Annotated in this window: 54 protein-coding genes and 3 pseudogenes (1 of these 57 running past the window's edge); 25 read left to right on the top strand and 32 right to left on the bottom strand. The window is 63.6% G+C overall.

Going from position 1 to position 57,671, the window contains the following annotated elements:
* Positions 1-217: 217 nt before the first annotated feature.
* The 3 genes from B9A95_RS07750 to B9A95_RS07760 all read right to left on the bottom strand — a co-directional run bounded on the left by B9A95_RS07750 (position 218) and on the right by B9A95_RS07760 (position 2,503).
* Positions 218-970 (bottom strand): VOC family protein, encoded by a 753-nt coding sequence (locus B9A95_RS07750; protein WP_084046354.1) that lies wholly within the window; start codon positions 968-970, stop codon positions 218-220.
* 59 nt (positions 971-1,029) lie between these two features.
* Positions 1,030-1,356, bottom strand: coding sequence for a transposase (locus B9A95_RS36875; RefSeq protein ID WP_425429922.1), 327 nt, complete (start codon positions 1,354-1,356; stop codon positions 1,030-1,032).
* Positions 1,357-1,510: 154 nt separating this feature from the next.
* Positions 1,511-2,503, bottom strand: coding sequence for a transposase family protein (locus B9A95_RS07760; RefSeq protein ID WP_084046550.1), 993 nt, complete (start codon positions 2,501-2,503; stop codon positions 1,511-1,513).
* 43 nt (positions 2,504-2,546) lie between these two features.
* Between B9A95_RS07760 and B9A95_RS07765 the strand changes: the two genes are divergently transcribed.
* A complete protein-coding gene (locus B9A95_RS07765) occupies positions 2,547-3,068 on the top strand; it encodes an IS110 family transposase (RefSeq protein WP_084046355.1) in 522 nt (173 codons plus the stop codon).
* Complete coding sequence (locus B9A95_RS36880) at positions 2,995-3,375, top strand: transposase (protein WP_170928509.1); 381 nt, start codon at positions 2,995-2,997, stop codon at positions 3,373-3,375. The genes B9A95_RS07765 and B9A95_RS36880 overlap by 74 nt, the downstream gene beginning before the upstream one ends.
* 702 nt (positions 3,376-4,077) lie before the next feature.
* Here B9A95_RS36880 and nagA read toward each other — a convergent pair.
* Positions 4,078-5,274: an N-acetylglucosamine-6-phosphate deacetylase gene (nagA, locus tag B9A95_RS07775; protein WP_084046357.1), complete on the bottom strand. Its 1,197-nt coding sequence runs from the start codon at positions 5,272-5,274 to the stop codon at positions 4,078-4,080.
* Between the two features lie 310 nt (positions 5,275-5,584).
* Positions 5,585-6,850, bottom strand: coding sequence for an NAD(P)/FAD-dependent oxidoreductase (locus tag B9A95_RS07780; protein WP_084046358.1), 1,266 nt, complete (start codon positions 6,848-6,850; stop codon positions 5,585-5,587).
* A gap of 1,245 nt (positions 6,851-8,095) precedes the next feature.
* Here B9A95_RS07780 and B9A95_RS07785 point away from each other — a divergent pair.
* From B9A95_RS07785 to B9A95_RS07805, 4 genes are all read left to right on the top strand, one after another.
* Complete coding sequence (locus tag B9A95_RS07785; protein ID WP_084046359.1) at positions 8,096-8,497, top strand: DUF6006 family protein; 402 nt, start codon at positions 8,096-8,098, stop codon at positions 8,495-8,497.
* A gap of 96 nt (positions 8,498-8,593) precedes the next feature.
* Positions 8,594-9,226, top strand: coding sequence for a hypothetical protein (locus B9A95_RS07790; RefSeq protein WP_084046249.1), 633 nt, complete (start codon positions 8,594-8,596; stop codon positions 9,224-9,226).
* Positions 9,227-9,710: 484 nt separating this feature from the next.
* Positions 9,711-10,517, top strand: coding sequence for a class I SAM-dependent methyltransferase (locus tag B9A95_RS07795; RefSeq protein WP_084046360.1), 807 nt, complete (start codon positions 9,711-9,713; stop codon positions 10,515-10,517).
* A gap of 802 nt (positions 10,518-11,319) precedes the next feature.
* Complete coding sequence (locus tag B9A95_RS07805) at positions 11,320-12,327, top strand: HD domain-containing phosphohydrolase (protein WP_084046362.1); 1,008 nt, start codon at positions 11,320-11,322, stop codon at positions 12,325-12,327.
* Positions 12,328-13,136: 809 nt separating this feature from the next.
* On the opposite strand, the gene B9A95_RS07810 is transcribed toward B9A95_RS07805, so the two are convergent.
* Complete coding sequence (locus B9A95_RS07810; protein WP_084046363.1) at positions 13,137-13,430, bottom strand: DUF1330 domain-containing protein; 294 nt, start codon at positions 13,428-13,430, stop codon at positions 13,137-13,139.
* 539 nt (positions 13,431-13,969) lie between these two features.
* Between B9A95_RS07810 and B9A95_RS07815 the strand changes: the two genes are divergently transcribed.
* A complete protein-coding gene (locus B9A95_RS07815; protein WP_084046364.1) occupies positions 13,970-14,887 on the top strand; it encodes an MBL fold metallo-hydrolase in 918 nt (305 codons plus the stop codon).
* Positions 14,888-15,203: 316 nt separating this feature from the next.
* Here B9A95_RS07815 and B9A95_RS07820 read toward each other — a convergent pair whose 3' ends face one another.
* The 3 genes from B9A95_RS07820 to B9A95_RS35165 all read right to left on the bottom strand — a co-directional run bounded on the left by B9A95_RS07820 (position 15,204) and on the right by B9A95_RS35165 (position 17,284).
* Positions 15,204-15,977, bottom strand: a complete 774-nt coding sequence (locus B9A95_RS07820) for an IS982 family transposase (RefSeq protein ID WP_084046365.1) — start codon at positions 15,975-15,977, stop codon at positions 15,204-15,206.
* A 336-nt stretch (positions 15,978-16,313) separates the two neighbouring features.
* Positions 16,314-16,634 carry a transposase gene (locus B9A95_RS36885; protein ID WP_084046366.1) on the bottom strand — a complete coding sequence of 107 codons (321 nt, stop codon included), beginning with the start codon at positions 16,632-16,634 and terminating at the stop codon, positions 16,314-16,316.
* A gap of 317 nt (positions 16,635-16,951) precedes the next feature.
* Positions 16,952-17,284, bottom strand: a complete 333-nt coding sequence (locus B9A95_RS35165) for a transposase (RefSeq protein WP_245808184.1) — start codon at positions 17,282-17,284, stop codon at positions 16,952-16,954.
* A gap of 840 nt (positions 17,285-18,124) precedes the next feature.
* Between B9A95_RS35165 and B9A95_RS07835 the strand changes: the two genes are divergently transcribed.
* The 5 genes and pseudogenes from B9A95_RS07835 to B9A95_RS36895 all read left to right on the top strand — a co-directional run bounded on the left by B9A95_RS07835 (position 18,125) and on the right by B9A95_RS36895 (position 21,152).
* Positions 18,125-18,874 carry a spermidine synthase gene (locus B9A95_RS07835; RefSeq protein ID WP_084046367.1) on the top strand — a complete coding sequence of 250 codons (750 nt, stop codon included), beginning with the start codon at positions 18,125-18,127 and terminating at the stop codon, positions 18,872-18,874.
* A gap of 812 nt (positions 18,875-19,686) precedes the next feature.
* A pseudogene (locus B9A95_RS35170) lies at positions 19,687-19,779 on the top strand (IS5/IS1182 family transposase); the annotation flags it as partial.
* Positions 19,780-20,436: 657 nt separating this feature from the next.
* On the top strand, positions 20,437-20,631 hold the full coding sequence (locus B9A95_RS35175; RefSeq protein WP_245808185.1) for a hypothetical protein: 195 nt from the start codon (positions 20,437-20,439) through the stop codon (positions 20,629-20,631).
* A gap of 8 nt (positions 20,632-20,639) precedes the next feature.
* Positions 20,640-20,855 (top strand): hypothetical protein, encoded by a 216-nt coding sequence (locus B9A95_RS36890; protein WP_425429923.1) that lies wholly within the window; start codon positions 20,640-20,642, stop codon positions 20,853-20,855.
* Between the two features lie 138 nt (positions 20,856-20,993).
* Positions 20,994-21,152, top strand: coding sequence for a hypothetical protein (locus tag B9A95_RS36895; RefSeq protein WP_245808186.1), 159 nt, complete (start codon positions 20,994-20,996; stop codon positions 21,150-21,152).
* A gap of 653 nt (positions 21,153-21,805) precedes the next feature.
* Here B9A95_RS36895 and B9A95_RS07860 read toward each other — a convergent pair.
* From B9A95_RS07860 to B9A95_RS07875, 5 genes are all read right to left on the bottom strand, one after another.
* Complete coding sequence (locus B9A95_RS07860; RefSeq protein ID WP_084046368.1) at positions 21,806-22,096, bottom strand: hypothetical protein; 291 nt, start codon at positions 22,094-22,096, stop codon at positions 21,806-21,808.
* A 764-nt stretch (positions 22,097-22,860) separates the two neighbouring features.
* Entirely contained in the window at positions 22,861-24,108 is a 1,248-nt protein-coding gene (locus B9A95_RS07865) for a serine hydrolase domain-containing protein (protein WP_084046369.1), read from the bottom strand.
* A gap of 315 nt (positions 24,109-24,423) precedes the next feature.
* The gene (locus B9A95_RS33420) at positions 24,424-24,561 is read right to left on the bottom strand and encodes a hypothetical protein (RefSeq protein ID WP_170928511.1); all 138 of its coding nucleotides are present in this window, start codon (positions 24,559-24,561) and stop codon (positions 24,424-24,426) included.
* Positions 24,562-25,063: 502 nt separating this feature from the next.
* Complete coding sequence (locus tag B9A95_RS07870) at positions 25,064-25,345, bottom strand: hypothetical protein (RefSeq protein ID WP_084046370.1); 282 nt, start codon at positions 25,343-25,345, stop codon at positions 25,064-25,066.
* Positions 25,346-25,500: 155 nt separating this feature from the next.
* Complete coding sequence (locus B9A95_RS07875; RefSeq protein WP_139806581.1) at positions 25,501-26,046, bottom strand: hypothetical protein; 546 nt, start codon at positions 26,044-26,046, stop codon at positions 25,501-25,503.
* 585 nt (positions 26,047-26,631) lie between these two features.
* Between B9A95_RS07875 and B9A95_RS07880 the strand changes: the two genes are divergently transcribed.
* The 7 genes from B9A95_RS07880 to B9A95_RS07905 all read left to right on the top strand — a co-directional run bounded on the left by B9A95_RS07880 (position 26,632) and on the right by B9A95_RS07905 (position 34,195).
* Complete coding sequence (locus B9A95_RS07880; RefSeq protein ID WP_084046372.1) at positions 26,632-27,048, top strand: response regulator; 417 nt, start codon at positions 26,632-26,634, stop codon at positions 27,046-27,048.
* A 491-nt stretch (positions 27,049-27,539) separates the two neighbouring features.
* Positions 27,540-28,127, top strand: coding sequence for a ZIP family metal transporter (locus B9A95_RS07885; protein ID WP_245808187.1), 588 nt, complete (start codon positions 27,540-27,542; stop codon positions 28,125-28,127).
* A 579-nt stretch (positions 28,128-28,706) separates the two neighbouring features.
* Positions 28,707-29,021: a DUF7669 domain-containing protein gene (locus tag B9A95_RS36900; protein WP_425429918.1), complete on the top strand. Its 315-nt coding sequence runs from the start codon at positions 28,707-28,709 to the stop codon at positions 29,019-29,021.
* A gap of 576 nt (positions 29,022-29,597) precedes the next feature.
* On the top strand, positions 29,598-30,014 hold the full coding sequence (locus B9A95_RS07890; protein WP_084046374.1) for a hypothetical protein: 417 nt from the start codon (positions 29,598-29,600) through the stop codon (positions 30,012-30,014).
* Between the two features lie 368 nt (positions 30,015-30,382).
* Positions 30,383-31,315 (top strand): LysM peptidoglycan-binding domain-containing protein, encoded by a 933-nt coding sequence (locus B9A95_RS07895; RefSeq protein WP_245808188.1) that lies wholly within the window; start codon positions 30,383-30,385, stop codon positions 31,313-31,315.
* Positions 31,316-31,463: 148 nt separating this feature from the next.
* Positions 31,464-32,999, top strand: coding sequence for a magnesium-protoporphyrin IX monomethyl ester anaerobic oxidative cyclase (bchE, locus tag B9A95_RS07900; RefSeq protein WP_212648272.1), 1,536 nt, complete (start codon positions 31,464-31,466; stop codon positions 32,997-32,999).
* 281 nt (positions 33,000-33,280) lie between these two features.
* Positions 33,281-34,195, top strand: a complete 915-nt coding sequence (locus B9A95_RS07905; protein ID WP_084046375.1) for an alpha/beta fold hydrolase — start codon at positions 33,281-33,283, stop codon at positions 34,193-34,195.
* Between the two features lie 639 nt (positions 34,196-34,834).
* Here the strand turns inward: B9A95_RS07905 and B9A95_RS07910 are convergent.
* Entirely contained in the window at positions 34,835-35,326 is a 492-nt protein-coding gene (locus tag B9A95_RS07910) for a YbjN domain-containing protein (protein ID WP_084046376.1), read from the bottom strand.
* Between the two features lie 482 nt (positions 35,327-35,808).
* Here B9A95_RS07910 and B9A95_RS35180 point away from each other — a divergent pair.
* Positions 35,809-35,970 (top strand): annotated as a pseudogene (locus B9A95_RS35180) (transposase); the annotation flags it as partial.
* Between the two features lie 413 nt (positions 35,971-36,383).
* Complete coding sequence (locus B9A95_RS35185; RefSeq protein WP_245808200.1) at positions 36,384-37,298, top strand: RNA-guided endonuclease InsQ/TnpB family protein; 915 nt, start codon at positions 36,384-36,386, stop codon at positions 37,296-37,298.
* A 166-nt stretch (positions 37,299-37,464) separates the two neighbouring features.
* Here the strand turns inward: B9A95_RS35185 and B9A95_RS07925 are convergent, their stop codons facing one another.
* On the bottom strand, positions 37,465-38,862 hold the full coding sequence (locus B9A95_RS07925) for a replication initiator protein A (protein ID WP_170928512.1): 1,398 nt from the start codon (positions 38,860-38,862) through the stop codon (positions 37,465-37,467).
* 767 nt (positions 38,863-39,629) lie between these two features.
* Positions 39,630-39,989: a winged helix-turn-helix transcriptional regulator gene (locus B9A95_RS07930; protein ID WP_212648273.1), complete on the bottom strand. Its 360-nt coding sequence runs from the start codon at positions 39,987-39,989 to the stop codon at positions 39,630-39,632.
* Positions 39,990-40,137: 148 nt separating this feature from the next.
* Here B9A95_RS07930 and B9A95_RS07935 point away from each other — a divergent pair, with 148 nt between their 5' ends.
* Positions 40,138-40,710, top strand: a complete 573-nt coding sequence (locus tag B9A95_RS07935; RefSeq protein ID WP_084046380.1) for a carboxymuconolactone decarboxylase family protein — start codon at positions 40,138-40,140, stop codon at positions 40,708-40,710.
* Between the two features lie 105 nt (positions 40,711-40,815).
* On the opposite strand, the gene B9A95_RS07940 is transcribed toward B9A95_RS07935, so the two are convergent.
* From B9A95_RS07940 to B9A95_RS35195, 7 genes are all read right to left on the bottom strand, one after another.
* Positions 40,816-41,238 (bottom strand): hotdog fold thioesterase, encoded by a 423-nt coding sequence (locus tag B9A95_RS07940; protein ID WP_084046381.1) that lies wholly within the window; start codon positions 41,236-41,238, stop codon positions 40,816-40,818.
* On the bottom strand, positions 41,235-41,735 hold the full coding sequence (locus B9A95_RS07945; protein ID WP_245808189.1) for a PaaI family thioesterase: 501 nt from the start codon (positions 41,733-41,735) through the stop codon (positions 41,235-41,237). Before B9A95_RS07945 ends, B9A95_RS07940 begins: the two co-directional genes overlap by 4 nt.
* Positions 41,736-42,654: 919 nt before the next feature.
* On the bottom strand, positions 42,655-43,101 hold the full coding sequence (locus B9A95_RS07950; RefSeq protein ID WP_170928513.1) for an SgcJ/EcaC family oxidoreductase: 447 nt from the start codon (positions 43,099-43,101) through the stop codon (positions 42,655-42,657).
* A gap of 198 nt (positions 43,102-43,299) precedes the next feature.
* Positions 43,300-44,502: a zinc-dependent alcohol dehydrogenase gene (locus B9A95_RS07955; protein WP_084046384.1), complete on the bottom strand. Its 1,203-nt coding sequence runs from the start codon at positions 44,500-44,502 to the stop codon at positions 43,300-43,302.
* Positions 44,503-44,542: 40 nt separating this feature from the next.
* Entirely contained in the window at positions 44,543-44,719 is a 177-nt protein-coding gene (locus B9A95_RS33425) for a hypothetical protein (RefSeq protein WP_170928514.1), read from the bottom strand.
* A gap of 33 nt (positions 44,720-44,752) precedes the next feature.
* Complete coding sequence (locus B9A95_RS35190) at positions 44,753-44,914, bottom strand: hypothetical protein (RefSeq protein WP_245808190.1); 162 nt, start codon at positions 44,912-44,914, stop codon at positions 44,753-44,755.
* Positions 44,892-45,395, bottom strand: coding sequence for an SDR family NAD(P)-dependent oxidoreductase (locus B9A95_RS35195; protein WP_245808191.1), 504 nt, complete (start codon positions 45,393-45,395; stop codon positions 44,892-44,894). The genes B9A95_RS35190 and B9A95_RS35195 overlap by 23 nt, the downstream gene beginning before the upstream one ends.
* A gap of 555 nt (positions 45,396-45,950) precedes the next feature.
* Here B9A95_RS35195 and B9A95_RS36905 point away from each other — a divergent pair.
* From B9A95_RS36905 to B9A95_RS36910, 3 genes are all read left to right on the top strand, one after another.
* Positions 45,951-46,490, top strand: coding sequence for an IS3 family transposase (locus B9A95_RS36905; RefSeq protein ID WP_425429924.1), 540 nt, complete (start codon positions 45,951-45,953; stop codon positions 46,488-46,490).
* A 1,289-nt stretch (positions 46,491-47,779) separates the two neighbouring features.
* Positions 47,780-48,010 carry a helix-turn-helix domain-containing protein gene (locus B9A95_RS31810; RefSeq protein WP_139806583.1) on the top strand — a complete coding sequence of 77 codons (231 nt, stop codon included), beginning with the start codon at positions 47,780-47,782 and terminating at the stop codon, positions 48,008-48,010.
* Positions 48,011-48,031: 21 nt separating this feature from the next.
* Positions 48,032-48,280, top strand: a complete 249-nt coding sequence (locus tag B9A95_RS36910) for a helix-turn-helix domain-containing protein (RefSeq protein ID WP_084046386.1) — start codon at positions 48,032-48,034, stop codon at positions 48,278-48,280.
* 438 nt (positions 48,281-48,718) lie between these two features.
* Here B9A95_RS36910 and B9A95_RS07980 read toward each other — a convergent pair whose 3' ends face one another.
* From B9A95_RS07980 to B9A95_RS36915, 8 genes and pseudogenes are all read right to left on the bottom strand, one after another.
* Entirely contained in the window at positions 48,719-49,003 is a 285-nt protein-coding gene (locus B9A95_RS07980; RefSeq protein WP_084046387.1) for a hypothetical protein, read from the bottom strand.
* 237 nt (positions 49,004-49,240) lie between these two features.
* The gene (locus tag B9A95_RS33430; RefSeq protein ID WP_170928515.1) at positions 49,241-49,387 is read right to left on the bottom strand and encodes a hypothetical protein; all 147 of its coding nucleotides are present in this window, start codon (positions 49,385-49,387) and stop codon (positions 49,241-49,243) included.
* A gap of 230 nt (positions 49,388-49,617) precedes the next feature.
* Positions 49,618-50,046, bottom strand: coding sequence for a hypothetical protein (locus tag B9A95_RS07985; RefSeq protein WP_084046388.1), 429 nt, complete (start codon positions 50,044-50,046; stop codon positions 49,618-49,620).
* 118 nt (positions 50,047-50,164) lie between these two features.
* Positions 50,165-53,293: an ATP-binding protein gene (locus tag B9A95_RS07990; RefSeq protein ID WP_170928516.1), complete on the bottom strand. Its 3,129-nt coding sequence runs from the start codon at positions 53,291-53,293 to the stop codon at positions 50,165-50,167.
* 542 nt (positions 53,294-53,835) lie between these two features.
* Positions 53,836-54,213 carry an aminoglycoside adenylyltransferase domain-containing protein gene (locus B9A95_RS07995; RefSeq protein ID WP_084046390.1) on the bottom strand — a complete coding sequence of 126 codons (378 nt, stop codon included), beginning with the start codon at positions 54,211-54,213 and terminating at the stop codon, positions 53,836-53,838.
* A gap of 547 nt (positions 54,214-54,760) precedes the next feature.
* Positions 54,761-55,291 (bottom strand): hypothetical protein, encoded by a 531-nt coding sequence (locus tag B9A95_RS08000; RefSeq protein ID WP_139806585.1) that lies wholly within the window; start codon positions 55,289-55,291, stop codon positions 54,761-54,763.
* Between the two features lie 367 nt (positions 55,292-55,658).
* Positions 55,659-56,090 carry a hypothetical protein gene (locus tag B9A95_RS08005; protein WP_084046392.1) on the bottom strand — a complete coding sequence of 144 codons (432 nt, stop codon included), beginning with the start codon at positions 56,088-56,090 and terminating at the stop codon, positions 55,659-55,661.
* A 740-nt stretch (positions 56,091-56,830) separates the two neighbouring features.
* Positions 56,831-57,671: pseudogene (locus B9A95_RS36915) on the bottom strand (NADPH-dependent FMN reductase) (it continues 181 nt past the right edge of the window).

Raw genomic sequence — 57,671 nt, forward strand, 5'->3', positions numbered from 1 at the left:
GCTTCCTGTCCCCTTCCCTGAGCCTGCTGGACCAGGCAGCAGGCGTAGAGCCGCACGGTGCCGGTGCATCCAGGCCGCCCCGATCGTGTGCTGTGCACGCCACGTTCAGGCCGGGCGGCATAAGGCGATCCGCAAGACCCCCGGGGGCAGCAGCAGCACGCCGACCTCAATCGCGGTTTTCTTGCCCCATCCATAGCTATGGCGTCGATGGAGCTGCCTAGGTCGTGGGGTACTGCACCACTTGAATCGGGTCATTGTTCGGGTCAAGCAAGATGACGTCGGTGCCGCCCCAAGCGTGCGTCGTTCGTGGTGAGACAAGCGGCCGGCCCGCCCGAAGCAGCACCCGACTGTCACGGTCAACGTCGGTGGTGCTGAAGCTGAGGTAAAACGGTGCTTGCGTGCGGTACTTAACGGGCGTGAGCCGCTCTGGAGCGGCCTCGAGCAGCAGACGCGGGCGGTCAGGGTGCTGCTGTACGACCACGTGGCCGGCCGAGTTGACGCGCACCTGGAAGTCGAGCGTCTCCGTCAGAAAGGACAGGTACTGCGCGGGATGGGCGCAGCGAAGTTCCAGCGCCGCGACGGTTGGAGGTGCGCCAGTGCTGTCGTGTGCATGATCGACTTCTTCGAGCAGGGCCCAGGTTGCGCCGCCAGGTAGGCGAAGGTACGTGGCGCGCCCAAGCGGTGTGAGGTGCTCGGCGGTGAGTGTGGTGTTCACGGCCGGATCACGGTGCAGATGGTCCAGGGTACGGTTCAGGTCATGAGTGCGGATCATTGGGATCACGCTTTGGTGACGGTCCGCAGGAACGTACGGACCGTCACCGAACAGTTCGACCTTGAGGTTGGCTGCGTGAAGGAACGCCCAGTTATCGGTCCGATCACCCACACCGAACCCGAAGATGCGACTCAGCACGTCAAGCGCAAGGTCAAAATGCACCTGTGGAACGTTGATCCCGAGAAAATCGAAGTTCATAGGTCTCCTTGTCGTCGTTGAGAGGAAGATGCCCTGTGGTACGGGAAAGGCGAGCGGAATCATGGGTTTGGACATTCTTGAAAGCGATGAGATTTACCGTGACAGCCAGTGAACCCCTGCCTGTCGCAAGTCATGGCCCTCCAGCACCCCGCGCCAGCCACGCATTGATGCGCACGCACCACCGTACCGCCCACGAAGTGCATTGACCAGTCGAGCTGGCCTTTCAGGTCAGCCTGCCGCTGAAGCTCAGCCCACACCTTCTGCAAAATGCCTTGAGCAGTCCACGGACGGAAGCGGCTATGGATCGTCGTCCATTTACCAAATCGTTCAGGAACGTCTCGCCTTGGAGCACCCGTTCGTAGAACCCACACGATGCCGCTAACAATGGGTCGATGCTAAAGATACGGGCGTCCCTGGCCGGTGAGGGGTGGCAACAGGGGTCCCAAACGCTCCCACTCCACATCTGAAGATCAATTGCGTAGTTGAGAGGGAAGGGAGCAGGCGAAGGGTCTACCCTTCGCCTGCCCTCTTGTGATGCCGCTAGGTGAACTGTGGTGCCCGTGAGGCGTGGCGGAGATTGACCAAACCGGTGACGCATCCCCAGAACAAGCCGTGCCGCTGGGGAGCGTTGCGGTAGAACTCGCGGCAGACTCGGAACTTCTTCACCCGACACAGCGCGTTCTCCACCGCAATTCTGACCTTGGAGATCTGCCGATTCAATTCCCGGTCCTCCACGGAAAGACAGCCCCCTTTGAATCGCTTCCTGGGCACGATGACTTCGTGCTGCGGACAAAGCTTTTCCAGTCCGGTATAGCCTTGGTCACCCCACAGACGGCTGCCTCGGGGCAGCCGGGGCAACAACCTCGATTGCTTGAGAAGCTTCATATCGTGGAGGCGACCGGGAGCCGTTGCGCTCAGATGGACGATGTGCCCTTCTGGAGTCACCGTGATCTGGGTCTTGAGGGTGTGCGTGCCCTTCTTCGCGCTGTAGAACTTCTTCTTGTCTTTCGGGCGTCCCACCGCCTTTTTCCCTGCCCCGTCACCCTTCTTTCTTTTCGGCTGTCCTCGAGGCCGCTCTGTCCCATTGACAATCAGGTCAGCAAGATCAGGGAAGGCTTCCAGAACATCTTCGAGGGTGCGCAGCCGACGCTGGGATGTCGCACCCTCAGTTTTCTGGGTGTTGAGCGTCCGTGCCCGGAGAGGAGCAGGCAAAGCCTGCTCCAGGAGGGGAAGGAGGGCATGAATGTTGCGACAGACGTTGACGGCATCCATCTCGAACAGCACACCCAACAGATGCATCGGAAGGGAATGGCGGAGGTAGACCAGGGTCAGCAGCAATCGGTGAGGAACATCGAGCTTGAACTGTCGCCCTGCTCCAATCCGGCGTTGCCGTCCCTCTCGCAGGAGGGACCGGCGATGGGCTCTCTCCCAAAGGGGTTCAAGTTGGGTCGTCAGCTCCCGAAATTCACTTGGGCTCAACCCACAGAAAGATTCAAAGGAACGGGGCCGCTGGCTCAGTCGCTCGACGCGCAACACCCTCCATTCTCCCTCTTACCCCTCTACTGCGCAACGAGTCTTGAATCCACGTCAGGTCCGTCATTTCTCTCGTGCACTCGGCCAGCACGCGAAAACAGACCGGCTGGATGCCGTGCTGCTGGCTCGGTTTGCTCAGACCCTGCAACCCGAAGTCCAAGTGCCTGGAGATGCGTCGCAACGCGCGCTGGAGGCATTGCTGGCCCGCCGACGTCAGGTCGTTGATCTCCTGACCATGGAACGCAACCGACTGCACAGCAGTCGGGATCCGTATGTACAGGCTAATCTACAAGAGGTGATCGGAGAGCTCGAAGGACGTCGAAAACAGCTCGACCAGGCCTTGCAACAAGCGGTGCAATGCGATCCGAAGTTCCAGGCCACGTACACCATGCTGACGTCGGCACCAGGGGTCGGTCCAGTCATGGCATTCACGTTGCTTGCTCAACTTCCCGAGCTGGGCTCGCTCTCCAGGCAGAAGATTGCCAACCTGGTTGGCGCCCTGCCCACTCAACCGGGACAGTGGCAAAGCCCGTGGTCACCGAAAAATCTGGGGTGGACGCGCTGAGGTGCGTCAAGTGCTGTACATGTCAGCGGTCTCAGCGGTGCGCTGGAATCCAACGCTCAGGACCGTGTTTGATCAGTTGATCCAGAAGGGCAAACCGACGAAAGTCGCGCTGGTCGCCTGTATGCGCAAATTGCTGGTCTACCTGAATGCCAGGGTACGTGATCAGATCCCCTGGCATGTTCAACCTGCTCCCTGGCCGACATTACGCCTTGCCGCCTTCTCAACCGAGGAGGTGGGTCGTGCGTTGTGCCGGCACGTCGTGTGTGCCGGTACAACCACTGCCCACCCCTCGACCTTTACCCCTTGACGCCCAACACAATTGCTAATCAGATACCGCGGCTCCTTAAACCCTGCTCCTGCTTTACCAGCTTGACTTGTCGTCGCCTGAGCATGGTTGCCGACCAGACAAAGCAGGAAAATCAGTGCCATTTGCAGTCTGTTCACAATGCCTCCGCAGCGACGCAACATGAGAAGGTGGGCATAAAAAAATCGTTGCGAAAGACGCGAACGAGACTCTGCCAGATACTCTTTGGAACCCAGGGCTTGTCCTGGCCCGGAGATTGATTCAGGGTTGTGCTGTTTAGCCTCAGACGCGCTTTGATCTCCTGTAGCTCAGCGAGCACTTTGACCAGGTGGCTTCCAATTTCTTGCAGTTCGGGCAAGCGTCGTCGGAGATCCCCCTACTTTACCCGCTGCGCCAAGGCCAGGTCCCCGCGGAGCAGTTACCAGTCAGTAGCGGGATGATCCGGAAACCGGATGTTCCGTTTCGTCCGCTCCGGTGCTTCCACGCGTCTTCGTCACCGTTTTTCCTGCCCGCTCTGCAGGGCAACGTTGCACGTCCGCTCGGATTGGCCCGTGGTTTCACCACGGATGAACCGGAATCCTTGTGAAAGGGCGCGTCGTATCGCCCGGGTTCATTTTGACCGGCGGTGCCCTGCGCGCTTGTGGAGTGGACGAAGGAAAAGGCGTCAGAGCACTCTGACGCCCCCGAAGGCCACGCTGGTCCTGATCAGGTCAGGCGGTGGGCTTCAGCAGGGGGGGCCGTGACGCCGGCGTCCGCCCGAAAGACGAGCTGTCCGCCGATCATCGTCCAGTAGACCTGGTACGCCTCATCGAGCAGCACCATGTCTGCGTCGGCACCCACCGCGATGCGTCCCTTGTGGGAAAGGCCGAGTACGTCGGCCGGAGTGGTTGCGGCCATGGTCACCGCATCAACCAGAGAAATACCGATTCCGACTGTATTCCTGAGCGCCTCGTTCATCGTGACGGTGCTTGACGCCAGGGTACCGTCCGCGAGGCGGGCCACCCCGCCCCGCACGGTGACGGCGTGACCGCCGAACTGGTATTCCCCGTCGCCCAGGCCCATCGCCTGGAGTGCGTCGGTGATCAGCACCATGCCGCCAGGGCCTTTCATGCGGTGCATCATGCGGACAATGGCTGGGTGCAGGTGAACGTGATCCACGATGGCCTGCACGCTGACGTGCGGTTGCTCAAAGGCCGCGACGATCACGCCGGGTTCACGGTGGTGGATGGGGCGCATACCGTTAAAGCAGTGGGTAACGTGACTGGCCCCCTGCTGGAAGGCGGCCACCGCTTCGTCGTACGTGGCGTCTGAGTGGGCAACGGCGACGACGATCCCGCGCCCGCGGAGGAACCGGGTCATCTCCAGCCCGCCGGGCAATTCGGGGGCCAGGGTCACCATTTTCATGAGGGGGCCAGCGTGCTCCAGTACCGTGTGCATCTCGGTGAGGTCGGGATGACGCAAGTGGGCCTCGTTTTGCATCCCTTTGCGCTTTACGTTCAGGTAGGGTCCCTCCGCGTGGATGCCCGCAATGACGGCCCCAGGCTCCTGCCCGACCACGTCCTTGACCCGCTCAACCAGTTGCACCAGGGCGTTCATGGTCGAGCTGACGGAGGTCGCCAGAAAGGAGGTGCAGCCGGTGGCGGCACAGACACGCGAGACTTCCTCGATGCTCTCGCGGGTTCCGTCCATCATGTCCTTGCCGTTGGCGCCGTGAATATGTACGTCGATCATCCCGGGAATCAGCAGCCGGCCTCCCCCGTCCAGGACGGCCGCCCCGGCCGTCCGCCGGGCCAGACCGGAGACGACGGCCTCGATCCGGCCATTGACGACGTGCACGGCTCCGTTGTCAATCAGGCCGCCATCGGCGATCACACGGACGTTTTCAATCCATACATGTTCCATTTGAAGCCTCCCCACGCGGGTGATCCCACTCGTACCCAGAGGTGACGCCTCTGCCCTGGAAGGAGGGGTGTGACGCGCCGCAGCCGCACGCAACGTCAGAAGCGCACCCAGCAGATGCTGGCGCCTCTGCACGCCGGACAATACACCTTCGGGGCGCAGGCCGTTTTCCTGAAACTGGGCACACGCATTTGCGGTACGCGCGCAAGGCCCTCCGCCCATGGGACGCGGCGTACCCCGTCAGCAACCCCTTGACGGCCGCACAGGTCTTCGCGCTGGCTCACGCGTACGGGTTGTGCAGAAATTTTAAACGTCAGGGCATAGGCTCGCTGGGATTCACGCCGCCGAACGCCTCCTCCGCCCGTCGTCCTACGCGCGCTGCCATCAGTTGCCCTGCTGTCGCCATGAGCCGCGGATGACGCGTCCCGAGTTCGAGCAGGAGCCCTGGTGAGAAATCGCCGGAGAGCAGCCGGGCGAAAGGTTTAGGTGGGATGGCCCTCAACAGGGGAAGGCGTTCCTCCCAGGCCGCGTCATCGTACGACACCATCCGCTCATGGACGGCGTGAGCGAGCCGCAGATTGCGCCCAAACTCGCGCTGCCAAGCTTGGGCGTAGCGCTCAAGGAAGCTGGACGAAGCGTCCTGCGCGCGAACGGCCTGGGCCGCTATAGCCCCTGCGAGGTCACCCGCCCGCATCACGTAACGAATGCCCTCACCGACGAGACTCGAGACCTGCCCGGCCGCGTCGCCGACCACCAGGAGGCCGTCGGCAACGAGCGGGACGGTGCCGGGAGCGGTGGCGGGCACAAGGCCTGCATGCACCTCAACAGGACTGGCCCCACGTAAACTCGGCAGCCGCTTTGCGACGGGCTCAAGGTAAGCGCGGGGGTCGAGCTCCGTGTGTGGCCGGGTCACGCCGACGCCCAGACGTACCCGGCTGCCTCCGTACGGGAAGGCCCAGGCGTACCCCCGGGGGGCAACCCCTGAGCCGACGAACAGCACCGCTTCACGCTCGTCGAACTCTGGCGCGAAGAGATCGAGCTCTGCACCGTAGCCCACGCTGCGAAAACCAGGATGCACCCCTGCGCGCTGGGCCACCAGAGCGGCGTGCCCACTCGCGTCCACGACGAGGTGGGCCCGCACCTCACGTACCTGGCCGGAAAGTCCATCGCGGAAGCGCACCCCGACGATCTTCCCATTCTCGCGGAGCGGCGCCTCAACCCGTGCCTTCAGGCGAACGGTCACGCCCGCGGCGATGGCCTCCTGCGCGAGGTGTTGGTAGAGACCCCGGACGTCGAGAACGCAGGTGACGGGCTGATCGTACCCGTAGACCGCTTCACTGCGCGGACCGACGAAACGGATGCGGCTGATGGGATGGTAGAGACGCGCGGGCACGCCGAGCTTCTCGAGCTCAGCGATAAAGCTGCCGCCGCTCGTCCGCACGGGAACGCCCACAGCGTCCGCCTTCTCAAGCACCAGCGTCCGTGCGCCGCCAAGGGTGGCTGTGCGGGCCGCCCGCAGCCCAGCTGGTCCAGCCCCCACCACAACGACATCCCATTCCTCCACCGAACGTTCGAGCATTGCCTATGGTACGGTCTCGCCCAGCTTCAGGCGCATTACGGCTCCTCCTGCTCGCGCTCCAGACGAAGCTGTCACGGGAGGAACGTTGGATCACGCACACACCACTGCTCTGCCGGGGTGCCCAGCAACATTGTGGGCCGTGGACGTGGCAGCGGAATGCCCGCCGGATCTGGGGACCGCCAGGGTGTCCCGCAAAGCCAAAGAGGCGAAGGACTCGCGCTCGGCCCGTTCACTTGCATGTCTGATCGGCCCATGCCTGCGCCCGTGCAAAGGCCCATCAGGCGGCCGCGTCGCGCTCACTTCCGCCGTCTTGTCCCGAGCAGTCCGCAGCGCCACGCTCCGGCGCATACCAGGGCATGTGGATGGAGAGGGTCATGGTCACGGGCGCCACGCCACCAGGAGAGGACAGGGGAGAGGACCCCTGCAGCCGCGGAAAACCAAAGAAGAAGGCGACCCGGAGGCCGCCTTGATTTCTTCAACATAGCGCCGAATGCACGCAAAGTCAATGACATGCACTGGGATGCGGACAAAAGTCTGCACATGCAGGGCCAGATCGGCGTTTTTCAGCCCTGATGTAACCTCCACGTGGGACCACTCCAGGGCAGTTCGCGTCAGAGACGGTGAAATTTTTCCAGGGCCAGCCGAGCCGGGCAGGTGGGCATACCCATCTATTGGGAGAACGGGTATGCAACTGAAAAACACACCCCTACAGTCTCTCGATCATCCGTCCCATCCGCTCTGGCGCTTCCACGCCGCTGTGTCACCGCTTTTCCTGCTCGCTCTGCTCCGCAGCGCTGCACGTCCGCTCGGATTGGTCCGTGGCTGTGTCACGAATCAAGCGGAATCCTTATCGGATGGCCTTTTTCTATGCCGATGAATTCCGTTCGGCTTCCAAGCTGCATCGGGTGCGGGACCTGCCGCGCACACTTGGGGCGTCCCACGGCCTTATGTCCTGCGGTGCTGCTGACCAGTTGGGCTGCGACCTCTTTCCGACGTGGACTGGCCGGGCTGGGGATGGCCTCAATTTCTGCCACCGTCCCCTGTCGTCGCAGCGTGCCGGCACGGTGACCCCCGGCGTTTGAACCTACAGGTCGCCAAATGGCGTCCAGATCAAATGTACAACTCCTCTTTCTGGTCCTCCCGCATGGGACAGCGCTGTCCCATGACATTGGGACAGCTCCCCATTCACACTCTACGCAGGTCAAGAAACCAGTCGCCCATTCACCCCCTTCTGGAGGTTTACCTATGAAACGCACTCTTATGACACTGGCTGTCTTCTCCCTGACGTCTGCTTCGTACGCCTCACAAGTGGCAGGTGCATGGTACTTCGGCCGTTGGAGTTGCGTGATCGATGGGCGCGCCGCCCAGATGGTCTGGGAGGTCGTGGACGACTCCCGAACGAGTTGCAACGGCGATACCTGCTCGACGTCCAGCGGCGCCGCTATTCGCGGATGGTTCAAGGACGGCAACGGACCCTGGGTCAAACTCACTGACCGAAGTGCTGTTGGCCCTGATTTGCGCTTCACGTACACGGGCGACAACACCCGCTGGTTCCTGCGTTATAACCGCGACACCCGGGTAGCGAATGGGAACACGGTGTGGCGCGGCAACGCGTACCCCCTGAACTGCGTTCAGGGCAGAGGCTGAGCGCATTTGGCTTGAAGAGAAGAGGCGGCCTTACGACGTCCACCCACCCATGCTCGCGGCCCTTAGCCGTAGCGCCCCCAACCCAACGAGGTCCCCATGAACCTGACCCAGCTCGGCTCCATCACCGTCCGCGGCCTGCTCCTGGCCGCACCGCTCCTGACCCTGGTCACGCCGCCAGCGCAGGCCGCCACCCGCCTGCCTTACGGGCCGAATACCTGCTTGCCAGGGTATGTGTGGCGGGCGGCCACGCCGAGTGATCTGGTGTGCGTCACGCCAGAAGTTCGTGCCCAGGTGGCCGCCGACAACCGCCAGGCACCTGGGCGCCACCTGCCGGGATCACGCAATTGCCGCCAGGGCTACGTGTGGCGCGAAGCGTACGCGGGCGACGCCGTGTGCGTGTTGCCCGCGGCCCGCACGCAGGCCAGAGCGGACAATGCCCAGGCCCAGTCCCGCCTGGTCCTCTCCTCTGGGCCGGAGACGTGCCTTCCAGGCTACGTGTGGCGCGAGACGGTCCCGGGAGATCACGTCTGCGTGACCCCCGCCGTACGCGACCAGGCAACGCTCGACAACAGCCAGGCGGCGGCCCGTCAGCAGCCCAACAGCGCCGCCTGCCTTCCAGGCTATGTCTGGCGCGACGCGTATGACGGTGACGCCGTGTGCGTCGCGCCGGCAACGCGTCAGCAGGCGCACGACGACAACGCCCAGGCAGAGGCCAGACGCGTTCGGTGACGCGGTCATTGGCAGACCCTGCGGTCCCACCTCCGGCCCCCCTCGCCCGCCCCAGCACATTTCGCCCTCATCCGAAAGTCAGGTGCTGCGCGGCCCCAACACCTCCGCTTCACCAACTGTACGTCACGTCGGGCAGAGCGGGCGCCAGACTTAGCGCAGTTGTCCGTAGTGCGCCGCGCGTGGAAGGTCACCCCTTACGGCTCTCCATTCTTCCCCATGCGCATTCAAGTTCGCGCGCTCTGCCCGGTCAAAAAGAAGTCCTCTGCTTGACAAATGCTTTAAGATGACGTTTATAGAAAGCGACAGGAATCGGGTCTTCGGTGGTCTGAAAGGGGTCTGAAAGAAGGGCGACCGCTTACCAGGTGGACTGGCTTTGGTGAAGCAGAGCGTGTAGGAACAGGTTTAGGGACGCCTGCCCGAAGAGCAGAGAAGTGGAAGTTCAGCCAGCACGTTCGTCAACACGTATTGTGATGGAGGGCCTTACATGTCACAGCCGACTTTCGTAGGCTCGATTCCTCAACTGTACGAACAGTACCTCGTTCCACTCATCTTTCAACCGTACGCGGTGGACCTCGCTGCCCGTACCGTTGCCGTTCAACCTCGGCGGGTTCTTGAAGTGGCCGCGGGTACAGGGGCCGTGACCCGAGAACTGGCAAAAGCATTGCCGCCATCCACGTCCATCGTTGCGACTGACCTGAGCGAAGCGATGCTCGATCAAGCAATAGGCAGAGGAACTGTACGGCACGTGACGTGGCAGTTGGCCGATGTCATGAAGCTTCCTTTCCCGGATGCTGAGTTCGACACGGTGGTCTGCCAATTTGGCGTGATGTTCTTTCCGGAGAAGGCCCAAGCATTGGCAGAAGCCCGGCGGGTATTGCGCCCGGGTGGGCAGCTCATCTTTAGCGTTTGGGCAGGACTTGAATACAACGATTTTGCATGCACAGTCGTTAAGGCCGTTGACACGTTGTTTCCGCAAAACCCCCTCCGGTTTGTAAAGAGCGTCCCGCATGGATACCACGATACGGCTGTCATCGCTCAGGACCTTGCGTTGGCTGGATTCACGCGTAACCCTGCGGTCACCATCGTCGCCAAGGTCAGTTCGGCTGCCTCTCCCCACATTCCCACAGTCGCCTTCTGCTGGGGCACACCTATGCGCACTGAACTTGAGGCACGTGGCCCAGGCACACTTGACGCAGCGACGACCGTAGCGACAAGAGCGGTGACCGAGCAGTTCGGTTCCGGGGAAGTCGAAGGGAAGCTTCAGGCATACGTTATCTGTGCAATTCGCTAGGCGCTCACCCTCTGGCAGGTCCTACAAAACTGTTCCGCTTCGCGCTCCCCACATCGCGGCCCTGCTCGGCATGCAGGAATGAAGTTTGGCGGGTGGGCGCCGCCTTTTGAACCTGAGCAGGCATAAGAATGGCTTTTGATCGTCTCAGACGAGGACGAGCGCCATGGAGCCCAAACCGAAAGATGTCCGCACACCCGCGCGAGCGGGTTCCACAGAGGAGGCGCCCGGACACCCCCAAAGCAAAGGAACGGTCCACCCCTCGGCCACCCAGTCCCCAGGAAACCCCAGCAGCACCGTGACGCCCCATGGTCCATGTCCCCATGGTCCATGTCCCCGAGGAGCAGGCGTCGGCCCTGCAGTACGCCGGGCATTTGCAACCCGTGCGCTGGGGGTTGGGCCGGCCAAAAGGCGAGCGCGTCCACCTTCCCAACATGGACGCGCGGGGGGATGGTGCCGGCCGCCGGATGGGTCTGGGCCCGTCCCCCGCTTTCGCCGGAGAGGTGGCTTTCGGGTCGCCTCTTTTCTTATGGAGCATGGGAAAGTGCTGAGGTGCTCGGCGCCTCTGGCGTAGCGCCTTTGCTTTCCCAAGTTCCGCCTCGCTCTGGTTCCTGGGGTAGGTCCTCGGGAGAGACCGCAGCGATGTGGCCCATGGAGCCGGCAATCCTGAAGAGAGTAGATGAAGGAGAACACATTTTTCGAAGGTTTTCGTTATATGCCAAGTCATAAGGTTGGCAAGAGATAAAGAGGGCTGCCTGGTCCTCCCGTGTGATCCACATGGATTCCTTTCGGAGGCCCCCAGCACATGATCCTGCCCGTTGTTACCCTCAGTCCGAATGACACTTTCGACTATCAATTGCTGTTCGACCACGCTGGCGTCGGCCTCCTGGAGATCGATTTCGACGGTTGCATCCGCCGCATCAACGCCAATGGCGCGGCTTTCTTCGGTCGCTCGGCCGAAGTCATCACCGGGCAGAACGTCACGGTCCTCACCCATCCTGAGGACATTCCCCGGACAATCGACGCTCTCCAGCAGGTCGTCCGAGGTGACACGTCCCTGGCCGTCCTGGAAAAGCGTTACGTCCGTGCAGACGGTGAAATCGTCTGGTCCCGCTCCCGCGTTTCCCTGCTGCCCACACGGTCCGGGCCAGCCACCTCTGTGATCGCCGTTATCGCGGATATTACCGACCTCAAGCGCGCGCAACAGGACCTTGAAGCGCTCAACCTCAGCCTCCAGGCAACCCTCGAAGGTGGCCTGCTCGGACTCGGCATTGCCTTGGAAGCCCGCGATCTGGAGACCTCCGGCCATACCCTGCGGGTGATGCAGTACAGCTTGCAACTGGGAGAGGCCCTCGGTCTGGATGCCGTGATGCTTACCGAACTCAAGCACGGTGCCAGTCTGCACGACCTCGGCAAACTCACCATCCCAGACGCCGTGCTCCTCAAACCGGGCCGCCTGGACGCCGCGGAATGGGCCCTGATGCAAACCCATGCGCACAACGGCTATGAGATCGCCTCTCGCATTCCAACGCTGCCCCGCCTGGCGCTGGACGTTATTCGGCACCATCACGAACGCTGGGACGGCACAGGGTATCCAGACCGCCTCGCTGGTACGGACATCCCCCTCCTGGCGCGAATTTTTGCCGTGTGCGACGTCTATGACGCCCTGACCAGCGAACGGCCCTACAAGCGTGCCTGGTCGCACCAGGCTGCGGTCGATGAGTTACGTGCCCAGAGAGGACGGCAATTTGACGCTGAAGTGGTGGACGCTTTTCTCGCTTTGTTTCCTGTGGTCTCGTCCCTTACGGGTTAACGCTTTCCTTCAGGGTGGCCGCGCCCTTGCCGCCGATGGTCTTGCGGCTCGGGGTGCACAGACCGGGCTGCGTCACGCTTTGGGGCAGTGGGGGAGACCGGCATTCAGGGCAGCATGGTGTGGCGCTTCAAGTCTTCGCCTCCTCGCTGGTCAAAGGTGAAATGATAAGGATTGCGGTGAATTATTACTTCATCACGGACTTATCCCAGCGGAGCGAGCAGGAAAAACGGTGACGCAGAGGCGCGGAATCCCCGGAGCGGACTTGCAAAGCGGCGCAGCAGAGGGGATGCAACGGATGATCCGAAGAGGGTATGCCTTAGCCAGCCAGACCTGCAGCCCCCTCTGCTGCGCCGCGTTCGTCCCCGTCGTCTTCACCGGCGGCCATTGCCGGGCAGGGGGGCTTTTCCGCCACACGGTTTCGCCGGGGTGACCAAACTCTGGAGCCTGACGAGGTCTGGGGTATGTTCGGGCGCCTCTGGGTCTACGGCTGCTGGACGCGCGTGGTCGACACACTTTCCCCACAGGGTGAGGGCCTCCTGCCGGCCCCGGATTTGTCCTTCTGGAGTACTGCACCGCTGTCAACGAAGATGGGAGACCGAATGCGCATTTTTAATTGCTCTTCAGCGTTCCGCGCGTTTTCTCACCGCTGTTCCCCTTCCTTGTGTGCAGTTGGCTGACCTGCCACGCCGAGCGCGAGCCGCCGCGCCACCATTCCAGTTCGGGGCGCTGTAGGCGGCCTGCGCGGACATCCGTTGCCGTGGCGCTGGGCGCTCGTCTTTTGATACCCGTTGACGATGTCGAGCTTACACTCAAAGCGGCAGACCCTCAACGAGCACCATGTCAAACTCAGCAATGCCTTCTCTGGCCTGCTTGGCCTCTCCGTAGGCTTCGGAGGCATACCACGCCTCTGCAAGGTCTAGGGTCGGGAACTCCACCAGCACCATCCGCTCAGGGTGATATGAACCTTCCAGCACACGGAGGCGACCTCCTCGCACCAGGTAGTGGCCGCCAAACTGCTTGACGGACTGCTCGGCCAGGTCACGGTACGTTTGGATGCGGGTGGTATCAGAAACGCGCGTGTTCACAATCACGTAGGCAGGCACCTTGGCAGTCTACAAAGGCTGGCCCGTACCGCGAAAACCCTCGTTGAAACAAGCAGGGCCGTGGCCGGTGGGGGTCAACGGTTGGACCCGGCGTCAGGCGTTCGATGACTCCTCACGCTATGGGCCCAGCCCGGCGCGGGGCCGTGACGCGTTGAAGCAAGCCAACCGCTCTGGTAGGGCGGTCCAGCCGTCCCTGTGCGGCCCTGACCACCCAACACCTCTTGGGCGAGCGAAAGAACCGGGAGACCTGGCCCAGTTTCATCCCTGCTCTGTAGCCCTGATGAGGATTCCGGTTCATCCGTGATGAAACACGGGCCAACCCGAGCAGACGTGCAACGCGGCGCCGCAGAGGGGGCAGGCGAAACGGCGACACAGAGTCGTGGAAGCCCCGGAGCGGACTTGCAGAGCGGCGCCGCAGAGGGGACGACATGGATGATCCCCAAACCGTATGAGGCGTCGGGCTGATTTCGCCCCATACAGGGAAAACGGCTGCACAGGTGGAGTCAGTAGCATGCCCGAAGGATCAAGGAGGTCCCCTCATGCCCAATCCATTTATTCAACCCACCCCCATTGAGCCACTGACCTCCGACGGGTTCAGCGTCACGCTACTTGGTACGGGAACCCCTCGCGCCTACCCTGGAGCGGCCAAACCCGCAGTGGCTGTTGCTGTGGCGGGGCAGGTCCTCTTGTTTGATTGCGGCAGTGACACCGTTCGGCAACTCATCGCGTCCGGCCTCATGCCGCAACGCATCCGGGACGTGTTTTTCACCCATCACCATTACGACCATAACGCTGGTTTCCCAGATTTATTCATCAGCAGTTGGCGGACTCACGTTGGCGTCATCAATGGCCGGAGCCGGTCTATGCGTGTCTATGGTCCAACGCGTACCCAGGAGATTGTCGGCGGGTTCTACCGCGCTTTGGCCTACGACATAGATTTGCGCGTGGCTTACAATAAATCTGAGGCCGAGGGCGCTTCCGTTGAATTCTTCGAGCAGAATGCGGGTGTCGCGTTCGATGAAGGTGGCGTGCGGGTCACGGCCTTCGAGGTGGACCACCGGCCCGTACACCCCGCCTTGGGATACCTCATTGAGTACCGTGGACGTCGTGTGGTGATCAGCGGTGACACCCGCCCAGTGCCGAATACTGTCCGCCACGCTCACGAAGCGGACCTTTTGATCCATGATGCTTACAACGGGCAGTGGTTGAGTGAGATCGCCGCTGAGAATCCGGCACAGGCTGTGCAAGTGACCAACCCGGCGAAGTACCACACCACCACGCTCGAAGCAGCGCAAGTGGCTCAGGACGCGAGGGTCAAACACCTGGTCCTTACGCACCACATCCCTGTGCCCCAGGCGACGCCGGAGGCTGAAGTGGCGTACACAGCGGGAATGTCAGAAATCTACAGAGGGAAGATCACCGTCGGACGCGACCTGATGCGTTTCAATCTCTTATAAGGATTCAGGTGAATCTGTTATTTCATAACGGATTCACCTGAGCGGAGCGAGCAGGAAAAACGGTGCTGGGGAGGCGCGAAATCACCGCAGCGGAGCCCTCGGAAGAGAAAGGAAGATTCGGTAACTGTATCAAGGGCCGGAAGTTGTTGCCCGCTGACCAGAAAGTTATCGGTGGGGAGTGGTTCGTCGCGCCGCATAAACATTTCCCGGGTGATTCATAGATATGGAGCCCATTAACCCATCAGGCTATTTAGTCGTCTGGATTCCATCCGTAAATCCATTTGGCAATCTCTTCTTCGGAGGTATACTACGCCGTTTAGGGCTGAGCGAGGTTATGGGCGAGGACGGCCAGGACGACGCGGAGCCGGAGAGAGGGAAGCGTTTTGGTCTGAACGGAGCGAATTTGAGCTTCGACCAATTGTGAAAAGACGGTTTCAATGCGTTTGCGGAGCTTTGGGTGGCGGTCTTGCCGCCACCCGTTGTCATAGCGGGTGTTTTTCTTGGGTGGGAACAGGTAGCCCAGGCAGCAATAGCCCTTGTCCCCAATGATCTTTGGCCCGCCGAACTCAGGCCACCTCCGGTTCAACTCATAGCTGACGGTGGTGTCGTGAAGATTGGCGGGTTTGAGGAGGTACTGGACGATCTCCCCTGCGGGTGTCACCCAGGCATGCAGCTTGTACCCGTACACGTCGCCCTGGGTCCCAAACCCCCATTTCGCTCCCGGGAACTTGCACCGCTTGCCTCGTTTCGGGCGACACACCGGGAGCGGCATGGAGTCAATGATCACTTCTGCACAGCGTTTGGCGGGGCTGACCAAGGCTTCGAGGCGTTCCAGCAGACGCACGCTTCGCATGTACGCCTGGGTGTAGGAGGGAAGACCGACGCGGTCTTCCCTCAACATGTTCCACCAGATCGAGCGATACGGCTGCTTGAACACGAAGCGAGCGAGCAAGAGGGCCACGAGCAGGGCATCCGTCAGCTTCTGATGCTTAAATCGCTTCTGATCGCTGAAGTGCCGCTTCGCCCAACGGTGGAGCTGACGAATCACCGCACGACGACCTAAACTATGATGGAGACGGTATCTGCACATACCGTCTCCATTTTTCCTCGTCTCCGTCCTACTCGGCTACCCCAGCCTCAAGCCCTAAACGGCGTTTGCAGTTGGCGATTCCGTCTCTCAAACACGGGAATTCTCGGGAGGTAACTGGTGAAAGAAAGCCCTTGAACAACAGGTTCCTGGAGCAACTGCAACTGTAGTACTAAGGGTCAGTTCACGGTGGCCAGCCAGCTTTTTCCCCAGTTGCCTGTCCTATATGGTTTTCGGATCATCTGTTATGTCCCTCTGCTGCGCAGCTTTGCAAGTCCGCTTCTGTGATTCCACGCGGTGCTGACCCAGGAGGAACGAGCCACAGGGCGGCGAGGGTGTTCACTTGGGGAGCTCCTCTTGGAGAACCTGCGGCATGTATCCCTCCGGCGCGTGCATCACCTGAGCCGGGGAAACATCCACCCCCGTGCCGAGAAACAGGAGAATGTGGGCGGGCAGAGCCTCAGGTCCCATGATTTCCCCCCCCTTCTCTCCACACGTCTCGGTCAATAATTCGGTCAGACGTCTCGTCACCAAGCCGACCAAAACCTTCCGTCTGCGCTCCGGGCATGTGTCAAAGTGCGGACTTCTTTTTGCCCGAGCCCAGTGGGCGAGTTTGAAAGAGGCTTGGGGAGAATAGAGCCGTGAGGGGTGCCCTTCCACTCACGGCGTTCTTCGGACAAATGTTCCAGGGCATCCAACGAAGTGATCATAGATGTGCGGGACACCAGTGCGGTTGTGTCGGTCGCCCTGCGGCACATACACAACGTAGGCGCCGGGCCTGCCAGCTCCAGTTTCCTGACTGCCACGCCCTCCGCACCGGGTTCCGGCTTTAGCAGCACTCCCCTGTCGGGCGGCGTGGGCCCGATCGATCGCTCACCCCTGAAGGAGGAGGCTTTGCGCCCACCCCCTTTTCTGTAAGCACCTTTCAAAGTTCCGGATGAGCACGAGAAGGAGTCTTAAAGTGCGTCTGAAAAAGGTCAGGGTGGACCTTTGACCAAACGGCGGACCATCAAGCGGATCCTCACCTCGTAGATAAGGTTTTCAGCCGTCTCCGGCAGCGCTTCATCGTCCCTGGCCATGCGCCTGGATTTCCAGGGCCAGGCAAAGGTCCGCTCTACGACCCAGCGGCGTTTCAGCACCACGAATCCCGCAGGCACCTCCACACGTCGTGGAGGTGCGCCTTTCGGTGCCCAGGTGCTCTGCTGTCCTGACCAGGGATGCTTCACGATCTCCAGCATCCAGCCGAGAAACGTTCCCTGTTCTCCTGCCAGTTTTCCGGTGTATCCCGCATCCGCCCACGGGTGCTTCATTCGGGGAAAAACATTTGGCGCCCCCTCGCAGGAGGAGGACCACGCCCGCGCGGGGGAAGGACGTCCGCTTCATGCACTTTGATTGCCATGACGAGACAGGGCGTATCCACGAGCAGATCACGCTTCCTTACCATTGACCTTCTGACCGCCGTCGTCACCACGTGGCCCACCCGCCTCGGTGGTTATGACCGATTGACTGTCAATCATTCCAGCACTTGGTGTCTCAGGGCGTCCTTCTCGCACCCGGACGACCTTCACGTAATTTGGTCTGCAACGCTTTCCACACGCCTTGCCGCCTCCACATCCTGTGCGCGTGGTCGGTTGTTTGCCAGGGGGAAAGATCGTGAGGCCGTCGCCCGCCAGGCCACGACCTCCGCGGAGGACGGAGAAGATGCTCTCCAGAATTTCTTGCAAAGACCACTTGCGCGGTCGACCCACAAGCAATTCAGGTGGGGTCAGCGGCTGGAGGACGTTCCACCTGGCATCGGTGAGGTCGTTTGGGAGGTCACGCCCGCGTCACGCGGGCACCACCTCCGCCCCATCATCCCTCCATCCTCTAATCAGGCAAAACCCGCTCCAGCACGTTTTTCAGTCGCACTTTATTGATCGCGGTATAAATCGGTATGAATTCCAGTGGGACGTTCTGCGTGCTGGCCATTTTCCCCGTGACCCGGGGTGCGGAGGACCGGTGCGAACCTACGCCGTGATCAATAAGGAAGTTAAAATTAAGCAGGAGGACCTATTGGGGGATGGCAGAGACAAGTAGAGTCAGCCGATGCTTGCGTACCCCTGGACCTCTTCCGTGTTTCTCAATTCTGCTCAGCTCCTGTTGGACTTCGCTTGATTCCCTGGGTTCCGCTGGCCCGCGCGGCCATTCCCGGCACGCAGCAGGACCTGTGTCTATATCGCCGCGGAGAACAGCTGGAGTTCTCAATCAAGATCTCGGGCTATGTTAGCGAGCTTATGAACAGCCGCATGCACGCTTCTGAAGATGCCCTGGCCGAGCTGGGCTGCGCAGTGATTGTGGACCGCCCAGAGCCGCATGTCCTCGTTGGAGGCCTCGGCATGGGCTTTACTCTTGCTGCTGCCCTGAAGGCATTAGGACCAAACAGCGTGGTTACGGTAGCCGAATTGGTGCCGGAGGTCGTGGAATGGAACAGGGGGCCGCTGGGCGAGTGCGCCGCCTTCCCCCTTAAGGATCCCCGTGCCCACATTCATGTGGGTGACGTCGCTGAACTGCTGCGACAAGGACCCGCAATCTATGACGCCGTGCTGCTGGACGTAGACAATGGCCCTCATGGCATGACGCACCACGGAAATGACTGGCTCTACTCGCCGCCTGGACTGGCTGCCGCGCGGCGGACCTTACGGCCTGAGGGCGTGCTTGCCATCTGGTCAGCTGCAGCAGATCACCGATTTACGCAGCGTCTCCGGCGAGCAGGCTTCCGGGTAGACGTGCGAACGGTGCGTGCCCGCCCTGGCAAGGGCGCCTACCACACCATATGGTTAGCGCACCGGACACCCGATGTGGCCGCTGGCCAGACTCAATCCCCAAAGCGGGTGCGTCGCAAGCGAAGTGCGCGGCCCTAACGTGGCTGGAACGCGAGCAATCGTTCGTCGGGATTGCCTCGTTCTCGGAGTTGTTGTTTCTAAAGTGCGACTGAAAAACGTGCTGGAGCGGGTTTTGCCTGATTAGAGGATGGAGGGATGATGGGGCGGAGGTGGTGCCCGCGTGACGCGGGCGTGACCTCCCAAACGACCTCACCGATGCCAGGTGGAACGTCCTCCAGCCGCTGACCCCACCTGAATTGCTTGTGGGTCGACCGCGCAAGTGGTCTTTGCAAGAAATTCTGGAGAGCATCTTCTCCGTCCTCCGCGGAGGTCGTGGCCTGGCGGGCGACGGCCTCACGATCTTTCCCCCTGGCAAACAACCGACCACGCGCACAGGATGTGGAGGCGGCAAGGCGTGTGGAAAGCGTTGCAGACCAAATTACGTGAAGGTCGTCCGGGTGCGAGAAGGACGCCCTGAGACACCAAGTGCTGGAATGATTGACAGCCAATCGGTCATAACCACCGAGGCGGAGGGGCCACGTGGTGACGACGGCAGTCAGAAGGTCAATGGAAGGAAGCGTGATCTGCTCGTGGATACGCCCTGCCTCGTCATGGCGATCAAAGTGCATGAAGCGGACGTCCTTCCCCCGCGCGGGCGCGGTCCTCCTCCTGCGAGGGGGCACCAAATGTTTTTCCCCGAATGAAGCACCCGTGGGCGGATGCGGGATACACCGGAAAACTGGCAGGAGAACAGGGAACGTTTCTCGACTGGACGCTGGAATCCCTGGTCAGGCCGGCAAAGCACCTGGGCACCGAAAGGCGCACCTCCACGACGTGTGGAGGTGCCCAAGGGTTTTATAGTGTTGAAACGGCGTTGGGTCGTGGAGCGGACCTTTGCCTGGCCCTGGAAATCCAGGCGCATGGCCAGGGACGATGAAGCGCTGCCGGAGACGGCTGAAAACCTTGTCTACGAGGTGAGGATCCGCTTGATGGTCCGCCGTTTGGCCAAAGGTCCACCCTGACCTTTTTCAGACGCACTTTAGCTGTACTTAGGGGAATATTCACGGGCCACGCCGAAGCTGTCCTGGACGTGACCCAGTCCTGTAGGCCTGAGCGCTCAGGGGCAAACGGTGCCGTGTTGAACCCCCGGCTCTGGGCTTCACGAGTGGGGCCGTACCCCCATTCCTCCGCCAGATTGAAGGGCGGTCGCTCCTTCCCTGACCCACAGCACGAAGTGGTTTCAACAGTGCACGGGCCCATAAATGCCGTGCCAGACAGTATATGCATACTCCTCTGAATTTCCCCGAAGTACAGTTAGACCTCTTGCGAAAGTGGTGGGCTAAGCTGGCAGGCTGGAGCGAGACCGTCTGGCACGCACGCTAAAGATGAACCGCAAGTAGTTTCGTCGACGCACCGGGGTCTACCCGGAGACCTTTGCCGAGATGGAAGAGGTGCTGATGCGACGCGAAGGGCGGAAGAAGAAGTCTGGGCGTCCAGCCGCGCTCAGCGTGGCGGAACAATTGCTGATGACGCTGGAGTTCTGGCGCGAGTAGCGTACCTTCGCGCACCTGGGAGACGACTGGGACGTGCATGAGCATGGCGTGCACCGCACGGTGGAACGCGTGGAAGCGGCTCTGATCGCCAGTGCACGGTTCCAGATGCCCAAGAAACGCGTGTTTCAGGAAGCGCAACTCGTGTACAGCATCGTTGCGGTCGATGCAGCTGAAGTGCCCTGTGAACGGCCCAAAAAAAGCAGCGCGCTTGGTACAGCGGGAAGAAAAAGTGCCACACCCTGAAATTTCAGCTGATCATCTGCACCGTGACGCAGCGCATCCTGAGCACCGCCACAAGCGCTGGAGCAGTTCACGACCTGAAGCTGTTGGGTTCGTCAGACGTCCGTTTTCCTCACCAAACGGCGCTGATTGGAGATGCTGGGTACCAGGGCTTGTGGAGAAGCCACAGCACGCCATCACTCCTCATGGGGAACCAAAATGATTCCTGTATATATCTAGATATGTGATGAGGACACAGATCACGTCTAAGAAGACTTAAATAGATATGACTTTCGTAGCTATATGAGTGACAATCATTATTGTCCCGTATCACAAGGCGACGCGAGCGCCCACCTCTGTCCGCGGAGCAGCGCCAGGACAACCGCGTGCTGACCTATATCCGGCAGGCAATCGAGCATGTGATTCGTCGCATGAAGATCTTTCGCGTGTTGCAGGGCATGTACCGACATCGGCGGCGTCGGTTTGCGCTCCGGGTTCAGCTCACCGCGGCCCTGTGCAACCTCACACAAGCTTGCCGATCATGACTTTCGCAAGAGGTCTAATAAATGGCGCAAGTTGTCCGTGCCTTACTTCTGCAGCCGAGGCTTGATCCAGCTCGTGTACGCCGGTTCCAGACCGCGGACCAGCCCACGCAGCGTCTGCACCGTGAGGTAGGGCCACACGGGGGCAGGGGCAGGGAGGGGTTGTTGTACTGACGCAACACGGCCAGCACCAGGCTCAACAGCTTGCGGGCCGAGGTGCCCTCGATCTGGGGCAGCATCTGGCCAATCACCAGCGAAACGATGTTGCGCACTTCTGTGGCCAGGGCCAACGCTTCAGCCATGCTTGGCCGCCCATCGGCACGTACGTTGCTAATCGCCTTCTGGACCAGGGCGTCTATGCGGGGCAGCACCCGTCCAGCAGCGCCGAGAGCTCGCCGTCGTCCGTGGGTGTCTCGACAAGCGGCAGGGAATTCAGGGACGGCATCTGGGGAACAGGTGAGGTGGAAACGGTGCTCTGGGGCCTGAGGGCAGGCGTCTCGGTCTTGGTGAAGGTAATGCCCCGCTCAGCGCGCGATCGGAGGATCCCGGCAATGCGGGGTTCAACAGGTATCAGGACCTCGGGAAAGGGCGCGGCCCCTGCCCAGCGCGGAGGCTGAAGGGAGGACGGATTGGGAGAAAACGTTTCTTTTTGTTGGTCAGCTTAATTTGTTTTCTCCGGGGTAATCTTGAACTACAACTGCGAAGGTGTGCGGCGCGCGGTCCTGCCGGGCCTGTTCCCCGAACTGATCGAGCAGCCCGAGGTCCTTAAGACGGGTGGTCTCGTCGCGGTACCGGATGTTCTCGGCCCGGAGGTCCTCGGCTTCCCGCCGCTGGCTGGCCTGCTGAGCAAGGAAGGTCCGCTGCCCCCCGTACTCGCAGCGCACGGCGAGGCGGCGTTCCTCGTTGTCGCCCACGTGGCGGAGGCCGTCCTGCAGGTCCCGGTCCAACTGGGTCTTCTGGCGCTCGGCCTCCTGGATGAACGATCAGCAGCGGCAACACGGCTTCCCACCCTTGCTGTCTGACCTGCACCCGCGTCCCGCAAGGCAGCGCGCGGCGCAGACTTCGGCCCACCGCGGTGGATTTGAAGTGCCCTGAGGGCCTTGTCTCACAGGCCCAAGGGCTTTCGGTGGTGGCTGATAAAAGGTGACCGTGAGGCTCCGGTGGGCCGCAGCGCTCGCGGTAGGAAGGGTCAGCCAGCAGCAGGGCGGCCTTCACAAACCCGCCTCGACCGGCGGCTGCCCTGGTACCTGGCTCCAGGGAGAACACCCTCTGAGGACCTGGGTGGCGCGCTCACGTACGGTCCCCACCGTCACGGTCCCGCCGTCCTGACTGAGGGTGCGGTGATGCACGTTGCGCTCCAGCACCAGCAACCGATGCGGCAGTGGGCCTGCGTGCAGCAGCCCGGCCTACACGGCCGCGGTCCCCGGTGCCGATGTCCCCCGAGGTCACGTGCAGCGACGGGGTGGAGACCGGTACCTTCACGGCCACCAGCCCGGGCCTGACCGGTGGAGGACAAGCCCACGCCGCAGTCTGATACGGTTTGCGGCTTCATCCGTTCCGTCCCCTCCGCTGCGCAGCTTTGCAAGTCCACTTCGCTTCGGTGATTCCACGCCTCTGCGTCACCGTTTTCCTGCTCGTCTTTTCCTGCTCGTCCGGGCTGGCCTGTGGCTGCACCGCGGATACACCCGAATCCGTACGAGAAGCCCATGCCTCAGCGCTGCACAGGCACCTGACTCAGGAGACGGCGAATGGCGAGCGGCCACGCCTGCTCCAGGCGGGATTCACCTCCAAAGCGCACCACCACCGCATGATGTGCCGGGGACACGTAAATCACCTGTCCGAGGTGACCCAGCGCAAAGTAGTCATCGGGCCCGGAAGTGCCGTGTAGGCCCCACCAGTGGTATTTGTAAAACCCTCCTTGTGCTGGCCAGTAGGCCGACACACGCCAGGGACGCTGATCCGACGGATCAAAGGTGACGGCCTCGTCCACCCAGGCCCGCGGCACCAGCTGCCGTCCCTGCCAGCGGCCATGGTGGAGAAACAGCAACCCGAAGCGCGCGAAATCAATTGCGCGGGCGTTCAGGCCGTCCTCGGTCTTCTCCATCCCCGACGGCCTGTCCAGGTTCCAGGATGCCGGCGCGGTCATGCCGAGCGGCTTCCAAAGTTTCTCTGACAGGTACGCTGAGACGCTGCGGCCCGTCACGCGCTCCAGAATCACCGCTTCCAGCAAAGGATGATAATCGTTATACCGGAAGTACTTGCCAACGGGTTCTGGCCCGGCATGAACGCCCAGGGCGCGCCTCCGTGCGTCTTGCGTATAAAACAACTTCGCTTCGTCCGTGAAGGGCGCGAGCAGAGGAAACACGTCGGCGTTCTGGAAGGGAATCCCCGAGGACATCGTGAGGAGATCGCGGATGGTCAGGGCGTCAAGGCCGCGACCGCTGAGCTCGGGGAGATACTCGGTCACCTGGTCTTGAACGCTGCGGATCTTCCCTTCCTGAATGGCGATGCCCACGAGGGTGGACATCAGGGATTTTACCGTTGAGAACGACAGTTGAAGCGACGCGTGGTTCGAGCCGTGGAAGTACCGCTCGTAGATGACCTGATCGCCGCGCACCACGATAAACGCGCGGGTGTTTGTGTCCCGGAGGAACTGCTCGAGGTTGACCCTGGACCCGTTGTGCCCGGGGAGGATCACGTCCTGAGGGAAATGGGTCAGCAGGTGCTGAGGAAGCTCCTGCGGATGAGGAATGGTCGGCACCACCCGTTGAGGAAACTGCGCGGAACTCGTCACACCTGGAAACCCCCACCGGAGGATGCGCAGGCTCTGTGACCAGCCGTTGGCCGCCACCACCGCGGCGGCGTACGCCAGCACCAGGCCAAACAGCACCAAAAGCGCCGCAGACGCGGCGTACGGGAGTGTGGTTCTGATTCGAGAGGCAAGTCCACGGTGCGTCATCGCTGCCTTCAACCCATATCACAAGAAGGCGTGTGGCCCTGTCAGGAACGGCCGGCGGCGATCTGCTCCCCCTTGGTGATCCGTACACGTTCAGCCGGTGACCTCCCTTTTGTGGTGGACGTTTGCGACGTGCGGGTGTCACGCGGGCTTAGCCGCCACATGCCCGTGCAAACCCAGGGGCTCCTTTCAGCAACAGGGCGAGCCGTTCACGAGGACGCCGTGCGCGGGGCCGGAGCAGGTTGCAAAGCCTCAGGCTTTTGCTCGATGGGGACCCAGAGGGCGCGTTCGTACAGGGCGCTGAGGGGTCCTCAATCCTTAGCCCTTGTACTTCAGGAGGGCGGTGGGGAGCTGGTCCCGGGTGGCCTTGAGACCCTCGGCGGCCAAGGCGTCAGCGGTGGCAAGGTGAGGGGGATGGGTCTGTTCGTAGGTGAGGATGTGGGGTTTCTTGCCCATATTGGTGTGCTCCTGTCAGGCCGGGGCAGGGGTGGATGGGCAGTGGACCGGCGGCGTACAGGGACCGGGCAGCCTCACGGTCCGCGTCCGTGATCACCGTGCCGGGGGGACTGGGGAGACGTACAGCACGCCCCTGTGGGCAGCCAGGAACAGGCTCCCCGCGGTCACCCGGTGAGGCGTGCGTTCCCCAGAACGGGACGGCGCTCCGGAACAGTGGACGTTGCAGACACGCGCACCTGCTTCTCAGGGAACGTGGAAGGGGAATTCGAACGGGGTGTCCCCCGGCGGGCGTCCCGAGGATCGTGCCCTCCTGAGCCATCACCACCCACTCCCCCCCTTCTGTCGTGCTGAACGCGAAAGTCAGTGAACACGCCGGTAATCTTTCATCAGCAGGAATGAAGCGAGTTTCTCACCCGTGTGCAGCTCTACCTTGGGACCACCGAACGCGACGACGGTAACGACCTTGTCCTCCACGCGCTTGTGCTCCCAGCGGCTGTCGACCTCAATGGAGACTGGAGAGGGCGGTGGCGCTTCCTCCGCGGCTGGGCTGCTTGGGGGCCGGGGCGATGCCCACCTGTGACAGGCCGGTGATCATCTCCAGGCTTAGGGGCTCACCGATCAGGCGGTCCAGGCCCAGCCGGGCCAGCGTCTCGAAGCCACGCGACGTTGTGTCCAGCGGCATGTCCTGCCGGGCAGCGTCCACGGCCTGCTGAATCTCGGCGTCGGTCAGGCGGGTGAACAGCGCGCGGGGAGTGCCCGAGGGCGCGCTCCTGGCGAGTTGCACCTGGAGTTCCGCGAGGCGACTCTCGTTGCTGCAAAACAGCAGCGCGCAGCTGGCGCATGGTGACCGGATCGCGGGCAGGCCGGGAGGTCAGGACGCCGCGGGGGACCGGGACCAGGGCGAGCAGGGCCGCGCCGCCCGCCGCGCCCGGAACTTTCTCAAGGGTGGGGCGTTGGGATGCTCGCTCCCCACCTTGCCCGTCTGTCCAAACCCGTCAGGCGCCCCCCCTCGCCACCTTCCAGGGTCAAGTGGATATTCACGTCTCCTTGGGGTTCGGCGACAGCCGTGTGGTCATCATCCTGAACCAGAGCGTGCGGGAACACTCCAGAGGCGGATGATGTCTGGGTTTTCGTGGAACCAGTATTGGTGAAGTCCGTCTTTGTGGACTCCGTATTCGCAGGGGCGGGTCTACCGTGCGTGGTGGAAACGGGACGCCTGGTTTCACCATGGCCGGGTTTCCCCTCCATGGCCGCTTCGGGTTTCTCCACCGGCTCGTCATCCACGACGTACTCCCAGCTCAGCCGCCCTTTTTCGTCGTTGACGCGCTGCCGGACCACGTACCCGTGCTCTTCGGGCTCCTTCACCGCGGACTGGTGGGCCTCTTTTCCGTCCTTGCTCTGCTTCTCCAGCCAGCCCATATAGAACTGCCAATCCTCAGGGCAGCTCATCATGACCGCGAGGAGACCTTTGGCTTTGAGAGACATGTCGGGTCTCCGGATGGCCGCGTTGTTGAGCTGCGTGAACTGCCGCTCTTTTTTCCGCCTGCGAATGCTCACTGTCGTTGTCCCCGAACGGCCCACCCCAGTGGGGCGGCGAGGTGGTTCCGGCTTCCGCCGTGGCGCCTTCACCTGTACTGCACGTGATTGACCCGAGTCCCGATGGCCACTAACATGGGGACGAGCCTCAACACTTTGGGTTGTGGTGTCAGAGCCCACCAAAAACTCTGGGAACTGTGAACGCCTCGGTGCTTGGAACCACTGGGGCGTTCACCTTTGGGCGCGCGCTTTGGGTGCCTGCCAGGGTACCCGCCACAGTAGCACGTCTCCAGAGCGCCAGCCGCGCGACTTTGAGCGTGTCAGGCGCGCAATCGTCTGGCCGACCCCTGTTTGGTACGTCTTTGGTCACGGCCGTGCTGCCCGCGCCCTGTGCGGGAACCTGTGACCACCAACTTCGCCTGTGGAGCCGGGCGTCACCTCTGCCTGGGAAGGCGCCGCCGGGCAAGGGGCGCGAAGGGCCGCCCCTCCCAGGCCCTGGAACGTGAACCCCAGGAACTGGGATAAGGTAAACGCATGACGTCCCCAACCGAGACGCCCTGGCTACTCGTCGTGGAGGACAACGCCTCGGAGCTCCTGCTCCTCGAAATGGCCCTGGAGGAACTGGGCATTCCCCCTCTGTATGAAGTGGTGCGCGATGGTCAAGAAGCGCTCCTCCGTCTTCAGCAGGCTCCTGCGCCCGAGCTCGTGCTGATGGACATCAACATGCCTTGTCTTTCAGGTGAGGAGGTCCTGCAAGCGCTGGGAAACAGCCTTCAGGGCACGCAGGTGGTGGCGTGGAGTGTGGGGTGGAAGGAGGGGGACGTGGCCCACATGCAGGCGCTGGGGGCGAGCGCGTATGTGGGGAAGCCGCACACCTATGAGGCGCTGTTGGAATTGGTGCGGGGCCTCTGGGCAGCGCGCCCGGTGGGTGCGAAACGCGCGTTGCCCTGAGAAATCCCGTGCGGAGGACGCATGCCTGGTCCGGACGCCGATTGAACGGTTTGCGGAGGGGTTCAGAGAAGGAGAGAACCGTGTTCCGGGTATGAAGGAAAGCACACCGGCGGTCTTCGGGTTGGTTGATGAAACGGACAAACCCCGCGCGAGCGGAGTCTCCGTACTGCTCGCGCGCACCAGGACCGCGCGCTCAACGCCTGCCCCTTCCGGGGGACGTCCGGGGAGAAGAGCAGCCCTGAAGCCGCCACACGGTGCTCCAGGGGCGCAACCGGGAAGATGACGCCCCCGAGCGCGGGTGGCTCCCGGCCTGGCACCCCATACAGCCGAGACGAAAGTGCGAGAATCGGAAGATGTGGCTTGCAGCGCTCTGGGGACTTGCGGGGGGATCATCCCTCATCGTCGGCGCTGTTCTGGGACTGTACGCCCCCATCAGCAAGCGGGTGGTCGCCTTGATCATGGCCCTGGGTGCAGGGGTCCTCGTCAGCAGCGTGGCCTTTGAACTGATGGACGAAGCATTTGACAAGGGCGGATTTGGTGCCGTATCCACCGGGTTGTTGCTGGGCGCGGTCACCTTCTTTCTGGGCGACCTGGCCATCAACCGCGCTGGAGGAAAACACCGTAAGCGCAGCGCCGGACAGCAGCAGGACGGCAATGCCTCTGCCATCGTGCTCGGAACCCTGATGGACGGTATCCCGGAATCCATGGCCATTGGCGTCAGCCTGCTTGCAGGAGGCAAGGTCGGCTGGGTTTTTCTCGCCGCCGTGTTCCTGAGCAATATCCCGGAGGGCCTGAGTGCCAGCGCCGGGTTGAAACGTGCTGGACATCATCCCACTCGTATCCTGTTGATGTGGACCTCCATTGCCTTGCTGAGCGCCATTTCCGCAGGGCTGGGGTATCTCTTTCTCCGCGGTGCCGGTCCCAACGTGACGTCGGGGATTCAGGCGTTCGCAGCTGGAGCGATCCTGACGATGCTGTCTTCCACCATGTTGCCGGAAGCGTTTGAGGAGGGTGGCGCCATGATTGGCCTGGCGACGACGTGCGGTTTCCTCGCGGCCTTCACGTTGAGTCATCTGTGACTGCTGCTCAGGCAGGATCTGCGCTGGTAGGGCCCAAAGGGGCCTTGCCTCAGGCCAGGAGAGCGGCTACGCCGGGTCAGGGCCGCCCCGCGCAGGCGGCCGCCTGCACCGGGGATGGAGTCCAGGACCGAGCGGCCATGGGCAAGCCGTGCGCGCGTGAACGGCCGCTCTCCATCTGCGCCGTGCCGCTTGTGGTGGGCTTCCGGGTGTGATGGGGGAGAGCCGCCGCAGAAGGGGGAGGCGCAGGATGGTGCGGTTGCAGATCATGTGGACCTCCAGGGGTGAAGTGGGCCCTGCCCGGAGTCGCGCCGGACGCTCTGCGGCTCGCGGGGCCAGGGGGGGAAGAAGTTAGGGCATGGGGGAGAATGGCGCCGTGGGGACTGCCCTTCCGCGCGCGGCGCCATGCTCGTCATGCGCAGTTCGCTCGCCGTTCCCGGTCAAAAAGAAGTCTGCACTTTGACACACGCTCCAAATGGGTGTGGGCTGAACGTCCCTTAAGCGGGCTCACGCGTTGCTCAGGAATTTTGAAGGAAAACGTTCTCTCCTGCCTTTGCCGGGTTTGGGTTCCACACCGGGGCCATGGGTTGCCGCTCTCAGGTGTTGCAGGCTGCCCGGACCCTGGCTCGCCAGAGTCTGGACAAAACGTTCAAGCGTACGGACCTGCTTGAGATGATGCGGGCACAGGGAACGCACTTCTCACCCCAGGCCATCCGCACGCACGTGACGGCCACCATGTGCCGAATTTCGGCACGGTCTGCCAACGTGCGGTACCCGGACCTGGATCGTGTCCGTCCAGGGCGCTACCGGATCAACGGATGTACGTGGGGCTGCCGGAACGTCACGGGGAGAAGCTTGCGCACCTCCGGCGGTTGCTCCGCGAAGGACGCAACGTGAAATGGAGCCCAGCGGATGACGCGTTCGCCCTGGAAAACGGCCTGAAGAGAAGGCAACACCCGGGCGAGGGCCAGCGTGAGATGGGGCGTGGGCTGTAGGAAAGGCGGGTCCCCGTACCCGGCCGCTTCACGCCCTGCCTTTCGCCCAGGTCACCTGCTGCCTGCTGCTCCCGGACTGGCAAGGAAGCCTCAAACAGGCCTTCCTCCCCGGCTGTCTCGCGTGAGGGGGTGTGCGCGCCTGCAGCACCTGGTGCAGGTCAGCCCGCACGGGCCACTGCTGGTCATGGCGGTGGGGGTCTGCGGGGGTCAATGTGAGCGGCGCGGCGCGCCTGGCCGCCTGACCCATGCCCCAAACGGGCGGCATGCTGACTGGCCGTCTCGCTTTACCCCGTCGGAGTGGTGCATGGTCCGGGGCGGGCGTGGTGCGCGGCTGCTCTGCGTCTTTGCTTGTCATGGGTCGCGCCGCCGCCCGGAAGCGGAGGCAGGGTGGTGCAGGTGTGGGGGATCAACCCCTGGACGCCGTGTTTTTCGTCTGATCGGCCACCGACGTGGAGCAGGTCAAGCCGTGGGGGGCGGCATGGGCCAGGGCAAGTTGGGTGCAGCCGACCCGCCCCTGTTGTCGCTGACGCTCTTCAACAGCCAGCAGCGACGGGCCCTGCGCTCAGGGAAGCGGCTGGAACGCGCCGGAGGCGCCCATAAGGACTGCGGTGAAGCTGTGGCGTACTGCAGTTTCGGGGCGGCGCAGTTCCAGATGCCCAATCCCATGCTCAGGCGCGCGTTGTCACGGTACGGCTACAGTCCGCGGGCGGTGCTGGCCCTCACCCGCGTGGCGGGCGTGGACCTGTTCGACGCGATGTACCGCGTCACGCACGGCTTTCTGGGGAGTGACGCGCGGCGCACGGCCTTCCTCACGCAGGGAAGCTACCTCAGAAAGGCCGTGACCACGAACGCGTGGTTTCCGCACAAGGCGACCGACTTCCCGAGGTCGCCTTGACGCTTTCGGGCGCGAAGCTGCTCACGCTCCCGCCCCGCTTCGGGCGCAACCGGGTATGGAGACTGCTGAACGACCGATCCGGTTTGCGGTTCATCCGTCAGGAAATAACGGGCCAACGCGAGCGGACGTGCAGCGCTGCGTGGCAGAGGGGACAGAACGGATGATCCGCAAACCGGATCGGGGATCAGGACCGGACCTCCACACGGCGGACAACCGCCCAGTCTTTCCCCTGTACGGACGGGACGGGAGCGGTCGGCCGCCGCCCTCACCTGACCGACGTGTATTTTTTCGCTACAACATATTCAAACGTCGTTTATAAAGTTCCGGTGAAGGTCTTCCTCATGGTCGCAGTATTCTCGCTGCTCTGTATGTCTCAGGCCTCGCGGCACACTGTCAGCGCGGGTGAGACGCTCTACAGCATCTCAAAGGCAGCGGGAACGACGCCGGAAGCCCTGATGGTCCTCAACGGCATGACTGCCAGCACGGTCTATGCGGGTCAGGCGCTGCAACTGCCTGACCCGCCCCCGCCCCTCCTCCAGGCCCAGCACACCGTCAGCGCTGGGGAGACGCTGTACAGCATCGCCAGGGCAGCGGGAACGACCGTACCGGCGCTGGTGGCGCTCAACCAGTTGGCAGACACCAGCATCTCTGTCGGCCAGGTGCTGGAACTTGGTGGACCCGGGCTCCAGGAGGGCAGCGCCGCCCCTCGCCTCCCCGCGCCCGCTGAGCCAACGGGCCTCGAGCAGGGCCTGTTCACGCTTGACCGGCTCCCTTCCTCTTCAAGCAGCCTTCCCTTCCAGTCGGCTCAGGCGCGACGTCCGGCCGCGGCGTACCTGCCGGAGGTGGGATACGAAGCGCAAACGCTCAACAACTGCGGACCGGCAGCCCTGGCCGCCGCCCTGCGCCTGTACGGCGTCGAGGCCAATCAGCAGACCTGGCAAGACCGGCTGCGCCCGACCGGCGGCAACATGCAGTTCGCTCCCGCCCAGCGTCTCCTGGCAGAACTCGGCTTCCGGTCGGACGTCCAGCGCGGCGGCACCGTAGAAGACGTGAAGCGCGCCGTCGCCCAGGGATTTCCCGTGATTGTGCTGCAGTACCACAGCGTCGTTGGAAAAACACCGCACTTCCGCGTGGTACGCGGGTATGACGACGCCCGGGACATTCTGATTATGAGTGACCCCCTGAGCGGTCCAAACGTGGCCTTGACCTCTCATGATTTTGACGTGCTCTGGAACACGCAGGGACGGGCGTTCATTCCGGTGCGGCCCCTGGTGACGGCGAACGCCCGGAAGAAACCGTAGCGCCAGGCGCTGGGCAAAGGACGCCACTCCACCGGTACGCCCGCCGGGCTTTGCGGCGAATCGCCGGTGCGGCGGTCCAGGCGGAGCATGACGGGGAGGCCACCCAAAGCTGGAGGCGTGGGCACCCTCGGCCCCCTACACTCGGGCCATGCCCCTGCGCGTCCTGCTGCTCAATCCCCCACACGGTTCGATCGGCAGCCGGATTCCCACCGAGCAGTTGCCGCCGCTGGGCCTCCTGAGCCTCGGTGGGCCCCTGCTGGACGGGGGCTTTACGGTGGAACTGCTTGACGCGGACCTGCACAACCTCAGGGTGGAGGACATCCGCCACCGGGCACTGCGCTTTGCGCCGGACGTCCTCCTCGTCGGTCATGCCGGCTCCACATCTGCACATCCGGTCGTGGTGCGGATCCTTGGGGCGCTGCGCCCCGCGCTTCCTGGCATGCCCTTCGTGTACGGCGGCGTCTTTCCCACCTATCACTGGCAAGACGTCCTGGAGAGGCACCCCGAGGTCGACATCGTGGTGCGGGGCGAGGGGGAGCGCACCGTCACCACGCTGGTGCAGGCCCTGGCCACAGGCAGTGACCTGGAAAGCGTCCCTGGACTGGCTTTTCGCCGGGCAGGCCAGCCCTACGCCACCCCGGCCGCCGCCATGATCCTCGATCTGGACGGGTACCGGGTGGGCTGGGAACTGATCGACCACGCCGACTACTCGTACTGGGGCAAGCAGCGCGCGGTGGTGGTGCAGTTCTCACGGGGCTGCCCCTATCCCTGCTCGTACTGCGGGCAACGCGGCTTCTGGACGCAGCGGCGGCACCGCGATCCCGTGCGCTTCGCAGCCGAGATCGCCCGGCTGCACCGGGAACACGGCGTGCAGATGTTTAACTTCGCGGATGAACTCCCCACGGGCAACAGGGCCGCCTGGAAGGCTTTTCTGGAAGCCCTGATCGCTGAGGACGTGTCCGTCACGCTCGTCGGATCCACCCGGGCGGGCGATATCGTCCGGGATGCGGAGCTGCTGCCGCTGTACCGCAAAGCCGGCGTGATCCGCTTCCTGCTCGGAATCGAGAGTTACGACGAGGGCACCCTGGCGAGCATCCGCAAGGGCGCCACCACCAGGGACGACCGCGAGGCGATCCGCCTGATGCGTGAACACGGGATGATCTCCATGGCGACGTACGTCGTGGGCTTCGAGGAGGAGCGCGACTTCGACTACTGGCGCTCCTTTCAGCAACTGACGCTGTACGACCCGGACCAGATTCAACTGCTGTACATCACGCCACACCGCTGGACACCCTTTTTCGACACGGTGGCCCACCGCCGGGTCATCCAGACGGACGTGACGAAGTGGGACTACAAGCACCAGGTCCTGGCCACGCGCCACGTGCCGCCGTGGCGCGTGCTGCTGTGGTTCAAGCTGATGGAACTCGCCGTGCAGCTGCGGCCCCGGATGCTGCGCCGCACCCTGACGCACCCCGACCCGAATTACCGCCACGCGATGCGCTGGTACTACGCGGTGGGCCGCCGCGTCTGGATGCACGAGGTGGCTGAATTCTTGCGGTCCTTTCCGAGGCTGCGCGAAGGCGTCACGGTGCGCGAATTCTGGGGCGAGTCGCTTTCCGCACGTGAGGAGGCGCTCGCACGGGTGCCCCGCCGCACGTCCCCGCAGCGGAGCGCAGCAGACTGACGGTGCGATCAGACCTGCTCCTGCACCCTTTCAACCCGGAGACGGCGCGCCCATGGTCGGACCCTGCACGGCGAGATGGTCCCCGGGTGCTCTCGTCTGTGCGTTCCAGGCCACACCACCGGCCTGCCAAGGTCTGCCTGGGCGTCATCCCAGACGCCGGCACGCCCTGTTCAACCCGAGAGACCGTCCGCCGCTCTGCACACGACCTCCCGCTGCGCGGCCACTCGCCGGGCTCGGTCAAAAAAAGGTCCGCACTTTGACCCATGCTCTAGACTTGCGGCGTGAACGGCGGCCCCCCTCAACAGCACGCTCCCCCTTCTGCGCCCCAGGACCAGGCACGTCACATCCGGGTGATCGGTCAGGGTGAACTGACGGTGGTGCTGCTCACTGGACTGGGCGTACCAGCCCTGTGGTGGCATGGGCCTGGAGAATGGACCGAAGACGTCCTCCAGCTGATTGGACGGGAGTCCTGGGGGAACCGGCCCTTTCTTGCGCCGTCACTCGCGCAGGACTTCCGGGTCGTGACGTATGACCGTGCCGGCATGGAAGACCGCCCTCCACCGGAGGGCGTCCGGCGTATGGATGATTTTATTCAGGAGCTTGACGGGGTCCTGGAGCAGGCGCAGGTGAAAGGACCGCTGGCGCTCATGGGCCACTCGCTCGGCGGTCTCATTGCGCTGGAGTACGCGCGGCGCACTGCGCCGCGCGTCGCTGGTCTCGTCCTGCTGGACAGTTCCCATCCGGATCAGCTTCCACGCTTCGCTGCGGGAGCGGGCGCCGGGCAGCGTCACGCCGACGCCGAAGAGCAGCGTCAGATGGCCGAATTTCACCCGGAGCGGCCGGACCTGGAACATCTGCTGAGCCAGGGCGAAGGGGCCGTTCGGCCAGGCACGCTGGGCGACTTCCCTCTGCTTGTCCTGACCCGGGGGATCAGGCCGTGTCCTTCCGGCGGCACGCCAGCACCCCCAATGACGGCCAAGTACTGGCAGTACCGGGAACAGACCTGGCAGCGCCTGCAGAGGGAATTGACCGCGTTGTCAAACGCCGGGCAGCAGCGCTGCTTCCCAGACAGTGGGCATTACCTGCATCTGGAGGAACCCGCGCGTGTTCTTGAGGACGTTCGGGCGTTCCTCCGACAACTTCAGGACGCTTCACCGGGGGCAGAGGCGCGCAGCCGGCAGCAACCGTCTTCCTGATCCCCGCGGCGCTGCACGGGCCAGGGTGAGTCCTCCTCCCCGCGCGCTCCTGCAAGAGACCCGGCTCGCCGTTTCCGATGTTGCCTCTGCGGCGGTGGTTCCAGCCCTGCGGCTGGGCAGGAAGCGGCATGTCCGCACCCAGGGGTGACGCGGTATTGCCACCAGCTTTCCGAGCCCGCGTGCAGCAGGTTCTGCGCGTACGGACAGCGTGGCCCGGACCCCCAGAGCGCCCGTTCTCTGCGGCTTCCCTTTGTGGTGCATCGGGAAGACCCGCAGGTCCTCGTTCACGTCCAGGCCCGCCTCCTGTGCCGGCCATTTGGAAAGGCCGACGAAGAGGTGAGGCGCTATGCGGACGCCGATGGAATCGTTTGCGCAGCGATTCACCAGGCGTCCGGTTCATCCGTGATGAAATCACGGGCCAACCTGGGTGGAGCGAGCAGGAAAAACGGTGACCCAGAGGCGTGGAATCGCCGGAACGGACTTGCAGCGCAGCAAAGAAACGGGTTCCGGCCAGACAGTGATGAGGGTGGCCTCACGCGGGCTGGGGAAGAGGGAAAGAGAGCGGCTGGCAGTCAAGGTACCCCGCCACCGCCCTTCAGGACCGATCACTGATTGAACGGCAGCCGGATGGGCAGGCCTCTACCTCAAGTTGAACGTCTTGACGAACTCGGTCAGGCCCTGACGGTACAACTTGACCCAGGCCTCCAGGGCGGCTGTGGTTACGCCGCCGTCCAAGTCGAGGTCACTTTGCAAGAAGGGGTCGCGCTCCTCGTCGAGGTAGGCGTACGCGAAGCTGTGGCCGCGGTTCCAGGCGTTGATCTTCTCGAGGGGGGGAGACGCGTCAAGGTCGAAGCCCGAGGACAGCGTCAGGGTTGAGCAGCGCCCACTGGCGCAGTCGGTCAGGTAGACGCGCGCAGTGGTGTTGCCCACGCGAAAGGCCAGGGAGGGCCCGCCATCCTGCGCCTCGCTGCGGACCGTTAGGCCAGCGCGGGCGAGCGTCTTCATCAGCTCGGCGGGTGTCACGCTGGTCATCACCGTGGCGGCGCGGGTGGGCTGCGCTCCGGCTGCCGAAATCAGGGTGAGGGCCAGCAGCGAGAGCGTTTGGTTCTGGAGAAGGCGAATCTGAGTCATGGTGGATCCTTTACGGGAAGGCACGGGGCCAGCAAGAAGAGCGGGAAGCGGCGGGCAGGTGGGCGCGGCACTCTGGCCCAGGGCAGGGCCAGGCTCGGCAGCCGCGCGCCTTGCCCAGAGGATGCGGGAGGCCCGCTTGCACCCCACTCGCCTGAAAGCGGCTGGCGGAAACGCCCATGGCCCTGTCGGTCACGCGTTCAAGAACGGCGGGCACTGCGCGTCTTCCGGTGCCCTGGCGCCGTGCGGCACAACCCGGAGCAACCCGAGGAGATCACCGGGGTGTGGGAGGTGCAACTGCTGGAGTGGGGCGGCCCGCGCAATACGGTTTTCGGAGCGGACGGAACGGATGACCCGGCAATCTCACCAGGGATAAACCGGAAGCCCTATAAAAATGGGTCCGGTTGGAAAACCGATCCCTTCAGGGGCTGGGTGCAGAACCCAGCCGCCCGCAGGGCAGTTGAAGCTGAAGCGCCGTCATGTTCGTCATGCACGCGCTGAAGGGTGACTCGTCCCGGTTTCTTCGGCAGGCGTTCCCTCACCTCAACACCCTGCCCGCCCTCTGGGCCCGGAGCGACTTCGTGTCCACGGCGGGCGTCATCAGCAGCGCGGTGGTGGAACGCCATATTGCCCCACAAAGACGCAGGAAGCCGCACGGTTCGGGCAACTGCGGCTGTACCGCACCCTGTACAACGCGGCCCTGGAAGAACGTATCGGGGCGTACCGCAAGGCAGGCGCGAGCCGGAACTACCACGACCAGGCGAATCTGCTGGGTGAACTGAAGGGGCGCACTTCCGGAGTACAAAGGGGTCTACGGCCAAGTGCTGCGAGGCGTTCTCCAGCGACTGGAGAAGGCATTCATGGCGTTCTTCCGGCACGTGAAGTCTGGGGAGAAACCGGGGAAGCCCCGGTTCCAGGGCCGGGACCGCCACGACCCGTTCACCTCCCTGCAGTCGGGATACAGCGTGTCCGAAGATGGCCGCACCGCGCACCTTCTCCAAGCTTGGCAACGTCCGCATTCCTCTGGGCCGCCCATGGGAGCAAAACCAAGACGGCCACCGTGATTTACAACTGCGGCGAGCAGTTACGTCTCGTACATCTGCGAAGTCGAGGCGCGTCCGTTCCCCCAGCCGGGAAGCAGCGTGGACGTGGGAACCACCCATTTCTGCATCACCTCTGGTGGGAAGTTTCACAACAACCCCCGCTTCTTCCAGACCGCCATGAAGAAGTTGCGCGTGGCTCAGCGGGCAGTCGCCCGCAAGCTGCCAAACTGCACCGCAAGGTCGCGAGGCAGCGGTTGGACTTCCATCACAGGGTCGCCCTGAAGCTGGTTCGGGAGCGTGACGTCATCGCCCACGAAGTGCCCAACGTCGGTGGTATGGGGCGCGGGAATCTGGCCTGCAGCCTCCATGACGGTGGGTGGAGTCAGTTCTGCCAGCTTCTCGCTTTCAAGGCAGCGTGCGCCGGAAAGCGGGTTGAGGCGGTAGACCCTCGGTACACCTCGCAGCGCTGTCACGCTTGCGGGCATACCGAGAAGGCGAACCGGGTCAGCCAGGCCCGCTTCGGGTGCCGCAACTGCCGCCACACAGCAAACGCTGATCATCGCGCCGCCCTGAACATTCTGGCCCTGGCAGAGCCTTCGCCGCTTAACAAAGGCGGCTACGCCATACGTGCGGCGAGAATCCCACTGCCAAAGCAGGGGGAGTGTCAAAACTGGCCCATCACGCGGGCAGACGCCGTTCATTCGGACGCCGTTCATCACGCCCCGCGGGGCCGCAGGGGGAGGCGTGCACCCACCTGGGATACCCGCGGTCGGCCACGGCCTTTTACCGTGGCCGACCGCAGCGACTCCGCTCCGAGCGCCGAATCCATTTCGCTCCATTCGGCCCTGCTGCGTCAGCGGTGCCCGTACGGACCGCGTCTCCCACCATCTGGCGCGTCCGCACACCGCATCGGTCCTGCTGGCGCGGATTGACCTCTTCGGGCATTTGGTGGCCCCAGGCGCCCCGAAGGACGCGCTGCGCCCCCCAAAGGGCAGGGGAGAGGGTGATGTGGCGCCCCCGCCTTCAGGACGTAGCGCTGCTGTTCCCCGGACAGGGCTGGAGTGGACGACGCCGGGCACGCAGCTTCGGTGCACCGGTCTACTCGTGCCCAGGGTCACCGCCCGTCGCCTCGCTGCTGGAGACCATCCGCCGCGCGCCCCATAATGTGATCGTGCGGGCCGGATCAGGATCGTGCCGCAGCGCCATCAATTCCGCAATGCTCACGCGCTCTTCCACGAACAGCGCGGCGGCCTCCAGAACGAGCATGTCCGTCAGCGGTACCCCACGGAGCAAAATCCGCGCGCTCGCGGCGGTGCGCGGCGGTTCCAGCAGGGGCTCGGGATCCCGCGGCGGGGAGGACTGGGGCCTGCCGGGCTTTGCGGCTGCGCCTTCCTGCAGCGGGACGGGAGCCGTTCCTGGGAGGGGGACCAGCGGGTACTTGGCCGGGTGGCGCATCAGGTCGACGAGCAGCGCCGCGCCGTTGCGGGCCTTGTACCCAGCGGCGACCAGCTGCTCAAAGCGGGCGACGCGCTCCCGAACGGTGGATAGGCCGTGCTCGGAAGCCTGCTGTACGGCCACCGCGTGGCTGACGCCATGCTTGCGGAGCAGCGCCACCGCCTCGGGATCAGCTGGGGTGGGCGAGGTCTCGGCGAAGGTGTAGAGGATCTCCAGGGCGTCGCCCCGGCCGAAGTAGTCCACGCTCGCCAGGAAGCCGTGTTCCGAGAGCTGCTGATGGGCGGGTTCGAGGCTGCGCCGAATCCGGCTGGGCCGGGTATCGAGGATCCCCAGGTGTTGCGCCCAGGCCCGCAGGTTCACCTGAAAGCTGCTGACCTGCGGCTGTCCGTATGGAGAACGCTGCTCCGAGAGCAGGCGGAAGAGCAGGCGGGGAAGAGGCTGCTGCAACCGCCGGAGAAAGGTGATGTCCAGCGGCCGGATGTAACCGCTGCGAATGCTGGAGGCGAGGTCGCTGTCAAGCGTGATTTCCAGCAGGGACTCGGCGCGTATCTGGCCGAGCAGCTCGGGCCTGCGGTCGCGATCGGTAACGACGAATTTGAGCACCAGGCTGGTGTTCACGCTCCGAAAGCGCAGGTCCTGGTTGTCGAACCATGAATCGCTGATCTTGTACACCGTTCCCTGCAACCGCCGCAGACTGCTCTCAAGCGTCGCGTAGTGAAACCCGCTGTCACCCAGACTCGAATACTGCAGCAGGGCGTAAGCCGTGACGCGAACGACCCCACTGTCTGGCATGCCTGCGGCGACGTAGGCGTTGACCAGGCCCAGCAGCACGTCGTTGTCGACGCCGTGCGGCACCACGTCCTTCCGGGGAGCGGTGCATTCTACGCGGAGGGTAACGCCCACGCCGTCCAGCGACGGATATTCCTTGGTCCACGACGTCATGTCAGCCGGCACACGGTTCGTGGCGAGCACAAGAGACAACCGCGCGAGGTTACGCTCGTCGTGGCCGTCTACCTGACTCCGTCGGGCGGGCTTCGCCATGGTGTTCATGGTAAGGCATCCCTGTGGCAAGGGAGGGATCAGCCTCGCGACCTCGGTGTCGCCCCTCTGATGTTGATCATTGATCTTTTAAAAGAAGTAAAAAATAATAATGATGATCATCATCAAGGGAGCGGCGTACGTGCGTACTGGACGGTGTCCTTGCCCCTTACTGCTCAAAGTCACGGTAGCTTCTGCCCAAAGTCACGGTAGTTCCCGGGGCGATCTGCCCAAAGTCACGGGAATTCGCAGGAGCCGAGTGTCCAAAGTCACGGTAGCTTCTGCTCAAAGTCACGGTAGTTCCTGGGGCGATCTGCCCAAAGTCACGGGAATTCGCAGGAGCCGAGTGTCCAAAGTCACGGTAGCTTCTGCTCAAAGTCACGGTAGTTCCTGGGGCGATCTGCCCAAAGTCACGGTAGCTGGGCCGCACAGCGCACGTCAAAGGGTCTGTGCGGGCGGTTCCACGAGTTCCTCACGGGCCTTGTAACAACGTCCTCCTCGTCCGCCCGCACAGACGCACGCCCCGCTGCTCAAAGTCACGGTATAAAGTCGCCTGGGGCTGTCCAAAGTCACGGGCACAGTTGAGGCCTGCTGCGGAATGGGGGAGGGGAGGGAGGCGCGCGTCCTTGGGTGGAGCACACGGCACAGTTCAGGCGCCGGGCCCGTGCGTAAGCCCCTGCTCTTTTCCAGTCTTTTCCAGGGGTTTGGGGCCCTTCCCCACGGTCTCCCGTCGTCGCGAGCAGCATCGGGCCAACCGGGTCGTCCAAACCTCAGCGTTCGGGCGAATCGGTGCCCGAAGCTGGTGCTTGATCGCCGCCAACATGACCTTCCGCATGCGAAGCGGGGTCTGCGCTGCTGGACGCCATGCCCGTTCGTAAGGTCTGCCAGTCTTCCGACCACTTGAGCAGCGGCATCAGGTTGGCCAGCAACGCCTGGCCCAGTGGACTTAAGGCGTAGCCGCCTGTGACTGCCGATTCGACAAGGACTGTTTCGCGCAGTTCCCGCAACCGCTGGTTTAGCACCGTCGGGGACATGTCGTCACAGCGGCGGCGCAATTCCCGGAAGGTCAGGGATTCATCCCGCAATTCCCAGAGAATCCGCAGCACCCAGCGGCGTCCAAGCAAATCCAAGAGCGCCATGATGGGCCGGCCTGTACTGGAACCGCGAACCGGGCGGCCTGGAGTGGGAACCATCCCCCTATGCTACATGTTCCCTCGCGAAGTGCTACGCTTTCCGTAGCGGTGTTCGAATCTCCGACTCGTCGCCCGAGGAGACAGTATGGCAACTGCGCGCATTGAACCTCTGGAAGCCCCCTTCAACCCCGCGATCACTGCCACCTTCAGCCGCTATCTTCCGCTGAACATGGCCCCCCTGAAGCTCTTTCGCACGCAGGCGCACAACCCACGGGTCTTGCAGCGCATGTTTGCCGGGAACCTGCTTGATCCCGGGTCAATCAGTCTCCGCCTACGCGAATTGGTGATTTTACGGACCTGCGCCCGCTGCGGCTCTGAATACGAATGGGGCGTTCACGTCGCGCTGTTTGCAGCGCGGGCCGCCCTGGAAGTCACTGACATTGCCGCCACGCTGCAGCGCGACCTCTCCGCAGTCACCCTGCCAGCGAATGAATGGATTGTGCTGAAGGCCGCCGACGAGCTGCATGACACCTCAACCCTCTGTGACGGCACCTGGCGGGCGCTGGCCGAGCACCACTCGAACCCGCAGATTCTCGAAATCATCGCGTTGGTCGGCCATTACCACGCCGTTTCCTTTGCGACCAATGCCCTGGCTATTGAGCCTGAGCCGTTCGCCGCGAGGTTCAGCGGGTCCGTCTCTCTGCCCTCGGTACAGTGATTGGTTGGGGAGGCCGCACCCCAGAACGTGCATGGGCGTGCGGGGAGCCCTGGGCACAATAGCTGAGCTCGACTTTGGCCATTGCCCGTGGCAGAGCTGCGCAGGTCACAGTGGTGGGGTTGAAGCGGGAATAACGGCCAGGGTGCACCTCGATGCGCAGACGCCCCGGCCCTGCTCATCCACAATCTCGATTTGCCACACCTGGGTGGTGCGCCCCTGATGAATGGGCGTCGCCGTCGCGGTCACAAAGCCGCTCCGCACCGCCCGCAGGTGATTCGCATTAATCTCCAGCCCGACGGCCGTCATGCCGCGCGCCGCAACACTGAGGTGCGCGCCGACGCTGGCAGCCGTTTCGGCGAGCACCACGCTCGCCCCGCCGTGCAGCACCCCGAACGGCTGGTGAACGCGTCGCTCAACTGGCATGCGGGCCACCACCCGCTCACTGCCAGCTTCTAGAATCTCGATCCCAAGGTGGTCCGGCAGTGCGCCGCGGGCGTGTTCACTGAGCTGGGCAAGGGACGTATTCATGGGGCGCTCCTCTGCGGCCGCAGGATCAAGCAGGTGGTTGTGGCGTGAGCAAACAGCCTGTCCCGCTCATCGAGTAGCCGCGCCTGCGCGGTCGCCACCTGCCGAGACACACTGAGCACCTCACCGACGGCGCGAACTTCCCCCATGCCCACGAGCAGGGGCCGGATGTAGTTCACTTTGAGTTCGAGGGTCGTGTAACCCACGCCGGTGGGGAGTCGCGTGTGGATCGCGCAGCCAAGCGCAGAATCGAGCAGTGTCGCGTACACCCCGCCGTGAACGCTTCCGATGGGGTTGTAATGAAACTCTTGCGGGACCATGCGGAAAGTCACGCGGCCGTCCTCGATGTCCTCCTCGCGCGCCAGAGAGAAGTCGAGGCTCGCCGCGATGGGTGGACCGGGAAAGTCTCCACGCACCATCGCGCGCAAATAGTCCAGTCCGCTGAGGTGCCGCGCCGCTTCGGCGCCGACCAGGGGGTCTTCCCAGGTATAGGTACGCACGCGTGTCTCCCGGTGGGGTTCGTCCCCCACTGAAGTGGCCGGTGAGGCAGGACTTGGCGAAGTGCGGTCGGTCATTCGGACTCCTTACGGCGCGTTGCTGAGGGGGAATCGTGACTGCGCTGCAGTGACCCCTGGGTATGCCGTCCTCAGGGACAACTCCTATATATGATACATATCATATAAAGAGTGCTGGCGTTGCCGGCGCAGGCAGGATGGCCAGGACAGCCCAGTTTCTCCCAAAGAAAACCCCGTGCGGATCAGGCGCGCCAAAAGGAGCATCATGGTGTTCGGTCATTCCAACCAGGGATCACCCGCTTTGCGTCCTGCCAGCACAGGGATGGCCTGAGAGCGGGCATGCCCAGGAGACGCCCGAGAAGGTCCTGAGCGCCGGGCCTGTGATCTTCAGGGCAGACGGGCGAAGCACCGCTGGCATCGGGCGTCTGCTGGGGAAGGCAAGGTTTCCCCACGGCGGGTTCTACGCCCACTTTGTCAGCAAAGATGCCCTCGTCCAGCAGTTCCTGGTGCGCAGCCTCAGGGGAACGTCCAACACCCTCCTGCGAGCTGCTGGGCATACGCCTCCGTATGGCCTGGTCGGCATGGTCCGCAACTACGTCATTCGTCAGCACTGCGGCGAGGCGCAGGCAGAGGGAAGCTGCGTGCTGCCGCCCCTCGCTGCTGAGATCGCCCGGCGCTTCGCGGTCTCCAGCAGGCTTGTCAGACGAGCCCCACGAACCTGCAGTGGGTGGTCAGACAACCTCATCTGCGCCGCTGCCCACTGGTGGTCTGCTCAGCGCCCGGTTGGGGTTTGGCCGCGTCCTGCTGGGCGGCCTGGACTCCGGAGTGCCGGGGGGCGATGCTCACCGCGCCGTCATCCTCGCAGAACCTGGTGCTCCACTCAAAGCATCTTCCGGATAGACTTTTAATGGTCGGCAGCAGTTGAAGCTTCAGACGCACCTCGCCCGTAAACAGCTGTGTGATCCGTGTTGTGGGCCACCACGGGCTGCCACCTTCCATCCCGCCGCGCCACGACCAGGTGAAGCATGCCCCGGCGTGGAGGAAGAGCTTCACCCTGGAATGAAGTGTGTCCACGCATGGTCCAATGAATATTTACGCAAGCCACGTCCGGCGTCACGAATCTGATGGGCATTTCCTCCACATCAATAACCGCATTCCTGAACAACTTCGTAAAGGGCATCACGTGCAACTCCGCAATGGCAGTCTGCCCCCGGGCCGTGTTCCCAACCACATCGGTAAACTCGGCGTCCGCTGCGAATGAGGACGCGAAGCGCAGTGGATCGAGCGTCCTCCACTGATCAATCAAATGCTGAGTGGCCTGCTCTACGGTCGACTGATTCGTCTGAGACACAGCAACCCCCTTTGTTCTGGTAGAACAACCGTGACTCCTCAGTGGTTGTGCAACAGTGAGGTGCGCCCCCCTCAGGCGCACCTCGTCTAGGACGGCACGGCTGATTCAGCTTGCTTTCGATTCCGCGCGAGACCTCCACGTTTTTCCTGCGCTCGGGTAAACCAGTGGCCGCATCACGGATCAACCGGAAGCCTTATTTCACATCCCTGGAACGAGTTCGACCTTGAGCCAGCCGGGCTGCCGCTCGTCGAAAGCCTTATATGCCTCGATGGCGGTATGCATTTCCTCAACTTGGGAAAGCAGTTTTTCGGGATCGAGGGTGCCCTGCTGAATGAGGTCGAGGAGCATGGGAATGTACTTGCGGTGGTTGCAGTTGCCCGATTTGATCGTCAGATTCTTGTTCATGGCCGCACCGATGGGAAAGCTCTGCATCGTTTGCGGATACACGCCAATGATGCTGAGTGTTCCCGCCTTGGCGAGGGCCTGTACCGCCCATTCCAGCGCTTGACTCGGCGCATCGCCGACATTCCACGCGGTGCCTTGAGGAGCCACCTGCTCCAGTTCCTGCCCGAACGTCTGCTCTTCCTTCTGCGCCTGCTCGGCGGCGGGCCCGTGGTGCGCGTGCTTGGCGTCCACCCCCACGACGTCGATGGCGCAGTCCACGCCAACGCCGCCCGTCAGGCGCTTGATGGCCTCCACCGGGTCTTCCTCATCGAAGTTGATCGTCTCGGCACCCTGATGGCGGGCAGCGTCCAGGCGCGAGGGAATACGGTCAATGGCAAATACGCGCCCCGCCCCCAGCAGCTTGGCCGAGGTGATGGTGAACTGCCCCACTGGACCACAGCCAAAAATTGCCACCGTATGCCCCGGCTTGATGTCGGCGATGTCAGCGCCGAAGTAGCCCGTCGGGAAGATGTCGCTGACCAGAATGGCCTGCTGGTCCGTTACGTTGTCAGGCACCTTGACGAGGTTTGTGGCGGCGAAGGGAATCCGCGCCTTTTCCGCCTGCAGACCCTGAAAGGGGCCGCTCGCCTTGGGGCCGCCGTAGAAGGCCGTTCCCGCACCCGGGCCATTGGGATTGGCCGTGTCGCACTGGCTGTAATAGCCTGCGCGGCAGTACGAGCAGTATCCGCAGGCGATGGTGGAGGGAATAACCACCCGGTCCCCGGGCCGGAAGTTGCGCACGTCCGCGCCCACCTGCTCCACAATCCCCACACCTTCATGACCGAGGACCGTGCCGGGGACCATCTCGCCGCCCGTGCCCCGGATGAAATGCAGGTCCGTGCCGCAGATCGCTGAGGCCGTCAAGCGGACAACCGCGTCTGTGGGCTGCTCAATCTGGGGCTCAGGAACGTCGTCCAGCCGAATGTCGCCGATACCGTGCCAAACCACTGCTTTCATGGTGCCTCCGGGGGAGTAGGGGATTTGCTGTGCGCCGAACTCAGCTGTGACCGGGATCCGAGTCGTCGGAGGGGCGGCCATGCTGGCCGCCGCTTCCCTGACCGGCCTGTTCCTGAGAAGGTCCAGGCGTGTCGCTCGTGGGGGTCTGGGCCCCCGCGGTGTCCTGGGAGGCGGTGTCCTGGGAGCTCTGGGGCGGCTTGTTCTGATCGTCTGTCATGTGGGAATCTCCTGAAGAAGGGAAGGATCTGGCTCAGGGCTGGGCGTTGACGCCATACACCTGTCCGGTGGCGTAGTTCGGTTCTTGGGAAGTGAGTTGCACATACGCGGAGGCGAGTTCGGCGGGTTGACCGGGGCGGCCCATCGGCGTATCGGCCCCAAAGGAGGGCCGCTTATTGGGCTCCAGGCCCCCCACTGCGCTGGAGGGGCGTCCAGGCAGGTCCGGGCGCCACGGCATTGACCCGGATGCCCTTAGGCGCGGGCCGCTTGGCGAGCGACTTCGAGAAGTTCACGGTGGCCGCCTTCGTCTGGGAGTGGTCCACCAGGTTGAGAGGGGGGTCATACGCCTGCTTGGACGCCGTGTTGATGATGGCGGCCACCGGCTGGAGGTGCGGCGGCGCGGCCCTGGTGATCCAGAATATGGCGTAGAGGTTGGTTTTCAGCGTCCAGTCGAACTGCGCCGTGGTGAGGTCCAGCAGCGAGGTCACCGAATGCTGCCGGGCCGCATTGTTCACCAGGATGTGGGTGCCGCCGAGTTGCCGAACGGCTTCGGCCACCAGACGCTGACAGGAGGCCTCGCTGCGGATGTCTCCGGGAATGGCCACGGCCCTGCGCCCAGCCGCCTGAATCAGGGCGACAATTTCGCGGGCGTCGGCCGGCAGGTAGTTGACCGCCACATCTGTCCCCCTCGCGGGCAAAGGTGATGGCGGCGGCGCGTCCAATGCCGCTGTCGCCCCCAGTCAGCATGGCCTTGCGTCCCAGCCGCCGCCCGGAACCCTGGTAGCTCTTCTCGCCGTGGTCGGGCCTCGGGTTCATCTTGCTCGTCAGGCCCGGCCAGGGCTGGGTCTGCTTGGGGAAGGAAGGCCGCACGGCAGCAGGTGCGGGCCTGTTGTGCGCGAGGGCAGATCCTGCCGCTGTGGCGGCCGGGCCCGCGCCGATACGCCCCAGCACCTGGCGGGGGGACGGCGCGGAATCGTCTTTGCTCATGAAAACCTCCAGAGGAAAGGCGGGAGAGAAGGCCTGCGGGTCAGTGTGGAGTCAGGCAGGACGTGCGGCCTGAGAACTCCGTAAATGGCCCCTGACCGCCCCTTGGGGGCAAGGTCATGAACGCGCGCTGCTCCCTGCCGCCGCAGTGGCTCCCGATATGGAAAATCCACTTCCATGAGGCCTTTGAAAGCGCGCTGGGCTGTAGGTTCATCCGAAGCCACCGGGAGGACTACCGGCCCGATGTGATGCGCCGGATTCAGGAGGTGCCGGTGGGTGGCGATCACCGCTGGCAAAGGAGGCCGATCTGCAACCGCACGCAGAAGGATGCGCTGCTCGGGCGGCAGGACGTTCAACAGCGCCACAAGCAGCCCTACGGTGCACCACGCCTCCACGCCATGCGGGCTGAAGGTCTGCAGGTCTCCCGTAAGCGAGTCGCTCGCCTCATGCGTTCGTGCGGGCTCCAGGCCAAAGGAAAGCGCCGGTGGGTACGAGCGGCGGACAGCCACCACACCTTCCCTGTGTGCCCCGGTCTGCTCGACCGTCAATTCGAGGTAGAGCAGCCAAATCGGGTGAGGGCGTCCGAGTCTACCCTGCAGCGTCATTCAAACGTTACAGGGGGGGCGTATTTTCGTACCTATGGCTGCGTCCTCAACCGCGTCGCTCCTGCAATGCTTCGCCACGTATTACCGTCCTCACCGCCGTCTCTTCGTTGTGAATTTCGTTTGTGCGGTCGCGTCGGGTCTTCTGGAATTGGCGTTTCCCATAGCCGTTCAGGTGTTTGTTGACCAGGAACGTGAGCTGGAAAGAAGCCTGCTCGCGGTGATAACAGCTCGGACCAGACCTTGACCTGGGCGCGGTACTCCACGGCGTGGAGTCGGATCTCGGGCAGGTCCTGGACCTGCCACGCCAGTTCACCGCTGGCCATCACCGTATCCTGGGCTTGACGACAGTGCCCGGTGGCAGGAAGCGTAACGATCTCGTCATGGTGCTCGGCCATCTTGAGCGTTTTGCCTGGGTGACCCGGTGGAGGGCCAGAAGACCGGCCGGTCTTCTGGCCCTCCCTCTACGGCGTCCAGGGCCTGTCCTGGCTGGGGGGTTGTGCTGTTCAGCTCCAGATGTGCCTTGATCTCCTGCAGCTCGGAGAGCACTTTGGCCAGCTGGGCTTCCACTTTTTTGCAGTTCAGGCAGGTGCCGTCGGAAATGCCCCTACGCTGACTGCTCCGCTCAGGCCCCCGGCTGAGCAGTCACGGGGCAATAAGCATCCCAGACTGACGTACGGATCAGCAACTCGCTTGGAACTCAAACTGGGCTTCGTTTAGCGCAGACGTAAAGCTACTTATATCTATCGCACCCCCCTCCACCGCGTATATAACGACTTCGGGTGAACCTTTGAGCGCACCTGTTGCTTCCAGCCCAGCACTCGTCTTCTGGTATGACTCGGAATTCTGCAGTAGATCGATATCTGCCTGCGACCTCCAGAAGGAACATGCGGCGTGGCGCCCTTCTGGTAGAATAAGAAACAGCACGCCCAGGCATCCGGGCTGTTGAAGGAACATCCATCTCGATTTGTCTTGTCCATAGGACAAGTAAATGGATTCTTTTTCGGCGTGTATCTCTGTGGTCCAGATACGGATAAGCACTACTCCCCCTTGTCGATCTTACTTCCAAATATGTATGGGATTTTGCAGTTGGCGAAAGCGATCCAGCGTTCTGATCTTGTGAAGAGCCCCGCTCCTGCATGGCCAGCACCCATCACGCCCGGTTCTCGCCAATGGCACGAATCGGCTTTCGCGCCGCGCCAACAGCGGAACGCCCTGGTGAGGCGCCGACGATCAGCGTAGACATCACGAAGTGACACCTGCGTGACACCAGGTGCTTTGCACGTTATTGCGACAGCGCGCTGACCTCCATGGCCGTCTTGGTTCCGATCTGGCCCCGATGACAGAGGACGCCGTGGAATTGATTCGTTCTCAGCAAGGTGGTCGTGCTGACCTGCGGTTGCGTTTCAAGAGCGTGCCCTTGGGGAACATTCGGGTGAAGCCCCCATGATACTGAGTTAAGATGAGTTCCGAATATGAGAGCTGCTGCCTTGATTCCGCACCATACATCTAAAGAGCTTGGAGTTGCGTATCGCCAAGCCAAATGTTCTATTGAACGCTCTCGTTGGCGGATTATCTGGCTCAAAAGCAAAGGAAAGTCGATTCCAGATATTGTTGACGCAACCAAATTTTCGCGTATAACGATCAGTACGTTGATTGCTGCTTGCAATGCCAAAGGCGAGCAGGTTCTTCTGGATAAGCGTTAGTTTAATAAGCCTGATACCGCTCTGAAACCAGACCAGCAAGAGGCATTATTTCAGGCTCTTCAGAAACCACCTGAGAGGGGTGGTCTCTGGACCAGCAAGAAAGTCAAGATACACATCCAGGAGCATTTTGGGATTGAAGTAACTGAGATGTGTGCCTGGGGCCACTTGAAAAGACTTGGCTTTACTGTTCAGGTTCCTCGACATACTCGTACGGAGGTGGCTTCTTCCAGAGAACAGGGGGCGTTCATAAAAAAGTCGGGGCGGCGCTGAGCGTTGCTCAGGCCGCCTACCCCGAAAAGCAAGTTCGCCTTTGAGTCCAGCACGAAGGACGTTTTGGCCTTAAACCGGTGTTGAAGCGCCTCTGGGCGCTTCTGGGTAGGCGATCTGCGGTTGCTCAACTCTTCGCTAGATTCCCACCTGCCGATCAAGGGCAGCCCAGTGGAATGGTAATCACCCCCGTCCTCACGCCCTGGCTGGTGCCGGAGCGTGGCGGTGAAGCAACCGCGCGCGGTTTCCTCAACTCCTGATCCGGCTGCCCGGGTGGTGCGTGGACCTGGCCGCCGGGGCAAGTGACGGTCGCGGTGCAGGCGAGTGGGGAGACGCGGCGGCCTTCCGTCCACGACCTGCTGCCGTTCCGGACGTTGCCAGAACTGCCTCAACCCCACCTCCCATTCCCCCAGGCGACCCGGTGCTGACGCGTTTTGTTCGCTACCGTGCCTGGACCAACCACCATCCAGCGAGCAGCGCGAGGAGCAGCGCCGGCAGCAGTCCCAAGGCCAGAATCTGAGAGATCACCCGCTCGTCGACATTTCGGCCGCTCTGCATGTACGTCAGGGCCAACCACCCGGTGAGAGCAGCGCCCGCAAACAGCAGCGCGCCGAACAGGGGACGTGCCCAGGGCAGCGCCCGCCCGATGAGCAGGCCGAGCAAAAACAACGCCACGGTGGTCAGAACGCCGGCCCCGGCCTCTATCAGCGCCAGGACGATGACCATACGGACCTCTCGTGCGCCGCTAGCAGCGCGTGGCCGCAGTCCACGCAGTAGCGGGCCACGGGCGAGGTGATGGCGCAGGCGCAAGCGGGGCACCGCGTCACGTAGGCAGAGCCGTCGTTCGGACAGTGGCGCTCCCGTGAGGCGCGGGGAACCGCACGGTAGCACTGCGGGCACAGAGCGAAGGCCAGTTCCCCTTCCGGCGGTCCCTGAAAAGAACGGCTGGGCGAGCGGGCCATATCAGCGCTGGCCAAGTGCCGTGCCCGTCTTGACCGGGCCGCAGGTGGGCGAGGTACCGCGTAACGTCTTGCCGCCCGCTGGCGCGTAGCCCACGGCAGACGCGGGAGCGGCGTGGATCAGAACAGAGCGGTTCAGGCTGAGGTGCATGGGAAGACTCCTGGGGGAGGGGCGGCGCGGCACTCCAACTTCCGGGAGAAGCCAGGCTCGGCAGACGCGCGCCCACAGAAGAGGAGGACCGCCCGTCTCCCGCTGACGGGCGATACAGACTTTGGTGAAACCGTTTTTTCAAGTGTTCGGTCCAGGCGGGGCGGTAAAGCCCCACAACAAAGCGAGGAGGAAAAAACGGGTTCTGGGAAAGGAGCCCCTTTGCGCAATGCTCAGCGCACGTCGAAGCCAATGCTGGCCGTGGGGCGGGCCGGTACGTTTGCGCCCGGTGCGGGGGCCACGTAGAGGTCGGCGCGGTAGTGCCCCTTCGGCCAGCCTGCCGTGGGCCTGGAGAGTGAGAACGTCAGGGTGTTGTGCACAACGCGCCCACTGGTAACGGGCAGGCCCAGCTTCATGCGGTCAATCTCCGTGTTGGGCGGAACGCCGGCACCCACGGATTCGGCGATCCAGACCACCTGAGCCGCTGCGCCCTTGGTGCCGTTGACATCGGCGAGCACATACACTTTGGGCGTGTCGGTCCGCAACGCCTTGACGGCGGCTCCGCTGGGCGTGGTGGTCACGCGCAGGTTGTTCACACCAGGCGCTCCGGCAAGGGCGGTAGAGAGCATCAGCAGGGCGGGCAGGGGCAGGATGGTTCGCATGGTGGGTCTCCTTGTCGCGGCGAGCGTTTCCCGCCTGATAAGGAGTGTGCCGCCCAGCTGCTCACGGCCCAATGGTAGGAAACGGGGGAAAGGAAACGGGGGGAGAGGGCCGCTTCCCTTACCCCCCCTCTGCCAGAAACTCGGACCAGCTTTCGGGGAGTTCCCCGCCCACTTCGCGCAGCCGTTCCCTGGCCTGTCGGTATACGGCGAGCGCGCCCTTGCGGTTGCCCGCCGCGCGCAGGGCCCGCAGCGTAGCGGCGAGGGCGGCGTCGCTGTACGGCTCGGCCTCCAGCAGCAGGCGGCCAGCGCGAGCAGCGGCGCGGGGATCCGAACTCAGGACCGATTCCACAGCCTCCTGGAGCGCGTCCAGGAGCAGGCCGCGCACCGCCCCGTCCTGGCCGCCACCCAGGTCCTGCAGGTACGTGCCGCGCCACAGGTTGCAGTCGCCCGTGTCCAGGAAATCCACGGCGTCCAGGCGGGCGGGGCCGAGCGCGTAGCCGTCTTCGGTGGTCTGGATTGCCGCTGGCCCAAGCGTTCGGCGCAGGTGGTACACGAGTTGCTGGACCCGTGCCGGCGCTTCCAGATCCTCCTCACCGGGGAAGAGCGCTTCCGCGAGGTCCAGGGCGCTCACGCTGTGACGGCCCCCCAGGCGGGCCTCCACCAGCTGGGCCAGCAGTTCACGGCGCCTGGCTCCGCCCAGGCGCACCTCTTCACCGCCCACCATCAGGCGTAATGGACCAAGGACGTCAATGCGCAGGTCAGGTATGGCGGGCGCACCCCGCAACTCCGCCTGCCCCAGTGCGGGAAAGAGGCGGCGGGCCACGTTGGCAGCGTGGACGTGGCCCGCGGCTTCCAGGCGGATCAGCCGAAGGCGGGCGGTGGACGTGTCGCCCAGAAGCGCGTCGAGGTCCAGAGCGGAGCGGTCCGCTTGCAGGGGGCCTTCCTCCTCACCAATCAGGGCTTCGGCAGACCGCAGCGCCTCTTCCGCCTCTTCCCGCCTCCCCAGCCGCGCGAGGGCCAGACCCCGGACCCACTGCCGCCGCCCCGGACTGGGATCAGGCGCAGGGAGTTCGCCGAGCAGGGTCAGGGCCGCCTCCGCATTGCCCACGCGCGCCTCCGCCAGCGCGGCGAGCCACACGGCTTCTCCCCGCATCAGTTCACCGCCAGCGCGGCGGGCCAGGTTCAGGACCGCGTGTGCCTGGCGCAACGCGCGTTCAGCACCGTGGGGACAGGCGGTTTCGAGGGCGAGGAACACCAGCCCCCGCACGCTGGTGCTCGCCAGGAAGAGGCGGTCTCCCCGCCGCTCCAGTTCGCGCTGTGAGCGGAGCAGCAACTCCTCGGCCTCGCCGTAGCGGCCCAGGTACAGGAGCGTCAGCCCGATTGCGCCCTCCTGCCGGGCCACCCGCCGCCCGTCGCCCAGCCGCTCCAGCATGGCCAGCGACGCGCGGTTGTACCTCAGGGCCTCGGGGTAGCGTCCCGCTGCCGAGTGCAGGTAAGCCGCTTGCGAGGAGGCCAGCTCACGCAAACGGGTCAGGGTCTGCGGTTCGTCCGCCGTGCCCTCACCCAGTACCCCCATCGCCCGTTCCAGCCGCAGCAAGGCCTCAGCGCGGTTGCCCCGGAAAAAGGCCACCCCCACACTTGCGAGCAGCAGGTCGGCGTGTTCAGACACGCCGAGGCCTGGCTGCGCGAGGCGTTCAGAGACCAGGGCTTCAGCCTCCTCCAGGCGGCCAACGCGCATGAGGGAATCGGCCACGCCATACACGTCAGCAGGACTCGCGTGCGCGTGCAATTCGGGGTGCGCGTCCCACAGGGCCAGCGCGCCCGCGGCGTCTTGCCGGGTCACGCGCAGGGTGATGAGGGCGAGGTGCCAGCGGCCGACCACCCGGGCGCGCCACGTTTCGGGCAGCGCGCGCAGGGTCGCCTCCGCCTCCGCCTCGCGGCCGAGTTCCCAGGCAAGTTCGGCACGCAACAGGGCGGCCTCGGCGCGCAGGTCGTCGGGGGCGCTGAAGTCCTCAAAGACGCTGCGGGCCTGCTCCTCTGCCCGCCCGGGGTCATGGGGCCGCCACGCGCGAGCGGCATGCAGGGCCGCTCCAGCCCATTCGTCCGCGGGCAGGAAAGGCAGCCTCGCCGTCCACCAGTGCGCCGCTTCGCGCTCAGCGCCGGCCGCCTGGGCTTCCCCCGCGGCCCGAAACAGCAAGGCCGCCGCCTCTTCCGGGGGCAACTCCGCGCCGGATACGAAGCCGGCGGCTTCGCGCGGCTGCTCCCGGAGCGCGTGCACTCCCCGCTTGGCCATCCCGCGCCGTTCGTGGGCGGTCAGGTCACGCCGCGTCACCTCCGCAAAGAGGGGATGGGCAAAGCCTCCAGAGACCAGCACGCCGCTCGCCTCCAGCTGGGCCCGTACGTGAATGAAGGTGGCGGGAGGCAGGCCGCTGAGGTCTTGCCAGAGCCCCGGCCGCTCCCATTGGCCCGGTCCCAGCAGGCTACCGGCGGCCAGAACTGCGCGCCCCCCGTCGCCCCCGGTCTGAAGCCGCCGGAAGATCAGCGCCTCCACCGTGTCTGGCATGACCTCGCCTCCCGGCGCTCGCCAGTGCCACTGGCGGCCGTCGCTCCACACCCAGCCGCCGCGGGTCAGAAAGCGCAGGTACTCGTTCAGAAAGAGGGGATTGCCGCTCGCGCGGGCCAGAATCCACTGGGCAGCGTCCTCGGGGAGGGTTCCGCCCGCCTCCGCTTCGAGGAGGGCGAGGGCGTCCGGTGGAGCGAGCCCTTCCAGTTTCCAGGCGGCGAAGACTTCCGGGGGACGTGGGCGCGACGTCACGAGGAGCCCTACACCCCTTGAACGGCGCAAGGTGCTCGCCACTTGCGTCCACAAGTCCTGGCGCTCCGGTTCTGCCTGGTGGAGGTCTTCCACCAGCAGCGCCAGTGGAGCGAGGGCGCCCAGTCCTGCTGCCAGAGCGTCCGCAAGGGCCGAGGGGGACGCCGTCTCCCCTGCACGGACCCGCTCCATCACGCCGCGCACCCAGGGGGGACGCTTGCCGCCATCCAGCAACTGGGCCAGGGCCGCGTCTGGGGCCGCCGCCGCAATGAAGCGGGTCCGGCACCCGAGTTCGGCCAGCACCTGCCGCGCGAGGTGTGATTTCCCCACCCCGGCCTCGCCCCATATGGCCTGAGGAGGCACCGTCCGCCGCGACAGCGCGGGCCGCAACCGGGTCAGGAGCGGAGAACGCAGAGGGGAGGCAGGGTCCGTCATAGGCAGGGCAAAGGTGAAGCCAGCATACTCTGACGCGGCTGGGTACCACCGGCGCAGGACGGAGGGCGTGCTGCGCGGCAGGGGCGAGGCCGGGAACATTCAGGGGTGTGGTGGCCGGAAAGGCTGAAGTCCCGGGCGCGTTCCTTTGGGCGGCTGGTGGGATGGCGTCCTCCAGTATTCGGGCCATTGAGGGAGCGGGGGAGCACCTTCAGGCTGGACCTGAACCGGCGCCTCCCCGTCACGCTGCTCTACACACGGCCATCAGCCCCCAGGCGTCACCCGCTTGCCGAAGCATAGGAATTCCGGTTCATCCGTGATGGGATAACGGGGCAACCTGAGCGGACGCGAGCGGTGGGCAGCAGAGGGGGTGTAACGGACTGTCCGGAGACCGCATCAACCCGGCGACGCGCCTTTCTGGGAACGGCTGCACCTCTCTGGAGCATGTGTCAAGAAGAGGACTGCTTTTTGACCGAGCCCCTCGGGCGAACCGGAATGCGCACGGAGGAGAACGGCGGGGGGTGCCCTTCCACGCGCGGCCTGGTTCAGACGAATGCTTTCAAGGCACGCGTGCGCCAACGGTGTGGGCGTGCCTTGAAAGCGAGAACCGCGTGAGACGGGAGGGTGGTGCCCGGCAACCGTGCGGACAGCGCCTGGGCGATGACGCTGAGGTCCGGCCGTTGTTGCCTGGCCCAGTTTCCGCCCTCTTTCTGTGATCCCCAGATCCCGGCCACGGCGTAACGCCAATCTCGGCAGGCGTTCAAGACGGTGTTCGGCGAACCGGCCCCGTGAGCGGCGTGCCAGGCAAGTGGTTCCAGCACGGCTTCCAACACCCAGGTGGAAGGAATACAGGCAAAGACGTCGCCGGGCGGGGGACCCAGCAGTGCCTGACCCAGCGCTCTGCCCGCCGCAAGGTCCAGCAAAAACCAGTGGCTGTCGGTCTACGCAGGGTCCGGCTGCAGGAGGTCCGGTTGTCCACCTCCTGTCTTGAAGTTCATGGCAAATGGGGATGCCGGTGCGCTGGCCCAACGGCGTCGGCCGAATACAGGACGAACTCAAGTTTCCTTGCCGGACAGGGCAACTGCGTGACGCTCAGGAGATGCGCGAGCCTCCGGCACGGCTCGGCAGAAGGCCTGTGCCGGACAATGGCCTGAAGGTCAAGGTCACTGCGGCCGGGTTCATACGCACCGTAAGCGGCAGATCCAAACAAATAGAGCCCCACCAGCTGGGCGTTCAATTCGGTTTTCAGTACAGCTGCAGCTGCATCCAGGTAGGGCTTCACAGTGGCCGCGCTCGCCCTATCCACGCCACCCCTTCTCTTCATAGTTGTTGAGGCGCCTCGCTCAACCCCTTGTGCCCCTGGAGAGGGCCGCACCGCTGGACAGGGTCCTGGGGCGTCCAAGCAAGGTGCAGTCCACGAAGGAGCGAACATTGCCCCAGCTTCACCCTTGCTTCTGGCAACCGCCTGATCTACCGGACATCACCCTCGTTGTCCGCAGTGACCAGGAGACGTCCGGCGTACGTCGCGCCAGGTTCCGCGACGTACTGAACTGTTCCGCGCTGTTTCAGCGTAAGACCAAATGTGCTTATTTCGTGCACAGTATTCCAGCCCGGACGCAGTTGTACATCAAAGGCGTACGCCTCGTGGGTTGCGGGGCAGTTTACGTCTCCCCGAATTGTTCCACCTCCAAGGGTAAAAAAGAACAAGCGCCGGTCGGTCAAGGTCGTGCCGTCCGCCTGACGAACGTCTGTCTGCGCACGCACTTCTGACGCGGTCTCCCCATTCGTGAATTGAAGGGCTGTCAGAGCGGTGTAGGATTCGTCCCGCGTGACGAACAGACGGCTGATGTCGCAGCGTTCTCCCAATTGAGCTCGCCATTCTGACAAGCGGCGTGAAGGTGGCAAAGCCATCATCGATGCTTCGACCCGCGCCGTGACCTCACCATTTGAATTCAGCGTGCCAACATTGTTCACCGTCTTGTTGTTGAACGTAAATGACAAAGAAGTGAGGAGGCCAGGATTGTTTTCCGTCGTGCCCGTGATTGTCAGGGGTCTGGCGTTTGGACCGCCCTGCGGGGTTGTATCGAGAGGATTACAGGCACTCGAAACGACTGCTATGAGAAGTAGAAACGCTCTCTTCATAATGTAGCTCTTCCTCTCGCGGCCTGGCTGGGCTGCCGCAAGGACGTCGGTGCGAAAGTGCGAGAAGCGTGGCGTGCTGGAGAGGCAGGGCCACGGTCTGGGAGAGGCAGAATGCCAGCCCAATGGCAGCGCCTGGAGGAGGCCGCAGGCGTCGCAGCGTGGCTTGCAGTGCCCAAAAGGATGGATGCAGCCCGCCTCCGGTGACCCTCAGGCATCCAAAGGCGGTTTATCGGCGTTTCAACTTCACCTGACCGGAAGCGATACGGGGTTCTATGCGGGACGTCAGGACGCCGGCGAGTTCTCCTCCGTTCAGCCGTCCAGCAAACTCAAGGGTCCGTCCCGCGTAACCGTTCGCACCATACACGGTGAAGTGCACCTCCGAGCCCTGGATTTTACCCGTGACCGCGCCGATGTACTCGTGCCCGTGGCCATGTGGGAATTCGGCGAGCGCTTCGAGTCCACCGCTGAGCTGCCCTCCGTCCTGCGCGAGCTCCACACGAAAGGGGACGCCGGTAGACGTGGGGTACGTTCCCTCCCAGATGCCGCCGAACTGGGCGTTCTCAGGAGAGTTGCTCAGGGGCTGGCACCCCATAAGCAGAGCGCTGAGGGGGAGCGTGACCGCGAGAAAGCGGAACGGTGGCGGGAGAATGTTCCTCATACTTGCACTTTGCCAAGACGAGGGTGACGGAGGGATGACAGCAGCGCTTCCCACGGTGAACGATCCGAGTTGCAGGGCGAGCGGCGCGCAGCCCGTGTGTCAGGTGGGGTCAGTGGCTGCCGAGCGGGCTTACGTCCTGCCTGTCCGGGGGTATTGGTGGCTGAAGCGGAGGACCCCCGGGCGGACGGCAGGCGCTTCACCGCTCGGCAGATTGAACCTGCAGCCCTCACCCCTGTGCTGCGGCATGGGCAGTGGGGGCTTTTTTGTGCAGTTACGGAGAACTTGAAACCCCCTGCCCCACTCTGAATAGAACAGCCAGAGCATATTCTGTTTTCAGGCGCAAGGCAGGAGGCATAGGGCCTTGCACCTGCCAGAGCACAAATGAGAGATGGGAACGTCGGGGTCTCACAGACCACGCCGTTTACATTCCCGCTATCGCCGCCAAAACCAAGGGACCCGTGGTGGCCGGACGGCCCTACCACATCACGAGGTTCAGGACTCCGGCGCCAAGGGCCGCTGCGATTTCTGCGGCCGCGATCACCAGGCGGGCAAACGAGTGTTCCTCCGGGCAGCAGACGGTGACGGTATCCATCACGCGGATACATCACGCTCAGAAGGGTGCCTGGGCGTCACCGAGAGTGCCCTGAACCGGGAGACGAAAGGTCATCAGAACATCGCACTGAGAATTGGCAAGATTGCGGGCAAGACGTCTCAGAACGAGAACCAGATGATTGGGGAGTTCACTCCAGGTGCATCTGCAGTCCGTGCGGAAGGACTCCTTGGAGGACCGTGCAGACGACGAGGGTAAAGACCGCGGGCCCAACCCCGGCAACGTCGTGACACTCACCTACAGGAGTGCGGCGTTCTGGAGGCCCGATCAACGAAAGGCTGTGTATGACCTCTGGTTGAAGCATTGGGCGGCTGGTGGCCGCCGGTTCCTGCTGACATTTCCGGCACGTTAAGTCGAGGGCTGTAAGGCCTGATTCCAAACACGCCCTCCTTGCGCTGGCTTCGGCCGCTGGCAGGGAGGGCGCTTTTTTGCTTTCGCCGTGTAGGAGTTGTGGCAAGGGGAAGAAAACTCGACTTGGTGGCTCAGCTGTGACGGTCGCTTCGCGTGGGGCCTTGAGGACTTTGGACCACCAGGCGAGCTGTTCGAGCAGGGCCTGCACGCTGGGCTGAATGTGCGCCATGTCCTCCAGCACCGCGCCCTGCTGCCACGCCCCAGAGAAGTCCGAAGCCATGATGTGCACACCACTGCGGATGGGGGCCATCTGGAGTTCCACGGCGATCTGACGCAGTTGCTCAATGGCACGGGCTGCACCGACTGAGCCGTACGCGACGGAGGTGGCGGGCTTCTTGTTCCACTCGGGGTAGACGTAATCCAGCGCGTTTTTCAGCGCGCCGGTGGGGCATGGTTGTACTCAGCGGTGATAAACACGTGCCCGTCGAACTCGGCGAGCTTCTGCTGCCACTGGACACCGACAGGATTCTGGGTGGAGGCCCAGGCGTTTGAGGCGACCTCACCGAAGAAGGGCAGGGGAAAGTCGCGCAGGTCCACCACTTGAAAGTCCAGGTCCGTGC

This window comes from Deinococcus hopiensis KR-140, from assembly GCF_900176165.1.
GTDB classification, from domain to species: domain Bacteria; phylum Deinococcota; class Deinococci; order Deinococcales; family Deinococcaceae; genus Deinococcus; species Deinococcus hopiensis.

Coding starts and splice junctions, on each gene's coding strand:
- B9A95_RS07750 (WP_084046354.1), bottom strand. CDS start 970: ATGAACTTCGATTTTCTCGGGATCAACGTTCCACAGGTGCATTTTGAC.
- nagA (WP_084046357.1), bottom strand. CDS start 5,274: ATGGAACATGTATGGATTGAAAACGTCCGTGTGATCGCCGATGGCGGC.
- B9A95_RS07780 (WP_084046358.1), bottom strand. CDS start 6,850: ATGCTCGAACGTTCGGTGGAGGAATGGGATGTCGTTGTGGTGGGGGCT.
- B9A95_RS07785 (WP_084046359.1), top strand. CDS start 8,096: ATGAAACGCACTCTTATGACACTGGCTGTCTTCTCCCTGACGTCTGCT.
- B9A95_RS07790 (WP_084046249.1), top strand. CDS start 8,594: ATGAACCTGACCCAGCTCGGCTCCATCACCGTCCGCGGCCTGCTCCTG.
- B9A95_RS07795 (WP_084046360.1), top strand. CDS start 9,711: ATGTCACAGCCGACTTTCGTAGGCTCGATTCCTCAACTGTACGAACAG.
- B9A95_RS07805 (WP_084046362.1), top strand. CDS start 11,320: ATGATCCTGCCCGTTGTTACCCTCAGTCCGAATGACACTTTCGACTAT.
- B9A95_RS07815 (WP_084046364.1), top strand. CDS start 13,970: ATGCCCAATCCATTTATTCAACCCACCCCCATTGAGCCACTGACCTCC.
- B9A95_RS07820 (WP_084046365.1), bottom strand. CDS start 15,977: ATGTGCAGATACCGTCTCCATCATAGTTTAGGTCGTCGTGCGGTGATT.
- B9A95_RS35165 (WP_245808184.1), bottom strand. CDS start 17,284: ATGAAGCACCCGTGGGCGGATGCGGGATACACCGGAAAACTGGCAGGA.
- B9A95_RS07865 (WP_084046369.1), bottom strand. CDS start 24,108: ATGACGCACCGTGGACTTGCCTCTCGAATCAGAACCACACTCCCGTAC.
- B9A95_RS33420 (WP_170928511.1), bottom strand. CDS start 24,561: ATGGGCAAGAAACCCCACATCCTCACCTACGAACAGACCCATCCCCCT.
- B9A95_RS07875 (WP_139806581.1), bottom strand. CDS start 26,046: ATGTCTCTCAAAGCCAAAGGTCTCCTCGCGGTCATGATGAGCTGCCCT.
- B9A95_RS07880 (WP_084046372.1), top strand. CDS start 26,632: ATGACGTCCCCAACCGAGACGCCCTGGCTACTCGTCGTGGAGGACAAC.
- B9A95_RS36900 (WP_425429918.1), top strand. CDS start 28,707: ATGGGTTGCCGCTCTCAGGTGTTGCAGGCTGCCCGGACCCTGGCTCGC.
- B9A95_RS07890 (WP_084046374.1), top strand. CDS start 29,598: ATGGGCCAGGGCAAGTTGGGTGCAGCCGACCCGCCCCTGTTGTCGCTG.
- B9A95_RS07895 (WP_245808188.1), top strand. CDS start 30,383: ATGTCTCAGGCCTCGCGGCACACTGTCAGCGCGGGTGAGACGCTCTAC.
- bchE (WP_212648272.1), top strand. CDS start 31,464: ATGCCCCTGCGCGTCCTGCTGCTCAATCCCCCACACGGTTCGATCGGC.
- B9A95_RS07910 (WP_084046376.1), bottom strand. CDS start 35,326: ATGACTCAGATTCGCCTTCTCCAGAACCAAACGCTCTCGCTGCTGGCC.
- B9A95_RS07925 (WP_170928512.1), bottom strand. CDS start 38,862: ATGGCGAAGCCCGCCCGACGGAGTCAGGTAGACGGCCACGACGAGCGT.
- B9A95_RS07935 (WP_084046380.1), top strand. CDS start 40,138: ATGGCAACTGCGCGCATTGAACCTCTGGAAGCCCCCTTCAACCCCGCG.
- B9A95_RS07940 (WP_084046381.1), bottom strand. CDS start 41,238: ATGAATACGTCCCTTGCCCAGCTCAGTGAACACGCCCGCGGCGCACTG.
- B9A95_RS07955 (WP_084046384.1), bottom strand. CDS start 44,502: ATGAAAGCAGTGGTTTGGCACGGTATCGGCGACATTCGGCTGGACGAC.
- B9A95_RS33425 (WP_170928514.1), bottom strand. CDS start 44,719: ATGACAGACGATCAGAACAAGCCGCCCCAGAGCTCCCAGGACACCGCC.
- B9A95_RS36905 (WP_425429924.1), top strand. CDS start 45,951: ATGCGCCGGATTCAGGAGGTGCCGGTGGGTGGCGATCACCGCTGGCAA.
- B9A95_RS31810 (WP_139806583.1), top strand. CDS start 47,780: ATGAGAGCTGCTGCCTTGATTCCGCACCATACATCTAAAGAGCTTGGA.
- B9A95_RS07980 (WP_084046387.1), bottom strand. CDS start 49,003: ATGGTCATCGTCCTGGCGCTGATAGAGGCCGGGGCCGGCGTTCTGACC.
- B9A95_RS33430 (WP_170928515.1), bottom strand. CDS start 49,387: ATGCACCTCAGCCTGAACCGCTCTGTTCTGATCCACGCCGCTCCCGCG.
- B9A95_RS07985 (WP_084046388.1), bottom strand. CDS start 50,046: ATGCGAACCATCCTGCCCCTGCCCGCCCTGCTGATGCTCTCTACCGCC.
- B9A95_RS07990 (WP_170928516.1), bottom strand. CDS start 53,293: ATGACGGACCCTGCCTCCCCTCTGCGTTCTCCGCTCCTGACCCGGTTG.
- B9A95_RS08005 (WP_084046392.1), bottom strand. CDS start 56,090: ATGAGGAACATTCTCCCGCCACCGTTCCGCTTTCTCGCGGTCACGCTC.